Genomic DNA, 57671 nt, shown 5'->3' on the forward strand with positions numbered 1-57671 from the left:
ATTATACGAAGCCCCGACTTCAAGTCTTTAGGCTAAGTGGTGGGTATTTCACTAGTATTATTTCAGAAATTGAAGATGAAATAGGGATTGTAAGTGATTTAGATAAGAATTTTCCATCGGAAAAAGAATGAAAAAAGAATGTTTATTTTAGGCTTATATGGGATTAGTTACTTAGAGTATAAGGAAATATACATTAATAGAAAAAGTTGTTTGAAAAATAAATTTGTTATATAGAATTAAGTATGTTACACTTATCAGGCAGCCAAAAGTGCTAGCAAAAAGTTTCATTTGGATAACTAGTTTCTCAAGAAATTAGAGATTAATTATCAAGGTAGAATCTTTTAATTTTAGGAGGAATAAATTATGTCAGATAAAACAATAGTATGCAGAGATTGCAACGAAGATTTCGTATTCACAACAGGTGAGCAAGAGTTCTACAAAGAAAAAGGATTCGATAACGAGCCTACAAGATGTGCTTCATGTAGAAGAGCTAGAAAAGAGCAAAACAGAAGATAATTCTGATATTATAAGGTTGTAACTTAGGTTGCAATCTTTTTTTTATTTAAGCATAAATTATAATAAAAATATTTTTATGTTTTAAAATCATTGACAGTTCAAGTAAAAAAATAATATAATCAGATATAAGATATATGCTAAGAAGAGAAGAGTAATTAAGTTAAATGTGCAAGAGAGAGCTGGGGTGCTGAAAACCAGACACAGGAAACTATATGAAGATGGTCTTGGAGCATATTCTCTGAGGAAAACCTCTAAAGAGAGTACGGGAGCAACCGTTATATTGCTGAGTAATGATTTTTTTGCATAACAACAAAAAATCATATTGTTTATTGCGTAATTAATTTGTATTTTAGATATGCAAAGAAAGATTTACTTGCAGAGATAGTCTTAGTGATAAGATTATATGTTTAGAGTGGTAACGCGTAGCTAACGCCTCTATGGGATATTCCTGTAGGGGTTTTTTTATATAATTTATTAGGAGGATTTAAAGATGAGTAAGAAATTTTATATCACAACACCTATCTATTATCCATCAGCAAAACTACATATAGGAAATACCTATACAACAGTAGCAGCTGATGCACTAGCAAGATTTAAAAGATTAACAGGGCATGATGTTATGTTCCTAACAGGTTCAGATGAACATGGACAAAAAATTCAAAGAAAAGCAGAAGAAAAAGGCATAGCTCCAATAGAGTATGTTAATGAAATGGTTGCTGGAATTAAAGATTTATGGACAATGATGGATATTGATTATGATAAGTTTATAAGAACTACTGATGATTATCACATGAAAACTGTTCAAAAAATATTTACTAAGCTTTTTGAGCAAGGAGATATTTATAAATCATCATATGAGGGACTTTACTGTACTCCATGTGAATCATTCTGGACAGAAGGTCAACTTGTTAATGGAAATTGCCCAGACTGTGGCAGACCAGTTGAAACAGCTAAAGAAGAAGCTTACTTCTTTAAAATGAGCAAGTATGCGGATAGATTAATCAAACACATAGAAGATAATCCACACTTCATACAACCAGAATCAAGAAAAAATGAGATGCTTAATAACTTCTTAAGACCAGGTCTTCAAGACTTATGTGTTTCTAGAACAAGTTTTAACTGGGGAATTCCAGTAGAATTTGATCCAGGTCATGTAACATATGTATGGATTGATGCTTTATCAAACTATATAACTGCACTTGGATATGGTCAAGAAGATGATTCATTATTTAAGAAATTCTGGCCTGCAGATGTTCACTTAATAGGAAAAGATATTTTAAGATTCCACACAATATATTGGCCAATAATGTTAATGGCTCTTGGTGAAGAATTACCAGAGCAAGTATTTGGACATGGTTGGTTACTAGTTGATGGTGGGAAAATGTCTAAATCTAAAGGGAATGTTGTAGACCCAGTAGTTTTAATTAATGAATTTGGAGTAGACCCAGTTAGATATTACTTATTAAGAGAAATTCCATTTGGTTCAGATGGTTTATTTAATAATGAAACATTTATCAAGAAAACAAATTCAGACCTTGCAAATGATCTTGGAAACTTATTATCAAGAACAATAGCAATGGTATGCAAGTATTTTGATGGAGTTATTCCTGCGCCAACAGCTAAAGAAGCAATAGATGATGAATTATCAAATCTTGCACTTGCTACAGCTAAAAAAGTTGAAACTTGTATGGAAACTTATAAAATACCAGAAGCACTTGCATCAATATGGGAACTTGTAAGTAGATCAAACAAGTACATTGATGAAACAATGCCTTGGGTTCTTGCTAAAGATGAAGAAAAGAAAGAAAGACTTGGAACTGTTATGTATAACTTAATGGAATCATTAAGATTTACATCAGTTTTAGTATCATCATTCTTACCTTCAACAAGTAAAAAAATAAATGAACAGCTAAAAACAGATGTTACTACATGGGAAAGTCTTTCATCATTTGATGGAACAAAAGCTGGAACAATTGTAGAAAAAGGTGAAGTTATCTTCCCAAGAATAGATGTTGAAGCTAAACTTGCAGAACTTGAAGAGTTAAGATTAAAAACTCTTGCAGAGGCGAAAGCAGCTGTAAATGAGGAAGTTATAAAAAATCCAATCAAAGAAGAAATCACAATAGATGATTTTGAGAAGATTGATTTAAGAGTTGTTAAAGTTCTTGAATGTGAGCCAGTTAAAAAGGCTAAAAAACTTCTTAAACTTAAAGTTGATATAGCAGGCGAAGAAAGACAAGTAATTTCAGGTATAGCTATGCACTACAAGCCAGAAGATTTAATTGGTAAGTATGTTGTTTTAGTTGCTAACTTAAAACCTGTAACACTTAGAGGTGAGTTATCTCAAGGGATGATCCTTGCAGCAGCTCCATCTGATGATTCAGAGTTACTACTTGTTAATCCAGGTGAATTAAAAACAGGAAGCCAAGTAAGATAATTGACTTTTTTAAATATACATTAGAGCTTTCCAAAGCTATTTTCTTTGGTGAGCTCTTTTTTGAAATTTGGGGGTAAAAAGTATGAAAGTTGTAATAGGAAATGCATGGCCATATGCAAATGGACCGTTGCATATAGGAAGAATTTCTTCATGGTTACCAGGTGATGTTGTAGCTAGGTATCATAGGGCTAAAGGGGATGAGGTTGTATTTGTATCAGGTTCGGATTGTCATGGTGAACTTGTGCTGAAAAAGGCAAATTCAATAAAAAAATCACCGAAATTTGTTAGTGATTATTATCATGAAAAATTTAAGGAAAACTTTATAGATTTAGATTTTTCTTTTGATAATTTTGCAAAAACAAGTGGAGAGTATCATAAAAAACAGGTGAAAATTTTTATAGAGCAGTTATATATGAAGGGGCTTATATATTCTAAAAATGTAGAAATTGATTTTTGTGATAATTGTAATGAAGAAATTGGAGATAGATTTATAGTAAACAATCTCCATATTGTTTGTGGTAAAAAGGTTTCTAAAAGAACTGTGGATAAATTGTTCTTTAAGTTATCCACATTTGAAAATTATCTTAATGAAATTATTAGTAAAAATCTTGAGTGGAGAGAGAATGCAATTAAACTTACACAAAGATATCTCGATGAAGGGCTAAGAGATAGAGTTCTTAGTAGAGAGATTGAATGGGGAATTGAAATTCCTATAAAAGATTTTGAAGATAAAAAAGTATTTGTTTGGATTGAAGCTGTAATGGGATATATGACAGCTTCAAAAGAGATAATAGAGGAAAGAAAAGAAGATTTTGAAGAGTACTGGAATAATGAGAATTCAAGGGTTTATTTATTTCATGGAAAAGAAAATATACCATTTCATACAGTAGTAATGCCATCTATAATAGCAGGTCTTGGGTATCTGAATTGTAATCTTAGAATTTTATCATCAGAGCATATGGATTTAGAAGGAAAAAAGTTTTCTAGTAATAGAAACTGGGTTGTTTGGCTTGATCATTTACTTAAAAACTATGAAACAGATACTATAAGATATTATCTTTTAACTCATGGTGCAGAAAAAAGAAATTCTAATTTTACTTGGAGAGATTTTATAAATACTCATAATATTGAGCTTTTAGGTATTCATGGTAATTTTATAAATAGGACTCTAAGTTTTATTGATAAATACTATAATGGAAAACTTCCAAAGCAAAGGTTAAATAAAAGCATAGAAGTTTTAATAAAAGAAGTTTATGAATCAACATCAAAAGATATAGAAAAAGGTGATTTAGTAAAGGCATCAAGAGATATTTTAAACCTTTCGATTAAAGGAAATGAGTATTTTGATAATGAAAAACCTTGGATTGCATTTAGAAATGACCCGAGTAGATGCAAAGAAGTTATATATAATTGTGCATTGATAGTTTTGAATTTATCTAATTTATTGAATCCAATAATCCCTAAAACAGCATCTGAAATTAGAAAAATGCTTAATATGGATGAAATATCTTATGAATTTGAGTATGTACAGGATTTTAACATAAGCAAAGTTAAGTTCTTATTTACAAGAATAGAAAAAAGAAAAGTAAGTGAAGAGATTGCTAGGTTAAAAATGAATAGAAACAAATAGAAATATAAAATGACTAGAAGAAAAACTAGTCATTTTTTATAAATAAGTGTAGAAAAATTTGAATTTACTCGTTTTTTGTCAAAAATAAAAAATTGTCTAGTTAAATTAGTTTTTTTACTTAATTTAATGAAAATATGGTATTTATTAGAGTTTAAAACTAATTTTAGTTAATAAACTTTTAATAAATTTTGCTTTTTATGTAAATTTAAATATTTAATCTCGTTTGAATAAAGAAATTAATAGGCATATACTAAGCATATCTTCATGTAAGATAGAACGTATAATTAACTAAGGATGTGATTCAAATGGAAAAAATATTAGAGAGAATTGTAGAACAAAATAGAAAACATATAGAAGACGGTGCTGTTGCAACTTACATACCTAAGCTTGCTGAAGTAGATAAAAATCTTTTAGGTGTAGCAATTATTGATACTAGAGATGGAGAAAAAGAATACGGATTTGGAGATTTTAATCATAAATTTGCAATTGAAAGTACATCAAAAGTATTAACATTAGTATTAGCTATATTAGATAATGGGCTTGAAGCAGTATTTGATAAAATTGGAACAGAACCAACACACTTTGCATTTAACTCAATATTAAATATGGAAATTAGAGAAAGTGCAAAACCAACTAATCCATTTATAAATGCTGGAGCAATTGCTGTAACATCAATGATTAAAGGAAGTAGTGTAGAGGAAAGAGTTGATAGAATTCTTAAATTTATGAGAAAACTTGCTAACAATGATGATATATATGTAAATGATGAATTATTTTTATCAGAAAAAGAAACAGGAAATATAAATAGATCACTTGCTTATTACATGGAAGGTCATGATATGATGCAAGGAAGTGTTGATGATATCTTAGATGTTTATTTCCAGCAGTGTTCAATAGAAATTACAGCTATGGACCTTGCAAGAATGGGATCAGTACTTGCTAATAAAGGTACACTTCCATGGTCAGGAGAAAAAATATTAGAGCCAGAAGTAGCAGCGATGATTAAAGGACTTATGACAACATGTGGACTTTATGATGAGTCAGGAAGTTTTGCTGTAAATATCGGAATTCCATCAAAAAGTGGAGTCGGCGGAGGAATAATGGCCATCGTTCCAAATAAAATGGGAATAGGTATATTTGGACCAGCATTATCAGTAGCAGGAAATAGCGTGGCTGGTATGGGAATTCTTAAGGATATTTCAAGAGAATTAAAATTAGATATATTTGAATAAAGTATAATTTTTATAGAAAGGTATCTATATGACTGATAATAAATTCAGTCATATAGATACCTTTTTTATTTTTTCTAAAATGTAAATAATATATCGGTAGTGAATTATAAGGGAATCAATCTTTAATGTGAAAAACATTGTACAAAGTGGATTTAAGTTGATTTAAGAAGAATTTATTCAATTGATAGTATAAGACTGAAAATTAATAAAAATGCTTTAAATTAAACTGTGGTGCTTTGGGAATTCCTATTAAGGAATAAAAAAAATTTATTTGAAAAATGAAAGGATGATAATTGTTACTTAAGTTATAGTTTTTATGATTTTAAAATAAGAAATGCACAAAAAAAGACCTCATAGATTACTTGGATTTACAAGGTAATCTATGGGGTCTTTTTAGTTTATTATTTTGTATCTAATTTCATGTGTTTTTTTCCATAAGCTCCGTAGATTATGAAAGGTATAGCAATTACTATTACCCAAGCAACTATTAATATTGTTTCGTACTCTTTTGGTTGAGAACCTGTCAATGATGAAGGTGGTACGAATGATATTATTAATGCTCCTATTGAAACAATGAAACCAACAACAGCGATAATTGTTTTTCCAACTTTTCCACCTGGAACGTTGTAAGAACTTTTTAAATCTGAGTGATGATATACTTTGTTTAAGTAAGCAATGAAGAATAATAAATATCCAACAAGGTAGATAACAACTGTTAATGACATTGATGTTAAGAATGACATATTACCACTTCCACCACTACCAAATGTTAGTACTGCAAACCAGAAACTAACGATAACAGCTTGTAATAATACAAGGTTAACTGGAACGTCATTTTTATTTACTTTTGCAAGAGCTTTTGGAAGTAATCCATGTTTTGCAGCAACGTGCATACCATGAGATGGTCCAACAACCCAAGCACTAACTTCAGCAATAACACCAATAGCAATCATGAAACCAAGTATTCTTACTGGCCATGTAGCTGCAGTGAATAATGCAAATATTACTGAGTAAGTTTGAACAACACCGGCACTTAAGTTAAGCTTGTCTGCAGGAATAGCAGCAGCAATTGTAAGTCCACCAAGTGTGTTTAATACGATAGCCATGATAACTAATATTAACATTGCTAATGGGTAGTCTCTATTTGGATTTTTCATTTCGTATACGTGAACAGCTGAAGATTCAACTCCCATATATCCTAATATAAATGATACAAATACAACTAATGTACTAGCTTTACTGAAATCTGGTACGAATGTGGCAGCACTAACTACAACATGTATTGGATTTCCGCTTGTTACATAGTAAAGACCAAGTATTAATAAGATTATAGCTGGTATTAATATACCTACGAAGAATCCTATTTTAGATATAAGAGCTGTGTACTTAGTTCCACCAAATTGTGAGAATGTAAGTGCCCAGAATATGATTATCATTGTTGTGAATTTAATTGTAGGGTCAGTATTCATTGCTGGCCAGTTAAATACATATGATAATGCTCCAACGATAAAGTATAGCATTGGTGTAAATCCAACAGTTATTTGGAACCATTGGAAGAATATGTGAGCGAAACCCCACATTTTACCAAGAGAGTTAGCAGTCCAAGTGAATATTCCACCCTCTTCCCAGCCTTCTGTAGTAGCCATCTCAGCAGCACAAAGCGCAACTGGTATGAACCATAAGAATCCACCAAATATTAAGAAGAATGCTAAGTGGAATCCTGATGTAGCGAATGTAGGATACTCATAAACTGTCATAACCATTGTTGCAGTTATGGCAAAGAATCCTAATAGTGATAGTGATTTTTCATTGCTTTTATCAGCCATAATAAAAACTCCTTTCGAAATTGTTTGTACTTGGATGTTTTTATTTAGATGATTTAATTAATACGAAAAATTTAATCATACAATTTGCCTTATTAATTAAATTACTTAATATCAAATTAAAATTTGATATATTCTTGCAATCTTAAGTCAATAGTTATTTAGTTTTCAATAATCAATAAATAATTTCTATTCTAATTTTTTTTAAAACTTAAATTCCTAATGCTCAAGGTTTTGCTTTTAAATAAATTTCGTTTCCCAAGCACAATTGTGATTATAGACCTACTGAATTATTCTATAAATTTGCAAAAATGACCAAAATAGACCAAAAAAATTCAAAAAATAAGGAATACTGCATGATAACTCGCATATTCTAAGTTTTACATAATATCGATAATTACATTTATTGAATTTTATGGTTATTCTTATAGTTGATATAATTTTTTGTAAAGAAATACAGTTGATAGTACTTTTAAAAGTGAAAAAAAAAAGGAATATTACGAATTTAGCAAATTTTACTTTTTTATATTTAGCTTATCTCAATTTAAAGACTTAAAAATGAATAAATTACTATTGGATGTTACATAAAATTATGGAAAAACTATGTATTTTTTATTATGATTAATAAATTTAGTTATAAATAATTAGTTTTATAATTAAATTTATTAATGAATAGAATATCTTTTTATCTATTTTTACAGTTTAAGTGAGTTGTACTTTCTATTTTTTAGGAATATAATCAGAAACAAAAGAAAGGGATTTTGAAGAAAATTCTTATCTTCAATTAAATAAAAGAAAAGAGTGATATTTATGAGCAATGTAAAAACTATTGTAATCACAAATATGATTTTAATGGTAATCGGTATTATAGTATTCGTAATTGGATACAGAGATAGAAATAAATTTAGAGATATACTAGCAAAGAAACGTAATGCAGATGAGTTTGAAGAAATAATAAATCTTGGTTATGGAAATTTTGTGAAGCAGGTATTGTTTTTTAAGTTTATTCCATTGATGATATTTGCAGAAGTTATATTTAGTTATTTTTATGGATTAGATAAAACAACAATAACAGTACAAATTGTGAAACTTGCGATTGGAATAGGAGCTGGACTTATATATGCAGCATTCCAATGGAAATTTTACAATAACTTAGTTGCAAGAAATATGGAAGCATTTAAGAAGTTTTCATTTATGTATATTTACATAATAGTTAATGGTGTTATTGCTTGGGGAATTATGATTGGTGTAGCAGTTTCATATATTCAAAATACTGAGTTCTTATATGGACTTGCACAATTCTTATCATGGATAATAGCAGGATTATTCTTTGGCTTAGTTGATTGGAATAAATCAAGAGTTAGATTTGCACATTATCTTGGAAAAAGAGTAAAAAGATAATTTAGAGCTTGGATGAAAATCTAAGCTTTTTTTCTTTTAATATATGATTTGAAATCAAAAAAATAAACAGCATACTAAAAAGTATGATGTTTATTTTTTTGATTATTTATTATTTATTTTTATGTGATGTCTTCCATAAACTCCGTAGATTATGAAAGGTATAGATATTACAACAACCCAAGCTACTAGTAATATTGTTACATATTCTTGAGGTTGTGAACCTGTTAATGAAGCAGGTGGTACAAATGATATTATTAAAGCTCCAATTGAAACTATAAAACCTACAACTGCTACTATTGTTTTACAAACTTTTCCACCTGGGATGTTGTAAGAACTTTTAAGCTCTGCATGATGATAAATTTTATTTAAGTAAGCTATGAAGAATAATAAATATCCAACAAGATAAATAACTACAGTTAATGACATTGATGTTAAGAATGACATATTACCACTTCCACCACTACCAAATGTTAGTACTGCAAACCAGAAACTAACAACAAGAGCTTGTACTAATACTAAGTTAACAGGAATACCATTCTTATTTACTTTAGAAAATGCTTTTGGAAGTAAGCCTTGCTTTGCAGCAATATGAACTCCATGAGATGGACCAACTACCCAAGCACTAACTTCTGCGATAACTCCAACTGCGATCATAAATCCAAGTACTCTTACTGGCCATGTGGCAGTTGTGAAGAGTGCAAATATTACTGAGTAAGTTTGTACTACACCAGAACTTAGATTAAGTTGATCTACTGGAACAGCAGCAGCGATTGTAAGTCCACCAAGAGTATTAAGTACAATAGCAAGAACAACTAAAATTAACATTGCTAATGGATAATCTCTATTTGGATTTTTCATTTCATGAACGTGTACAGCTGATGATTCAACTCCCATAAATCCTAAAATGAAGGATACAAAGACGACTAAGGTATTAGCATTAGCGAAATCAGGTACAAATGATGCAGCATTAACTGTAACATGAACAGGATTTCCACTCATTACATAATAAAGACCAAGTAATAATAAGATTATAGCTGGTATTAATATACCTACAAAGAATCCTATTTTAGAAATAAGTGCTGTGTACTTAGTTCCACCAAATTGTGAGAATGTAAGTGCCCAGAATATTATTATCATTGTAGCAAATTTAATTGTTGGGTCAGTATTCATTGCTGGCCAATTAAATACATATGATAAAGCTCCTACAATGAAATAAAGCATAGGTGTAAATCCGACTGTGATTTCAAACCATTGGAAGAATATATGAGCAAACCCCCACATATTACCAAGTGAACTAGCTGTCCAAGTGAAAATTCCACCTTCTTCCCAGCCTTCTGTTGTAGCCATTTCAGCTGCACATAGAGCTACCGGTATGAACCATAAAAATCCACCGAAGATTAAGAAGAATGCTAAATGGAAACCAGATGTTGCAAATGTAGGATAACCATAAACGGTCATAACCATAGTTGCTGTTATCGCAAAGAATCCTAATAGTGTTAATGATTTTTGATTACTTTTATCAGGCATAATAAAAACTCCTTTCAATTCGTTTGTACTTGGATGTTTTTATTCAATTTAATTAATATGAAAAATTTAACCGAAAAATTTACCTTATTAATTAAATTTGTTTAGTCAATATTGAAAATAAATTTATAATTCCAAGAACTATCTAAGTATATATTGAAGGAAATATTCTATAAAATGACAAAAAAGGTTAAAATACAACAAAAAAAGGACAAAAATACAACTTAGAGGAGAATAACTCCTGAATTCTTAGGTTTTCATAATATGTAAAATAGAAATTATTGGATTTGATTACAATTATTATAGTTTTTGTAATATTTAATGGAAAATACAATTAATATTAATTTTAAAATGTGAAAATAAATAAAAAAGTTGCGAATCTAGTAAATTTTTTATTAAAGCTAATTTGTAATTTTAAAAATTTGATAATATAATCAGAAAAATAAGAGCTTAAACAAAAAGCTTAATTTTATAATTAAATAAAAGAAGAGAGTTGATATTTATGAGCAATATAAAAACTATTATAATCACAAACATGATTTTAATGGTAATCGGTATTATAGTATTTGTAATTGGATACAGAGATAGAAATAAATTTAGAGATATACTAGCAAAGAAACGTAATGCAGATGAGTTTGAAGAAATAATAAATCTTGGTTATGGAAATTTTGTGAAGCAGGTATTGTTTTTTAAGTTTATTCCATTGATGATATTTGCAGAAGTTATATTTAGTTATTTTTATGGATTAGATAAAACAACAATAACAGTACAAATTGTGAAACTTGCGATTGGAATAGGAGCTGGACTTATATATGCAGCATTCCAATGGAAATTTTACAATAACTTAGTTGCAAGAAATATGGAAGCATTTAAGAAGTTTTCATTTATGTATATTTACATAATAGTTAATGGTGTTATTGCTTGGGGAATTATGATTGGTGTAGCAGTTTCATATATTCAAAATACTGATTTCTTATATGGACTTGCACAATTCTTATCATGGATAATGGCAGGATTATTCTTTGGCTTAGTTGATTGGAATAAATCAAGAGTTAGATTTGCGCATTACCTTGGAAAAAGAGCAAAAAGATAATTTAAAGCTTGGATGAAAATCCAAGCTTTTTTTGCATCAAAATTAAATTTGGACGCAAAAAAAGACCTAGGCTTCCGTTACCTAGGTCTCTTGGTGAAAAGAAACATACAAGGTTCTGTTTAAGGGGGACAAATCCCTTGTATGTTCAATTTAAGGGGTAAAATTAAATTAGTGTTTTAGCTACGTTACATTTACTAATATAAACCACTTGTATGTCAGGTTTGTGACAGAAGGCTAAAGTAATTATAAAGTAATTATAAAGTAACCTATTTGTAAAAAATGAATAGTTAGATAGATTATGATAAAAGCAAGGATAAGGAGAGAGTATTAGAAAGCTATAGCTTGAAAGAATTTAAGTCAAAAAATAAATATGAATAAAATAAAGACAATATTAGTGGGAATGAGTGTATAAAAAAAAGACCTAGGTTTCCGTTACCTAGGTCTACTTGGTGAAAAGAAACAAACATTGGGATTTGTGTAAGGGGGACGAATCCCAATGTTTGTTCAATTTAAGGGGTAAAATTAAATTAGTGTTTTAGCTACGTTACTTATATAAATATACAGTAACAATATGTCAATAATATGACATATTTGAATAAATAATGAACAGAATGATTTTTAATTATCAAATAAATTCTTCTAGTCTTTCTATATCTTTTATGAAAATTTCTTTTCTATTATATTCTATAAGACCCTCTAATTTCATTTTTATAAGTTCTCTTGATAATGAAGGTCTTCTAACACCAAGTTTTTCGGACCATTCTTTTTTAGTCATGTGTGTAGTGATTGTTGTATCTTGAGTTTGATTATATTTTGTAACAAGGAAATGAGCTATCATTTCTCTTAAAGATTTCATACTAACTTGTTTTAATTTTGAGTTAAGTATTAATGCTTTATTTGAGAATAATCTTAAAAGTTCTTTAAGGAAAGTTTCATTGCTTGTACAAAGTTTAAATATGCAATCTTTTTTTATATGTATTACAGTACACTTCTCTTTTGCTACTATTGACATAGGGTATAGATGTCTATCGCCAAAAAGTAAAGCTTCACCAAAGCTATTGCCTGTTTCAAATGATGAAACTATAAGGATGTTACCATGTGAGTCAAGTTTTTGTAGTTCAACTTTTCCTTCTAATATTATGCTTAGGTGTTCACAATCTTCTTCTTCTATAAATAGAACATCTTCTGCTTTATATGATTTTATAAAATACTCATTTGAGCTTTTTAGTTTTTGTAATTCTTCATCTGAAAAACTAGCAAAAAGTTTTGACTCTTTTAAATTTTCAAAATAAGTCATCATGTTAAGTCACCGCTTTCTTAAAATTATATGAAATAAACCTTTATTTATGGTAATACATTGTTTAATTATATACAATAGAAATATCAAATAAAGCTAAAATATTCATAAACTTTAAGAAAAGAGAGGAAGTGTAGTAAATATATGCCATATATAGTGGGGGCTTTAATAGGAGCTATAATCGGATACTTTACAAACTGGTTAGCTATTAAAATGCTATTTAAGCCACATACAGAAAAAAGAATTGCAGGTATGAAAGTACCTTTTACACCAGGTCTTATTCCAAAAGAGAAGACTAGAATTGCAAAAAGTGTTGCACAGAGTGTAGGAGAACATCTTATAAATCAGGAAAGTATAGGTAAAACTCTTAATAAACCAGAGGTAAAGGATAAGGTAAAATCAGCACTTGATGATAAAGCGTTGCAGATTTTAGAGAAAGAAGGAACACTTGAGGAAAGACTTAGAGATATGTTTAAGGAATCTTATAGTGAAAAAGAGATAATAATAGAAGAAAAAATTTATAGTAAGACTATGTCTATTATAGAAGATAAAGAAAAACAGAATAAATTAGCTGGTATTGCTACTAATTTTATAAAAAATAAATTAGCACAAGAGCCAAGTTTGATAATAAAATGTTTAGAAAAAGCAGATCTTAAATTGATTGTGGATAAGATTTCAAAAAATATAGATTCGCAGTCTTCAACAGAGCTTATTGCTGAAAATATAGATAAAATTATTGATAATTTAGAGGCTAGTGATAAAACAGTTAAAGATTATATTCCAACTAGAGCTTTTGATGCTGTAGAAAAGATGGTTTATGATAATAAAGAAGTTATTATCAAAGAAATTTGTGATACTTTAAAAAATCCAGATGTTAGTGACAAGATTAAAAAGGCTATTTTAGGTAAAGTTCTTGGTGGACTTGGTGGTATGATAGCTATGTTTGTTAGTGTTGATGGAATTTATGATAAGTTTGTTGTTTCAGTAGAAGAGTATCTTGAAGAACCAGAAAATGCAGATGAGTTGTGTAAATATATTGTTTCTTATATTAATAAACTTGCAGGTAGTAATATATCTGATGTTATTAAAAAACTTCCAGCAGGAATTAGTGTAGACCTTGCAGTATCTTTATCTGATAAGATAGGCGGACTTTTAACTGATGGAAATAATATAGAGAAGTTAAGAGCAAAGCTTATTAGTTTTGTGTCAGAGTGTAAGTCATATGATGAGCTTATAGTTAAGTTTGATGCAGATTATGAGGTTAGAATAAATGGGCTTGTGGCAACTGCAATTGAGAAACTTGCGCAAAGTGAGGATATTAAGTCTGGTCTTAGAGTAGCTATTAAGGCTGCTAAGACAGAACTTTTATCATATGAAATAAATAAGGATGATAATAGTAAAAAAGAAATAATTACAGGTATTGATGGATTATTTGAAACTAACTATGAGAAGTTTATAGAGAATGATTTACAAGGTGTTATTGAACTTATTGATATTCAGAGCATTGTAGAGGAACAAATTAATGCTTTTGAGGTTGATGAGGCTGAAAAGATAATTCTTGGTATAGCTAGTAAAGAACTTAGTGCAATTACATGGCTTGGAGCTGTTCTTGGTGCAATACTTGGTATTTTATCACCACTTTTGTCAAGTCTTTATATGTAATAAAATTTTTAGAAATATGATATATTAATAATAGTAGAGTTCAAGGTATGTTAACCTTGAACTCTTTTTAATTTAATTTTAAGAAAAGATACAGGAGGAAAATTTATGTTTGATTATAAAATTTTTGATTCACATGCTCACTATAATTCAGAGCAGTATGATGAGGACAGAAATGAAGTTATAGAAAGAATTAAGGAAAATAGAGTTATAGGTGTTATGAATTGTGGGACAGATGTTGCAAGTTCAAAGGACACAGTAGCTTTGTGTGAGAAGTATGATATTTTTTATGGAGCTGTTGGAGTACATCCATCGGATGCATTTAATGTTGATGATAAGATGATGAGCGAGATAGAAGAACTTGCAAGTCATCCAAAGATTAAAGCTATTGGTGAGGTTGGACTAGATTATTACTGGGAAGAAAATCCATCAAGAGAAGAACAAAAAGCTACTTTTAGAAAACATTTAGAACTAGCAAAAAAACTTAACATGCCAATTATTATTCATGATAGAGATGCTCATCAAGATACTTTAGAAATAATGAAGGAATATCCAGATGTAATTGGGGTTGTTCATTGTTTTTCTGGTTCAGCAGAGATGGCAGCAGAATGTCTTAAATTAGGATATTATATCGGAATTACTGGTGTTGTAACTTTTAAAAATGCTAAAAAAATTATAGATGTTGTCGAAGTAGTGCCTATGGATAGACTTTTAGTAGAAACAGATGCGCCGTTTATGTCACCAGTACCTAAGAGAGGGAAGCGAAATGAATCTAGTTATGTAGAGTATGTAATAGAAAAAATTGCTGAGATAAAAGGTATAACTTCTGTGGAAGTTAGTGAGAAAACTATAGAAAATACTAAAAAATTATTTAACATTGTGTAAAATTTGTATAAATTAAGTATAGTTGTAATAAATAAGTAATAAATATAATCTTATATAGAATATAGGAATTACTTGTTTGTGCATATTAGCATATTTGACTGCTCTATACTAGCAATAGAGCTAGTTAGGGCAGTTTTTATATTCCTAAAATTTTTGCTAGAAAAGGAAACTATTGTTTGGAAAATTATAAAAGGTTTACATTGAAAATCTTTAATTACTTTTGTAATATTTTTGTAAGATATTTGACACAAATTGGAAAGTATTATATAATTCAGAAATAAGAATGCCAAAGGGAGGCTATTATGGGGGACAAGTTAAAACACTTAAGAGACCACTTCTTTGACAGTCCAAAAAAGAAAGTTATAGCAATAGTATCAGGGCTAGCGATTGTAGGAATAGGCTTTAGTGTAATTTATAAACCAATACAAATAAAAGTTGGGGATAAAATTATCAAAACTTCTACAATTATGGGGACTGTACAAGAGGTTTTAGAGAAAAATGAAATAGCTCTAGATCAAAAGGATAAAGTAGTACCAGCATTAAATAGTAAATTAGCAAAAGGTTCAGTTATAAAAGTTACAAAGGCACAAGAAGTAGTACTACTAGCTGATGGAAAAGAAAGAACACTTAAAACAGCAGAAGCTTTAGTAGAAGATCTTTTAATTGCAGAAGGGGTAAAACTTGATGAAGATGATAGAGTTATACCAGATATGGATGAAAAGGTAGTAAAGGGTCAAAAGATTGAAGTAATTAGAGTAGAAGAGAAATTAGTTAAAGAAAACGAAGATATAGAATTTGAAGTTACGGTGAAAAACAATAAGAATTTAGATAAATCTGTTAAGAAAACTGTTCAAGAAGGTGAACTTGGTAAAAGAGAAATCACAGCTAGAATAGTTTTTGAAAATGGTAAGCAAATTGGTAAAGAAATTGTATCTGAAAAGGTTGTTTCTGAGCCTAAGAACAAAGTTATTGAACAAGGTACTAAGGAAAAAGTAGTTACACCTTCTAGAGGACCAAGTTCAAGTAACAATAATAATAGTGGAAATAGTAATAGTGGAAATAGTAATAGTGGTGGTGGAAGTGCAGTAGCACCTTCTTCTGGAAAAACTATGATTATGGAATCAACTGCATATTACCAAGGAAGCGTTACTGCTACTGGGACAAAGCCAAAGAGAAATCCAGGTGGTCTTAGTACGGTTGCTGTAGACCCAAGAGTGATACCTCTAGGTTCAAAGCTTTACATTGAAGGTTATGGTTATGCTATAGCTGAGGATACAGGTGGTGCTATTAAAGGAAACATAGTTGATGTGTTTTTAAATACATCACAAGAGTGTATAAACTGGGGAAGAAGAAATATCAAGGTAACGATAGTTGCATACCCAGGTCAATGGTAAAGAATTCAAAGGTTGTTCTAATTAAGTTTAGGACAACCTTTTTTTATCTAATATATTAATGTAGGTAAAAACTTGCATACATTATACATAAGATTTAAAATAGAACTATTAATTGTTTAGGTAAAACTAACAAAAGAAAGGGAGATTAACCTTGATTAAAGAAGTTATAGTAGTAGAAGGTAGAGATGACATCACAGCAGTTAAAAGAGCAATTGATGCAGAACTTATAGCTGTTGGTGGATTTGGAATAAACAGAGCAGTTTTAGAGAGGATTAAAGAAGCTCAAAAAAGAAAGGGCGTTATTGTTTTAACTGACCCTGACTTTGCAGGCGAAAAGATTAGAAGTATTATTAGAAAAAGAGTTCCTGATGCAAAACATGCTTATATATCTAGAGAAGATGGTACTAGAGCAAAAGATGGTAATATAGGTGTTGAAAATGCCTGCCCAGAAGTTATCATAAGAGCTTTAGAAGAAGCTAAAATAACTCTTGAAGAAAAAAGAGAAGAGTTTGAACTTACAGATTTAGTTTTCTTTAAATTATCAGTAGATTCAAGAGCTAAAGAAAGAAGAGAATTATTAGGCAAAGAACTTTCTATTGGTTATGGTAATGCTAATCAACTTTTAAGTAGACTTAATAATTACGGTGTTACAAAAGAAGAGTTTGTTAGTGCTATGAAAAATGTAGAAGAAAAAATAAAATAAATTAACACATTTAGGAGAAAAAGATTATATGAATAAAGAATTTATAACGAAAGAAATTGTAACAAGAGATATTATGGCAAAGTACAACTTTAAATGTACAAAAGCACTTGGACAAAACTTTTTAACTGATGATACAGTATTAACTGATATCGTAGAGGGTGCTGAGGTTTGCAAGGACGACTTAGTAATAGAGATTGGACCTGGAGTTGGAACACTTACATCAAGACTTTTAAACAAGGCTAAGAGAGTTGTAGCAATAGAGCTTGATGATTCACTTATTCCAATACTTATGGAAGAGCTTGGAGATAATCCTAATTTTCAATTAATACATAATGATGCTTTAAAAGTAGATTTTGATGAGATTATAGGTGAGGAAAAGAGTGTTAAGCTAGTTGCTAACCTTCCTTACTATGTTACAACACCTATTATAGCAGGACTTTTAAAGGGTGGATGTAACTTTAAGTCACTTACTATAATGATTCAAAAAGAAGTTGCAGAGAGAATAAATGCAGAACCAGGCTGTAAAGATTACGGTGCTCTAACATTCCTTGTTCAGTATTATTGCAGTACTGAAATTGTTAGATATGTATCATCTACTTGTTTTGTACCTGCACCAAAGGTTGATTCAATAGTTATAAGACTTGATAAACTCCCTGAAACAAGAGTTAAACCAGATAGTGAGAAGTTATTCTTTGAGATGATAAGAAACTCATTTAACATGAGAAGAAAAACTTTATGGAATTCAACAAAAGCTTTAGGACTTCCAAAAGAAATTCACGAACTTGCTTATCAAGAAGCTGGAATTGATCCTAAAAGAAGAGGGGAAACTTTATCTTTAGAAGAATTCTGTGCATTATCAAATAGAATGAATTTCCACATGAAAAATCAATAGTTTATTAATTAGATAATTTCAAACGAAAAAGGTAGGATGTTTTGCATTCTACCTTTTTTATACTCTTTTATACTTAACAAATTATTATTATGGGTTTTTGATGAAAATTTTACTTAACAATTTATAATTATTTGTTCTAAATAGATTCTGTGATAAATATATTTATAAAAAAGATGATTATATATAATATTTTTTAAACATATTCTGAACGGTATGCATATAATCATATAATATAATGAATAATTCAAATCGGAGGATTAGTACATTGGCACATAGCAAGTTATATAGAAGTTTTATAATTTTACAAGAGGATGAGAGGGGTCATTCAATATCTAAAGACAAGCCTCTATCAGGTTATGCCAAAATTGAGGTTAAAGGAAGTAGCTGTAAGGTGGCTTTTTATGCGCAGAATCTTAAACAGGAATATAGTAATTGCCACATGATGCTTATATGCAATAAAAAGGATACTAAAACTTTAATTAGTTTAGGTGCTATGAACATAACAGAGCAGGGCAAAGTTGAGAGTAGCCTTGAGCATGATGCAGATAACATAGGTAGCACAGGCGTATGCTATGACAAAATTGTTGGTGCGGCTATCTGTAAAGAGGTTGCTGGGAAAATGGTATACCTTATGTGCGGATTCTTAAATGGTGAGCAACCAACAAATAACTGGAAAGATTATAGCAAAGTAAATTGTGAGAAAACAGCTAAAAAAGAAGAAAAAAAATCATATGTTAAAGAAGAGAAAAAATATGATGATAAAGACCATGATTATAGTGATAAGAAATATGATCATGATGAAAAAGAACATTACCATGAAAAAGATGAAAAGAAGTATAAGAATGATTATGAGTACCATCATGGAAAAGATGACAAGAAGTATGACCATGAAGAGGACTATGAATATCATCATGGAAACAAAAAAGATAAAGATAATTATGATGAAGAATATTATGATAAAGATGATAAGAAAGATAAAGATTATCATGATAAATACGATAAGCATGATGATGAAAAAGAAGACTGTGGTTGTGATGATAGACCAAATGAATTTGACGCATATGAAGAAAGTATCAAAATTGAAGGTTTAGAGAGAAACAAATGTGAAGGTGAGTTTGAGGTTAAAGGTGCAATGGGAGAATTCTTTATGAATGTTGTTGAGGGGCTTGAAGAAGTCACAGTAACAGACGAAATTAAGAATACTAAGTGGTATAAAGTGCCTGTTAAGTGTTTTGAAGATATGTGCAATATCTGTCATTATAACAAATATACAACTTTATATTATCCTATGATAAATTATTATCCTTATATCATTCAAAAAGGTCACTTTATGGTAGGTCTTAAATGCAATGAACAAGGAAAGATTAAATATCTAGTTTATGGAGTTCATGGATGTAAAGATAAAATGAGTCAACCTTATTCAGGAAAAACAGGATTTGTTACTTTTGTACCAGATTCAGAGGGCAGTAATACTGGTTGCTGGTTAATGTTCTATGACTTTAGAAATAGTATGGTAGTTGTACCAATGAAATAATTAAAGAAAATAAAAGAGCCTACTTTCAGTTGAGAGTAGGCTCTTTATAATAGGGTTGTTTAAGTAAATATGTTAATCGAAGGGCATTAATTTATGAATAATCAAAAGGCTTCGAAGTTAGTATGTGCACAAATTCAAATTATTAAGCATAATTATAAATTAAAATAAATATATTTTAGAGAATGAACAGATAAATAATTATGTGAAGAGTGGGTGAGAGATAAGTAATGAATAAAAAACAATTATTAGTTACAACGATATTAGTTTTTTTGATGGGTGTTATGGTGTTTATGCAACAGTTTTTTGAAACGAATATACAAAAGGTTGCACTTGTTAATAATAATATTGAGGATATGTTAGAGTATACTGCGTTAGATGGGAATTTAGTTTTTAGTCTTCCTGATAATTGGACAACTAAGGTTTCAGAACCAGAGGATTACATAGTTTATAACAATAATTTTGTTAGTGAAGCTATGGGAGTGGTAGGAAGCATTCAGGTATTAAGTACAAAAACTTCAATTGAGGAACTTATAAATATAGATAAGAAAAATTTTGAAGCTGAAAAAGTAAATAATATAAAGACAGTTGATGAGAAATTAAGGGATGTTGTGGTTAAAAAACTAAAATATGAAGAAAAGACAGAATCAGGTAGAAATTACATGACACAAGCATATTACTTCCCTTTAGATGATGAACTTAAACTTAAAATAACATTTTCAGCAGGGCTTGATAGGTATAAAGAAAATTATGAAACTGTGTACAGGCTTATTTTAGAGAGCTTTAAGAAAGCTAAATAGGCATTGATTTAGAAAGTTATACGTATTATAATTTAAATAAGTAATAAGGAGAAGCTAATACTAGCTTCTCTTTATTACTATAGGTGAAAAACGGGCAAAATAGGGGGATTTTATGAAGTCAGTTTTATTTAGTATTTTTGGGATAGATGTCTATGGTTATGGATTAATGATAGCTATAGGAATTTTATGTGCAGTTTTCTTACTCAATAAGAGAGCTAAAGCTAAGGGTTACAATGAAGATCACATCTTCAATATGATTATAATTACAGTTGTTATGGGAATACTAGGAGGAAAAGGATTATTTATCATCACTGAATTTAAGAGTATAATGCAAAATCCGAGTGTTATATTTACTCAATTTGGTTACGGTTTTGTAATTTATGGTGCTATAATATTTGGTATCTTAGGAGTATTCTTATATTGTAAGAAGAGAAAATGGAATTCACTAGAAGTTTTTGATATGATTGCCCCAGGACTTGCGCTTGCGCAGGGATTTGGAAGAATAGGATGTCTTTTTGCAGGATGTTGTTATGGAGCAATCACAGAAGGTCCATTATATATAGTTTTTCCGCAGGGTGGCTTAGCGCCAGCAGGTGTTCATCTTCATCCTACACAGATATACTGTGTGATTTTTGATTTTCTTTTAGCAGGATTCCTTCTTTGGTATTCTAAGAATAAAGAGAAAAAATCAGGTGATACAGTAGCTATGTACGTTATTATATATAGTATTGGTAGATTTTTAGTCGAGTTCTTAAGAAATGACCCAAGAGGTAACGTTGGGATGCTTAGTACATCTCAATTTATTTCAATATTCATGCTTGTTGCAGGGATACTGATTTATAATAGACACAGATTCAAAGGGAGAAAAGAAAAGTGAATATTAGAAAAATAACTTTTAGTGTTATTTTAATTGCTATAATTGGAGGCATAGTTGCATTTTTAATGAATGGACCATCTATGTTTGACACTTTAGCAGTTAAATTAGGGCTAAGAAACAACTATTTTAATTACTTTAAGAGTGGTGTTGTAACTGAGGTTGCAATGCAAAGTACAAGAGACCCAGGCTTTAGAATAATTGTTACTGAACCAAGTGCAATTAATGATGTTTATAAAGTTTTATCAGATGGTAAACCAGTTTCTAAAACTGATAAGAGTACTTTAACACCAGATTATACTGTTCAGATATTTGAAGGGTCTAAAGTATCTACATATGATTACGTAGCAGGTCAAACATCAGGAAGTACAGGAAACTTCTATTCAGGAGATAATGTATTCCACTTATCTAAGAGATTAGATAACCAAATAATTCAGAATTTATCATTCATACAAAAACCTAGAGATTTTAATACTATCTATTATGGTTCAATTTTAGATGTTTTAAAAGCTGATAAAACTCAGCTTACAACAAATAGTCCAAAGGTTGCAGTAAATATACTTGATGATTATTTATGTAATAAGTTCTTGCTATCTGTTGATATGCAAAACTTCTTAAGTGAAGCACAAGAGGTTATACCAAATATAAGCTTTATGAATCACGATAGTAGTAAGTTTGGTATCGTAGTAAATGTTGAATGTTATGGATACACATCAAAAAAATTCAAGACTATTATTACAGTAAATGATAAGTCAAATAACTCTGAGAAAAAGTATTATGTGCAAGGGGAATATGATGGTTCGTGGAATACAGAAATATTCAATACGATGCCTCAGTCATGGAATAGTTAAGGAGGAGTAAAGATGGGAAGTTGTTCAGATTGTTCTAGTAAAAGTTCATGTTCATCTGCTAAAGAGAACAAAGGCTGTCCTAGTAATATATCAATGAAATTAATGCCAAAGTATGGCAAGATTAAAAATATAATAGGTGTAGTAAGTGGTAAAGGTGGAGTTGGGAAATCTACAGTTACAGGTATACTTGCTACAACTTTAAGAGAACAAGGTTACAAGGTTGGAGTTTTAGATGCTGATATTACAGGTCCTTCAATGCCAAGAATTTTTGGTATTCAAGATAAAAGAGCTGTGATGACATCAGTTGATGATAATAAAAGCGTCAAGTTTGAACCTGTTCTTACTAAATCAGGAATTAAAGTTATATCAATTAACCTTATTAATGAGGTTGAGGATGCTCCGGTTATTTGGAGAGGTCCAGTTATCACAGGTGTTTTAAATCAAATGTATCAACAAACTAACTGGGAAGAGCTAGATTATCTTTTAATAGATATGCCACCAGGTACAGGGGACGTAACTTTAACAATAATGCAAAGTTACCCTGTTAGAGAGCTTGTTGTTGTTTCAACACCACAGCAAATGGTTTCTATGATTGTCAAAAAACTTGTTACTATGGCTTCAAAGATTGGAGTTAGAGTAAGAGGTGTTGTAGAAAACATGGCTTATATTGAATGTGATTGTGGGAGAAAGATGAAAGTGTTTAGCAATAAATCTTCTGAAGAATGTGCTGAATACTTAGGACTTCCACTTATTGCAGAGCTTCCTATAAATCTTGAGCTTACACAGGCTTTAGAAGAGGGAAGAGCAGAAGAATACATTGTTGATAATCCACTTTATTCAAGTGTTTTCTCAGCATTATACTAGAAAAAACACCAAGGGTTTTTAATCCTTGGTGTTTTTTGTTTTAGAAGAAGTAACCAAAAGTCTTGTTAAGCCGTAGTATATATGGTGAATAATGAGTTTTGAGGTTGGAGTATTGGGAATATTTAAATTTTTAAAGGACTTATTTAATTCAAGTGAAAAGGAAGCGGTTGTAGAACCAACCATCCAAACTGAGTTAAATGAAAAGATAGAAACTAAAACATTTAGTCCTAAACAAGAGATAAAAGTAGTTGGAAAATCGGTTGATGATAGTTTAAAAGAACTTAGAAGGCTTAAATATTCGCAGAGTAATTTTAATCTAAAAAATAATTTAGAGTGTGAGGTTTTAAATTATTTAGTGGCAAAAGAGAATTCTAATTATAATGTTTATTGGAATTTATATGTGCCGTATGGGATTGGAAAGTACATGCAAATAGACCATTTAGTTGTGACTGATAATACTATTTATATGATTGAATGTAAAGATTATAAAACTTGTACAAGTTTAGAAGTTTTTGCAGAGCATTGGGAGTGTTATTATAATAGCGGTAAGGTTTATAAGAGTGCTAATGGAGCAGACCAAAATAGAAAACATATTAATGTACTTAAAAAATATTTGAAAGATTTATCTTTTGAGTATAAGTCAATTGTAGCTTTAGTTGTAGATAATAATTTTGAAGGATATATTCCAGATGAAGATGTTATTTTAGTTAGAAAAAAAGAAGAAGAATTACTTTATAAGCTTTTAGATAGAAAAATAAAAAATGAGTATTCTTCAGATATTAATAATGAATTTGTTGAAGTGAATAAAAAAATTTATAGCTGTATGAATCCAAGTGAAGATGTTATAAAAGCGCATAGGGATAACATAAAAGAAAAGTATAAATAACATTAAAATTTTTTAAAAATGAAAAAATCTCTTTTATTAAAGAGATTTTTTTTTTGATTTACGATATAATTTTAGATAGTTTTACAAAGAAGAGGAGAGGTTTTTTATGAAGCAATATTTAGAGTTATGTAAAGATGTTCTAGAGAATGGAAATGTTAGAGATGATAGAACAGGTACAGGGACTATTGGGGTATTTGGTAGACAATTAAGGTTTGATTTAGAAAAGAGTTTTCCAGTCCTTACAACAAAAAGAGTATATTGGAAAGGTGTAGTTGCAGAGCTTCTATGGTTTTTAAATGGGGATACAAACATTAAATATCTTGTAGATAACAACGTACATATATGGGATGCTTGGGCAGATGAAAAAGGTGAACTTGGTAGAATCTATTCAGCACAATGGAGAGGTTTTAGAGGATATACAGATACTGATGGGGAAATTGAAGTATTTGAAGTTGATCAAATTACAAATCTTATAGAACAAATTAAAAAGAATCCGAATAGTAGAAGACATTTAGTAGTTGCTTATAATCCAGCAGATGCTGATAAGTGTGGACTTCCTGCATGTCATTCATTCTTCCAATTCTATGTGAATGGTGATGAATTATCATGCCAATTCTATATGAGAAGTAATGATGTATTTTTAGGGCTTCCATTTAATATAGCATCATATGCACTTTTAACTCATATGGTAGCAAGAGCTACAGGGCTTAAAGCAAAAGAGTTAATTTACTCAGTAGGAGATTGTCATTTATATAAAAATCACTTAGAGCAAGTTAAAACACAACTTGAAAGAATTCCAACTGAACTTCCAACATTAAAAATAAATACAGATAATACAGATATATTCTCATATAAAATAGAAGATTTTATTTTAGAGAATTATAATCCACAAGCTTCAATAAAAGCTGAAGTATCTGTTTAAGATAAAACAAAAACAAGCTATCTAATTAATTTTAGGTAGCTTGTCTAATATAAATCGTTATATATTATTGTGAAAACCCTTAAAGCTTCTTGGATTTTAGACTCAAGCAGTGACTTTTTTGTATCAAATTCTGCAAAACCTTCTTCTGTTAAAGTGTAGATTTTTTGGAATTTCTTTTCAGGGTCATCCCATGAGCCTATTATAAAGCCATTCTTTTCAAGCTTTTTCAATTGTGGATAAATTCCACCTGTACTAGGAATCCAAAGTCCTTTAGTCCTTTTCCCAATTTGTTTAGCAATATCATTACCATTAGTAGGACCAAGGCTTAAGATGTATAGTAAGTATATTGGTAAAAGTCCTTTTGTAAAAACTTGCCCTACAGCATCATTTTCTTTTTGAACTTTTTTGATTTTAGATAATTTTCTTTTATACTCGTCATATAATTTTTTCTCTTCAGCCCTTATATCCATATCTCACCTAACCTTTACAATAAGATTTTAATTTATATTAACAGTCTTTTTGTAAGGCAAATGCTATCATTCCAGGGCCAACATGTATTCCCATAGCAGGTCCTATATCACGAATATCTAAGTCTGTAATATTTGGGTGTCCAGCAAATGTTTCTTTTAAAGCTTCTGCCTCTGTAAGAGCATTTCCATGAAGTATGAATAACTTACATTTACCTTCTGCTACTAAATCATCAGCAATTGCTTTTAATTTCTTAAGAGATTGTTTTCTACCTCTAGCCTTTGCTATTGTAACATAAGCACCATTTTCATCGACTGTTATGATTGGTTTTAAGTTTAAAAGGTCTCCAATAGTTCCAGAAACTTTGCCTATTCTACCACCTTTTATTAAATACTCTAAAGTATTAAGAGTGTAAATTCCATAAGTTCCAGCTTTAATAGTTGGTAGGCAATTTACTATTTCATCGAATGATTTGCCAGCTTGAACCATCTCGTAAGCTTTTAAAACTATCATTCCAAGAGGATATCCAAGGATTTTACTATCAAACATACTATATTCGAAAGCATCTCTTTCTAGAAGTTGAAGTCTTATAGCATTAAAAGTTCCTGAAAGTGCACTTGATAAGAATACTCCAACAACATGAGTGTATCCTTCAGCTTCGATTTTATCAAAGACTTCATTCATGTAGTCTGCACTAGGTAAAGATGTTTTAGGAACTTCTGTTTCAATTCTATCGTATATCTCTTGAGGTGAAATAGTTAAGTGGTCTAAATACTCAGCGTCTTTATATATAATTTTTACTGGTAACATGAAGATACCTTTTTGCTCTCTCTCCTCTTTTGATAAGTCACATGAACTGTCTGTTAAAATCGCTATTTTTTGCAAATGCTTGTCCTCCTTAAAATTAAATCTATATCTTTATATTTATTTCAATTAATTATTCTCTTATTTATTAACTTAATTAGATTATAGCAAAAAAACAACTATATCAATAGTGATATAGTTGATAATTTTAAAAATGTTTAAATAAACCTTTATTAATATATTAAATTAATAAAAAATACATAAACTAACCTTTTCGTTAATTTAAATTCTATAATTTAATAGATTTTAATCTCATTCTTGCTATCTGCTATGTGCCAAATAGTGTTTCCACTACCAAGTGGTATGCTTTCACCATTAGCATCTTTGATAGTTGTTGCTAGTGAAGAATCTTTTTTACTCCAAGTTCCTTTAATATATTGACCATTACTAATAACAATAGCATCACCAGAGCCTACTAAATCTATATCCATATATTCTTCAGTTTCTCTATTCTTTATATTAGTAAGTTGAATTACTATATTATCAAAAGTTAAAGGTTCATTAGTTGAAGCATCTATTGATTCAACTCCATCCATACTTTTAACATAGCCACTTTCAGAATACTTATAAGAGGTCGAATAGTAGTTACTTAATTTAAGATCTACACTTAAGCAATTTTCTAAGTCTTTATTAGTCCAGAAGTCATCATTGAAAGTAAGTTTTCTCATATTAGTTTTAGAAAATGGTTTAACATCAAGATACTTTTCTATATTTTCAGTTGAAGTATAAAGATTATGAGGTGCAACTCTAGCAGAATCTCTAGAGAAGTAATTACCACTCGCCATTTCATTCACACTTTTAAGTGAAGAGTCTGATTCTATAGTTTTAAGTGCATCATGACTACCACCACAATGTGCAAATGGTAAATCAAATTCTTTTGAAAGGTCTAAAAAGTAATATCTAGCACTTCTTATAGGTCCAATTTTCTGTGCATAGTTAGTATTGAAAAGTGCCATAAACCTTGTAATACCACCCTCTGTCATAACTTCATAAACAAAGTCAGACTGTGATAAACCGGATTGAGGTCTTGCTTGTCTTGAGTTTTCAATTATAGCAAGGAAAGCATCCTGCATAGATTCATCCTCTGATAAAACCAGCCCTGTATAAGGGCTTAAAGAACCTTTTTCATCAGTTTGAATAGTTTCATTTGCTATAAAATCATCAATTTCTCCAGAAGTTTCAAAAACTACTTCTTTAGTTGGTGTTTTAGGTTTAGTTAAAAAGTAACCTCCAATTCCTAAGATAGAAAATCCTATCACTAGTGATAGGGTTATTAAATATTTTCGTTTCATCTGAAAATGCCCCCTTAAAAATTTGAATACTTGTATTATCGACAATATTGCATGAAATTATAATGAAAAAGACTAATTTGACTGCATAACTAAGTTTTGCTATCAGATTAGTCTTTAGTTAAGAGATATTATTTTACCTCTACATTCATTTCTCCATTCTCATAAACATCAGTGATAATAATTTTATTAAAACTAGAGTGTTCATCTTTTGAAGTTTTTATTCCAAAACTTTCTGAAGATTGCATATTATCATAGTAGTAGATTAGATTAATATCTTTAGCGCTTTGATATGCTTCAAGGTTAATTTTAATAGAGATGCTAGGTAAGAGATTATCTAGAGTCCTAAGTGTGTTACCAGTTTCACTTATGAGTTCCATATGTTCTATAATGTCATCTGAATTATTAGTGATAGTAATTATATTTTTAATATTATAATACCTGAAAAAAAATAACGTTAAGATTAAACAAAGGGTAGCTACAAAGGCAAGACCATTTCTTGATTTTGTCATAATAAATTTTCTCCTCTACATTTATGTATATATAACCATATTTTACCATAAAATGATTTTATATAAATGCATAAAACAAAAAAAGACCACTTAATTAGAAGAATTTAATAAAATTCACTAATAAATGGTCTTTTTTTATTTAAATATCACGAATAATTGCTTTATGATTATAAAGACAAGTATTAATTTAAATGTTATATCTATAAATTTATGACTTACTTTTTTATTGAAGAAAGTACCTATAACTGAACCAAGTATAGCACCTGGAACCATGTAGTATGCATAAGAAAAATCTGTATATCCTCTAAATGCATAGTTTGAAACTGTAACTATTGTACTTATAAATACAAGATACATAGTTGTTGCAGCTGCTTTTTTACAACATAGTCCATAAAGAACCATTAATATAGGAACAAGAAGTATTGCACCACCAATTCCAAATAATCCTGAAATCATACCAATACCAATACCAACAAAAGGTTTTGTGTAGCTTGGCAAAATAATTTTTGGAAGCTTGTCTTTTACAAACATAATAATTAGTAGTATTGCTACAAGACTTATAAATACAAGATTGAATGTTGGAATTGTAATCTTACTATTTATAAGTACCCCAAGGCTTGCCCCTGGTATTATACCGATTGCAAATAAAATAGAAGTTTTAAAATCTCCTTGTTTTCTTTTTGCATAAATAATTGTTGCTATAAGGCTCATTGCAAACATAGATATGTCTACATTAACTGATATAAGTGCTTTTGGTATTCCAAGACTTAATAAGAATGGAATTATTAATAAGTCTCCTCCAAGTCCTACAAGGCTACCTATACTTGTAGCGCCTAGGGCTATTAAAAAATAAATCATATGTAATCTCCTTGAATTTTCTCTTTTGTTCTAAAGTTATGATAACAAAATAATATTGTTAATGCAAATGATTTGCAAATAAAAAGAGGTTAAAATTAGGTAACAAAAATTTAAGGGGAAATAAAAAAGGCTTGTCTTACTAAATTTGGTAATTGATACTATACAGATGGAAAAGTCAACTCTCAAAAGATTAAACATAATAAAGGAATGTGAAGTAAAAGAGACATAAACAGATTTAAAAACAAAAACTTAAAAATTACAAATTAGTAAATAAAAATTTAGTGGTTTATAATCAGATAGGTACTATATATTGGTGCTTTGTTGTTAGGGCACACAATATATAGTGAGAGGCTAAAAGCCTCTTAAACAATGGAAGGGAGATATAAGAATGCCAAATGTTATAAAAAGAGATGGTAGACAGGTTAATTTTAACACTCAAAAGATAGTAGATGCTATAAATAATTCTGCTAGAGATGTTGGGGAAGACCTTGGACAAAATGCACTAAAGAATATAGAGGAAACAGTACATGAGTATATTGAAAGAAATGCAAATACAGATGTAACTGTTGAAGAAATTCAAAATTTTGTTATTAAAAGTTTAAAAGAAAATGGATATGGGCATATAGCTTCTTACTACTCAAGTTATAGAGAAGAAAGAACTAAAGTTAGAGAAATTAAATCTGATCTTATGAAAGCAATTGCTAAGATTGGAGTTGAAACAGATAGAGATAACGCAAATGTTGGGAATAACTTCTCATCAAAGTTATTAAGAATAGCAAGTGAAAGTAACAAATGGCACAACCTTGCGAGCATGCCTAAGAATTTGGCAAAAGCTCACGAAAATGGAGATATTTACCTTCATGATCTAGATTCCTATAATTTGACAGTTAACTGTTTGCACATTCCTACAGGAGAAATATTAGAGCGTGGCTTTAATACAGGCTATGGAACTATTAATCCTCCAAGAAGAATAGAAACAGCAGCAGAACTTAGCTGTATATTATTACAGTCAACACAAAATGATATGTTCGGTGGTTATTGATTGGCCACACACTTATGTGAGTAAGTGAAGGGACCTTGTTAACCTATAAAAATAGGGTGTACAATTAACGATTTTAGGAAACATAGGAAATGATGTTTAATAATTGTGCTAACAGGGAAGGCTAAGTCTTATTTTTAAAAATTAGATATGCTAATCCTGTGCTAAGTCCTCTGAAGAGGGAAAGTGCAGAGACTATCGAAACCACACTTTAAAAGTGGAAGGGAGTAGAGTAGATTTAAAGTGAAATTCTTTATTTCGAAATGCAAGGTATGCAAAATTTGCATAAAGATATAGTCCGTTCTTTATAGAAATATAAAGCTGAGAGCAATCTCATCCAGATTTTGATAATGATATGTCAGCTTTTGTAGAGCCTACAAGACAAGAGATAAGAGCAGAATATTTAGAACTTGGAATTGAAGGTGAAAGATTAGATACATTAGTAGATAAAAAATTAAAAGACAGAGTACACCAAGCAATGCAAGGTGTTGTATATAACTTAAATACTATGCACAGTAGGGCAGGTCAAATGTGGGCCGTTTAAAAGCGATACCGTTAGAGCTTTTAAATTATTAATGGGGAAAATCGGTGAAGTCTAAGTAGTAAAATATATGATAATACCGAGACTGCTATAAGCAAATAGTGGTTGTAACGCATAGGAAGTGAGCGATTAAGCTAGCAAAAATCTTCCCAAGAGTCTCCGTCACCTTACGGATTTTATAAGGTGAATATGTATGCTGAACTTTAGAGAAATCTAAAGAAGTAGAGGATAAAAAGCCACTACGATAACAAAATGTCACAAGTTCCATTTAGTTCATTGAACTTAGGAATTCCAAAAAATGAGGATGCTGCATTAGTATGTGAAATATTCTTAGAAGAATATGAAAAAGGTTTAGGAAAGGCTGAACAGCCAATATTCCCTTAAGATAATGTAGGGGCTTATATTAGTAATGATATAAGAAAATGTAGTGAACGTTCAGAGAACGGTGTGTAATTGACGGTTTAGTTATGTGAGTAAATGGACATTTAACAATTATGCTAACAGGGGAAGTCTAAGGGTAAAAAGTTTATCTATGATAATCCTGTGCCATTTCAAAATATTTTGATAAATTTTGAAGTGGTCTAACGACTATCCAATGAAGATGTTGCGAGGCATCAATAGGAGTACGGCCAATCGTATTGGTGGGTGAGAACCCCTTAAATGGAAGCGCTACACATCCTAGAAAGTAGGATGATGATATAGTCTACTCCCCTAATAAATATCGGGAAACCGAGGGTACGAAGGAATATTATCTTTAGAGTAAAAGAAGGGGTTAATAGGGAAAATAATGATCCATATCATTATTTATTCAAGTTAGCTTGTAGAGTTGCGGCTAAAAGAATGAATCCAACATTTATGAATATAGATGCTGATTTTAATAAAGAATATTATGATAAAGGATATATGCCAGCTACAATGGGATGTAGAACTTATCTTATGAGTAATAGAAATGGTGAGCCAGGATGTAAAGGTAGGGGGAACATAGCACCTACTACAATCAACTTACCTAGAATCGGAATATTTGCAAAGCATGATGTAAATAAATTCTTTGAGCTTCTTGATGCAAAACTTGAGATAGCTAAAGAGTCACTTTTACACAGATATTCAATTCTTAAGAAATTAAGAGTTAAAGACCTTCCATTTGTTGCAGGTCAAGGTTTAATGAAGGGTTCAGAAGGTTTAGGACCTGATGACTCAATTGAGGCAATACTTCAACAAGGAAGTTATGGAATTGGTTTTCTTGGCCTAGCAGAGGCATTAATTGCCTTAACAGGAAAACATCATGGAGAAGATGAAGCTTCAAGAGAACTTGGAGAAAGAATCATAACTCACATGAGAAAATATACTGATAAAATATCTGAAGAAACAAATCTTAACTGGTCTTGTTATGCAACTCCAGCAGAGGGTCTTTCAGGTAAGTTTATTAAGAATGACCAAAAAGTATTTGGTATTATAAAGGGTGTTACAGATAAGGAATATTACACAAATAGTTATCATGTTCCTGTTTATTGTCCAATATCAATTACTAAAAAGGTAGCTGTAGAAGCTCCTTATCACAAGCTTTGTAATGGTGGTCACATAAGTTATCTTGAAGTGGATGATTGTCCAACTCCAGAAACTATTATGGAGATTTTAAGATATGCTTATACAAAAACTAATATAAGTTATCTTGGTATCAACTTCCACATTAGATATTGTAAGAATTGTGGAGAGTATTTACACAACAATGAAAAATCTTGTCCTAAGTGTTCTTCAACAGACATTCAGGGGATTTCAAGAGTTACTGGTTATCTAAGTCTTGATGAAAGATTTGGACCCGGTAAATATGGTGAGAGAAAAGATAGAGTTTCACATACAGATTCTCATAAAAAAGTTTATAAGAATGTATAAAAAATTCTAAACTCCACATAATAAGAGTACAATGACAGATTCAAATTAATTTTTGATTTTGTCTTTATATGGGCTACATGGGGACCCAACCATGTAGCTTTTATTTTTTTGTTTAAAATTGAAAAAAGAGTGACAAAAGTACGAATATAAGTATATATTTTATGGTTGATTTATTTTTGAGTTATGATAGAATAGATAACAATAATAAAAAAACAGATTCGTATAATCCCTATAATATGGCTAGGGAGTTTCTACCAAGAACCTATAATTCTTGATTACGAAGAAAGAGTCTTTTCACTATTTGTGAGAGGAAGTTTTCTTCGTGAGCAAGGATTTTTTTTATAGAAATTTAAGAGATAATGAATCAAATGAAAAGGGGAGACTTAAAAATGATAAGATTTAATGAATTACCAAAAATAGAATTACACTGCCACTTAGATGGGTGTTTAAGAACAAGAACAGTTATAGAGCTTGCTAAAAAAGAGAATATTAAGCTTGATAGTTTTGATTATGAGAAAGTAGAAGATATGCTAGTTGTACCTGAATATTGTGCTTCATTAGATGTTTATCTAAGAAGATTTGATTTACCAGGACTTTTAATGCAGAATAAAGAAAATCTAAAAAGAGTAAGCTATGAGTTAATTGAAGATGTTAATAGAGAGAATGTTAAGTATATAGAGATTAGATTTGCACCTTTATTCCATGTAGCTGGTGGGCTTTCAGTTAAGGAAGTTATTGAAGCTATCCTAGAAGGGATGAAACAGGGCGAGAAAGACTTTGGAGTTAAGAGTAATCTTCTAATATGTATTATGAGACATCATGATTTAGAGAGTGGATTTAAGCTTATAGAAGAGTGCAAAGAATTTGTTGGGAAGGGTGTTGTAGGAATAGACCTTGCTGGTGGAGAACTTGAAGGATTTGCACCTAAATATAAAGAGATGTTTGATATAGCTAGAGGTTATGGATTTAAGGTTACAGTACATGCTGGGGAAACTGGGTATGCACAAAATGTTATAGATGCTATTGAAGTTCTTGGAGCTGAAAGAATAGGTCATGCAGTTGCACTTCAAGATAATGAGGAAGCTTATAATCTTGTTAAGGAGAAGGAGATTACTTTAGAGATGTGTCCAAAGAGCAATATGGATACAAAGGCAACTACTTCATACAAAATGCATCCAATTAGAAGATTCTTAAATGATGGATTACAAGTAAATTTAAGTTCAGACAATAGAACAGTTTCAAATATAGATTTAACAACAGAGTGTAAAAACTTAAATGAAGCTGATGAAATTGCTTTTGCAGATTACAAAAAAATGTACCTTAACAGTGTTAGAGGGTCATTCTGTGATGATGCTACAAAGGCTTATCTTGAAAGTTTAATATAGTAAGTAATTTTAGAACTGCATAGAGATATGTGGTTTTAAATATTATCTTTACATTATCACTAGTTAGTGATAAAATAAATTTATGGATAAGAATAAACTTGATATAAAAAAAGATATTATTTCACTGGGGGCTTTAGTAGCACTTAAAAGAGCTAATAATTTATTAGAAAAAAATGAAATACCTATTAAAAAGGAAACAGGGTTAACGATGGGGCAATTTGCTGTCTTAGAAATATTATATAGCAAAGGTGATTTAGTTATTGCTGAGATAATAGAAGGAGTTTTATCAACATCAGGAAATATAACAGTTGTTATTAAAAATCTTAAAAGAGATGGTTATATTATACAAATTGCTAATCCAAATGATAAGAGATCTTCATTAATTTCTTTAACTAATAAGGGAATAGAAATTATAGAAAGAATATTACCAAAACATTTTGAAAATATTACAAATAGTTTTTCGGAATTAACTCGTGATGAAAAAAATTTTTTAATAAAATTATTAAGAAAAATAAAATAAAATTTTATTTTTTAACAACTTATCACTAATTAGTGATAAGTGAAGGAGGAGAAATGATAAATAAAAAAGATAATAACAGTATGGGAAAAAGAGATATAGGGTGGTTAAAATCAACACATCATTTTTCATTTGCAGATTATTTTTCAGCAAAAAATATGAATTATGGGGTTTTAAGAGTATTAACAGATGGTATTATAAAGCCTAATAATGGTTTTCCATCACATCCACATCAAGATATGGAAGTAATAACTTATGTTATTGATGGGGGAGTAGTTCATAGAGATAGTAAAGGGAATGAACATATTCTAGAAAAAGGAGGAGTTCAGGCTATAACAGCTGGCACAGGAGTTTATCATAGCGAATATAATGAATTTAACAAGGATTTTCGAGCCTTACAAATCTGGATATATCCAGATAAGCACAATTATAAACCTAGCTATGAGGCTTATCAATATCCTTGGAGTGATAGAGAAAATAAATGGCTTCATGTACTTTCAGCTAAAGATGGGACTGCATTGACAAAAATAAATCAGGATGTAAATATGTATGCATTGAGCCTTGATGCAAAGAAAGAAATAAATTTTTCAATTGAAAAAAATAGACAAGTTTATTTAGTACAAATAGAAGGAAGTTCATTAATTAATGGAGTTGTTTTTAATAATGGTGATGCTTTAGAGGGAAGTGAGGATGTATTAGAAATAGTTGCTAGTGAAAAATCTCATATTCTTTTAATAGAAATGAAAAAGTCAATAAATTAAACAAATTTCTTAAGGTTTTGTAGATTTATTCTATAGAATCTTTTTTTGTAAATTTGTGGTAATATTGTTTTAAGAGGTGAATTTATGGGTATTATAGGGAATTTTGGGATTGTACAACTTATGATAATAGTGGTAGTAGTTTACATAATTATTAATAGTATTTTTATCAAGAAAAGCAGGGAATTTAATATATCAAGAGAGTTTGTAAAGTTTATGTTTCTTGTATATTTCTTTGGAGTTTTAGCATATACAGCAGGAGGGTTTTATATAGACTTACGACCAGATAGAATGACTTTAAGTTCTATTAATTTCATTCCAATAGTTGAAACTATAAAGATGTTTACTGGGGAAAATTTAAATAATGCACTTCATCAAGTGATTGGGAACTTTATAATGTTTATTCCTCTTGGAATGTTTTTACCTGTTTTATATAAAGGGTGTAATAAGATTTTAAAGATAGCTGGAATTTCATTTATGTGTACTTTTATTATTGAGTTTAATCAATGGATTGGTGGCAGAGGGGCAGATGTAGATGATTTGATTATTAATACTTTAGGTGGAATTACGGGATATTTAATTTATAAGCTTTTAGAGAATATAGTTAAGAAAGTAAAGTTATTTAAGGTGATATTAGAGAGTAGTTCTAGTGAGAAATCTGCTGTTAAAGGGGTTTTAATAGTTGCTATACCTGTGTATTTATTTATTCATGGGAGTTATCATATATCTAATTATTTGGATATAAAATATAATTCAGTTGATATGAGCAATATAAGTAGTGTTTTTGAGGAAAGAGGTAGAGAAGTTATTGCAACTAAAAATATAGAGCAAGATATAATATGTATGACTAAAGATGATGATAGTGGTTATTATTCAACTCATTATTATAAGAAGGGGGAGCATTATTTTGAGGCTATGGAGTCTAAGATAAATGATACTTCTGATATAACTAATTATTTATATAATGAGGAAGGTGACTTTATAACTTCTGATAGTTATTCATGGAATGAAAGTAATCAGATAGAGGTTATTAACGCTTATATTAAAATACCTGTGGGTAAAAGTGCAGTCTTTTATAATGGGGATAAAAAGGTAAGTGTAAAAGCTAGTAAAGAAATTTCTTATGAGGATGTTAATGTACTTGATTTAGGTTTGAATTCTGAGGAAATAGATAAAATAAAAGTTAGAATAGAATAATAGAAAAAAGCTTGTGTGGTGGAAGCCACACAAGCTTTTTTTCTATAAGTATTTAATCTTGATTAGCAAGATTATTATAAAGTAGATTAGTAAGAATACAGTATATGATAAATCCTAAGATACCTAAGTAACCATATAAAAATAGTGTAAGTCCTACAAATTCAGTTATATAAAAAATGATTTTTTTCTTGATTAGTTTATGTGCAAAAAAATTAAAAAATAGTAGTGTGATTATTCCTATAATAAGTGGAACTAAAACATGAATATGTGAAAATAGTCCTTTGCAAATTATAAGAAAAAGCATACCAGTAATAAGGAGTGAAAAATCTATAAATCGTATTTTTACTTTTGTATCCATAGTAGCCCTCTTTAAAACTTTCTATACTAATATTGTATTTTGAAGAGGTGTTAAATGTTCTATTATTAAGTTTTTACTATCATTTTTTGAAGGTTATTTTTTGTGTGAATATAAAGTTTTCGGCCTGTGTATCTAGTGAGATTTTTTTATCTTCTGAGATAATAGATTTAACAATATAAAGCCCAAGACCTCTGTTAGTTCCTTTGCTTGAATAGCCTTTTCTAAAGATTTTTTGTAGGTTAATGTTTTCAGTTTCTGTGCTGTTTCTTATTATTATAGTGCTTGAATTTTCTTCTGTTATGATTGCAAATTCAAATCTTTTTTCTTTTGATTTATCTGCTGCTTCTATAGCGTTATCTAATAGTATTCCTATGATTTTACAAAGCATAATTTTATCAAGATGTGCAAGGCCAGTTTTGTCTGCAATATCTATAAATACATCTATTCCTTTTTGTTGTGCTTGGATTAGTTTAACTGCTACAAGTCCTTTTAGTTCTTCTTCTTTTATGTTTTTTAGTAGTCCTATTTTGTGATTGTTATTTTTGATTTGAGATGATAAAGGGACTATATTTTCTGAAAAATATGATTTTAAATCAGTTACATTTTCTTCTTCTATATAGTACGAAAGTGTTGAGATTATATTCATATAGTCATGCTTAAAAACTCTCATATCATCATAGATTTTTTCAAGGTTATCAGTGTACATTTTTAGGTCATCTAAAGCTTTTTGATTACTTTGAGTTTGTCTTTCTGAAACTATATATTTTATAAGTATTATTACAAGGAATGTGAAAATTCCAAGGAAAATACAAAGTTCAATTAGTATATCACTAGAGTTTGTTTTAGTACTGTATTTTTCTAGTATGAAGAAGAATATAGTTGCAATTATAAAGAGAAGAAATAAACCAAGATAGTTAAATTCTTTTATGGATAAATCTTTATTTTTAAGTAGAGAAACAGCATACATAGCCGATAGTATAAATAAAGTAATTAGGAATAAAAGCATAGGAAATCTCCTTTTTTTATAGTATTATGTATATAAATATTATTCCATTTAATGGGATTTAAGTAAATGGGTTGGGGGTTATAATTTTGTTAAATATTTTTATTTGTGAAGATGATAAAGTTCAATTAAATAGAGTGAAAAAGATAGTTGAAGATTTTATTTTAATTGAGGAACTTGATTTTAAACTTGTACTTGCAACAGAGAATCCATATAAAGTTTTAGATGAAATTGATAACTCGAAGAATAGTGGAATCTACTTTTTAGATATAGATTTAAGTAGTGATATTAATGGGATGGAACTTGCAAAAAAAATAAGAGAAAAAGACCCAAGAGGATATATTATTTTTATTACAACACATGGTGAAATGAGTTATCTTACTTTTACGTATAAAGTTGAGGCTATGGATTTTATAGTAAAGGATATGTGTGATGATTTAGCTGATAGAGTTAAAAGTTGTATTATTGATGCACAAAGTAAACATACAAGTCTTGGTGTGGATAAAAAAATGTTTAGTATTGAGGTTGATAATAAAATAATAGCAATTGAGCAGGATAAAATATTATTCTTTGAAACATCTGAAAAAGTCCACAAGCTAAAACTTTATACAAGCAATAGAGTAATAGAGTTTTATGGACAAATGAGAGAGATTGAGGAGCAAGTTGATGATAATTTTATAAGAATTCATAGGTCATATTTGATTAATAAAAACTATATAGAGGTAGTTGATAAATCTAAGATGATTGTTGTTTTAGAGGGAGATTATGAAACTTTAATATCTAGTAGAAAAATTAAATTGTTAAAAGGACTATATTAATTTATAGTCCTTGTTTTTTTATAAAGCTATTATTTGTTCATGTGATAGCATATCTAAAATTTCATTAAAGAAAATTCTTTGTGTCTTTGTTTTCCTTTCAAGGGTATCATTTATTACACCATCTTTAAGTTTTAAAACTTTTGTTGAGTAAGATGCAACCAAGGCGTCGTGAGTTACCATAAGAACTGTTATATTATCTTTTTCATTTAGATTTTTGAAAATACTCATAATGCTAGCAGCGGTTTCACTATCAAGGTTTCCTGTTGGCTCATCAGCTATAATTATTTTTGGATTTGAAATTAAAGCTCTTGCGATAGCTACTCTTTGCTGTTGTCCACCTGAACATTGAACAGGATATTTATCAAGGAGGTCTGTTATTCCAAGTTTTATAGCAATTTCATCAATTCTTTTATGCATTTCTTCGATAGATTTTCCTGCAATAGCAAGTGGCATTCCTATATTTTCTCTACAAGTTAAAAGGTCTATAAGATTAAAGTTTTGAAATACAAACCCTATATTTTCAGCAATAATTTTAGCAACAGAAGTTTCTCCAAGAGCTCTAAGTTTTTGACCGTTGATAAAAACATTTCCTTTAGTAGGTGTATCAAGATTAGATATTAAATTTAGCAGAGTTGATTTACCAGAACCAGATGGTCCCATGACGGATATAAATTCGCCTTCATATATAGTTAAGTCTATTGATTTTATTACTTTATAGGTATTTGTAACTTCATTTCTTGCAAGAAGACCACCTTTAAATTTGTTATAGTCTTTACATAGATTTTCTGTTTTGATTATTTCTTTCATTTTGAACAACCCCTTTTATTTAAAATAAATTTTCTAATATATTGTTTTTAATAATTCTGTGAGCGATAACAACTGCAATGATTCCAAGTATTAAAGTTACGATAAGGAAAGGGATGATAAACATCATATTCATTGGACCTGCAAGACTATAAAGATGAAGTGAAACAAGTCCAAGTGCTAGTGGTAAAAATAAAATGTAAGCTGTAAAAAGTATCATTTTATTTTTTACTATTTTAAGAATTTCTTCTTTAGAAAATCCAAGGTTTTTAAGTCCTTTATATGAATCTAATCTATTTAAACCTTCTAGTGTAAGTTTGAAAATTATAGTTATAGTTATAAGCAGTGAGATGAATATTAAAGATACTCTTGTAAGTATTTCTGTTGGTAATCCTAGAGCTACACCGTTAAAAGTAAGTAAAGCAAGTTGTGGGATTAGTAGAACAAGAATTAATAATGATAGACTTTGTTTTATACTAAAAGATAATTCTTTTATAGTTAGCAGGTGTAGTTTTTTATTAAGAAGTTTTTTTCTGCAAAGAAAGTCTATGAAATAAGGGAATCCATATACTTTTAGACCTATTAGCCCAAAGAATGAAGTTGTAGAAAGGACATCAACCATTTTATATAAATCTATTCCAGGTCCTAGATCTTTTGCATAAAAATATCCTGCAAATATGCTAAGTGCAGCAATTAATGAGAGTATTCCAAGTAGAGGTTTATTTTTAGTTTCAGAAGTTATTTCTTTTTTGTGTAAGTTGATAATATCAATAGCTTCAGCTCTATAAAAAAGTCCACCATTATTTAGTATCATGACAAAGGTTTGTATTGCTACGATTAGAAGTGTGAGTCCAAATCCTATGAGTGAAAATCCAAATGTTATAAAGTTTAGTCCAGTTAAAGCATTAAGTAACATTCCTAAAAGTGGTGTTAGGATAAGTGAAATAATTATTCCTAGAAATAAAGAAACACTAACTATAAAGAGGCTTTGAATAGCAGCAAGTCCAAATGCTTTGGGTTTTGAAAGTCCTGCGGTTAACTGTATAGCAAATTCACGATTTCTTGCTACCATAGCAATTGAGTTCATATACCAACCAAGATAGATAGCTACAAGACTAAGGAAATATCCTAGAATTATAATGAAGTCGATATTCTCTTGACTACCTATAAGCGTAGTATTTAAAGATGAGATATTAAAAAAAGTTAATGTAAGAGCATATACAATTGATGTAGAAAGTAGGATAGAAGCTGTGATACTTCTATCTCTTTTTATAAAACCAAGTTTGAGATTAAGATTTTCCATAATAAATTCCCCCTGTTATTTTAGTTATTTAGGTTCAATAAATTTTTTGTATACATAGTCAGATAAGAAAGCACAAACAGAATATAATATAATAGAAGCTAGATCAAAATTTTTTGAATATAAAAGGATTAAGAATGGGATAAAATTAAGTCCATATAGAAAAATTCTTTTCCCAAGTAAGTCATGTGCAAAGTGGTTTAAGACTGCAAGTCCTAAAAATCCAACACCTAATGATATATAAATTGGTATGGCATTTACATCATAGAGAGCACCAAGTATAAGACCTAATATACTTAAAAAACCAAGTGTAGCATCAATAAGATTAATTTTTATTTGTTTATCATTGAAATATTCAAACATAGAATATCACTCCTTAAATTTAAAATTTATTTTGTCTACAATATTATCTTAGCATCAGGGGGTAGAAAGTTTATTATTATATCGTGAATGTATATTATCGTGTCGTAAATGCATTTATTTTATAAATAAAGGTTTAAAAAATAGAGAAGTGGGAAGTATTTAAATACCACACTTTTTTATTATATAAGCGTAGCCACATCAATTAATTTTGATGTGGCTATTTGCATTGGTATTATAGAAGTTAAAAATTTTGTCGTTGTTTAAATATACAAATAATATCCAAAATATGGTAAAATTAAAATTAAAACAAACTTTAAAAAAGGGGGCATTTTAGAAATGGTTAATAATGATTGGGGAAAAAACATTTCAATAGTTGACACAACCTTGCGTGATGGGGAACAAACAGCAGGTGTTGTTTTTGCTAATCATGAGAAGATTGCAATTGCAAAAGCTTTAAGTGAGATGGGAGTTCATCAGCTTGAGGTTGGTATTCCAGCAATGGGTGGAGATGAAAAACAGGCTATTAAGGATATTTGTAAGAAGGATTTATCTTCTAGTATTATGGCTTGGAATAGAGCTGTAATTTCTGATATTAAGGAGTCTATTGATTGTGGAGTGGATGCTGTTGCTATTTCAATTTCAGTTTCAGATATTCACATAAAGCATAAGCTTAAAACTTCAAGAGAATGGGTTATAGAAAATATGTTAAAGTCAGTTGAATTTGCTAAGAAAAATGGTCTTTATGTATCTGTAAATGGGGAAGATGCATCAAGAGCTGATAAAGATTTTTTAGTTGAGTTTATTAATGCAACAAAGAGTGTTGGAGCTGATAGATTTAGATATTGTGATACTGTTGGGGTTATGGACCCTTTTAGTATTAAAGAGAGTGTAGAGTATCTTCATAAAAATACAGGTTCTGATATAGAAATGCATACTCATAATGATTTTGGAATGGCGACTGCTAATGCTTTAGCTGGGGTTATGGGTGGTGCAAGTCATATTGGAGTTACTGTTAATGGGCTTGGTGAGAGAGCTGGAAATGCTGCTTTAGAGGAAGTTGTTATGGCTCTTAAATATGTTCATGATATTGATTTAGGTTTTAATACAGGAATGTTTAAGGATGTTTCTCACTATGTTTCAGATGCTGCTGGAAGAACTCTTCCTGAGTGGAAGGCAATAGTTGGGGCAAATATGTTCCGTCATGAGTCTGGAATTCATGCTGATGGAGCTATTAAAAATCCTAAAAATTATGAAGCTTTTGATCCAGAGGAAATTGGACTTCAAAGACAAATAGTTATAGGAAAACATTCAGGAAGAGCTTCTATTGTGAATAAGTTCCATGAATATAATATAAATATTGATTCTGATATGGCACAAAGAATTTTAGATCAGGTTAGATCTATTTCTGTGTGTGTAAAAAGACCTTTATTTGATAAAGAAATAGTGCATATTTATCAGGATATTATAGATACAAAAAATAAGTAATTAAAAATATAAATAAGAAGATGCTCTTTTAGGGCATTTTCTAATGTAATTTGGGGGTAAAATTATGGGGTTAAATTTAGTTTATAAAATTTTAGAAAAACATACTGTTGATGGGGTGCTTGAGGCTGGAAATCCAATAGGGGTTAAAATTGACCAAACATTAACACAAGATTCAACTGGGACTATGGCTTACTTACAGCTTGAAGCTATGGGGATTGATAGGGTTAAAACAAAAAGAAGTGTAGCTTTTATTGACCACAATATGCTTCAACAAGGATTTGAAAATGCAGATGACCACAGATATATTCAAACTGTTGCTTCAAAATATGGAGTTCATTTTTCTAGACCAGGGAATGGAATTTGTCATCAAGTTTTCTTGGAAAGATTTGCAGTTCCAGGAGATACTTTAACAGGTTCAGATAGCCATACACCTACTGCTGGTGGGGTTGGAATGCTTGCTATGGGAGCTGGTGGACTTGATGTTGCCCTTGCTATGGCAGGTGGAGCTTATTATATTAAAGCACCTGAAGTTGTAAAAGTTAATCTTACTGGAAGTTTAAATAAAATGGTTGCATCAAAAGATATTATCTTAGATGTTTTAAAACAAATGTCTGTTAAAGGTGGAGTTGGTAGAGTTTTTGAATATGGTGGTGAGGGTGTTAAAACTCTTTCAGTTCCACAAAGAGCTACTATAACAAATATGGGAGCAGAGCTTGGTGCAACTACTTCAATATTCCCAAGTGATGAGAAAACTTTAGAATTCTTTAAGGCACAAGGTAGAGAAGAAGATTGGTTTGAATTTAAGGCAGACGCTGATGCTACTTATGATTTAGAAATTACAGTTAATTTAGATAAACTTGTGCCTATGGCAGCAAAACCTCATAGCCCAGATAATATTGCTACTATTGAGGAAATAGGAAAAATTAAAGTAGACCAAGTTGGAATAGGAAGTTGTACAAACTCTTCTTACGAAGATTTAATGAAAGTTGCTAGAATTTTAAAAGGTAAGAAAGTTCATAATGATGTCAGCCTTGTAATTGCACCAGGTTCAAGACAAGTTATGGAGATGATTGCTAGAAATGGAGCACTTGCAGATATTATAAGTTCTGGTGCTAGAGTTTTAGAAAATGGTTGTGGACCTTGTATAGGTATGGGACAATCACCTAAAACAGATGCTATTTCTCTTAGAACTTTTAATAGAAATTTCTATGGAAGAAGTGGGACATTATCTGCAAAAGTATATCTTGTAAGCCCAGAGGTTGCAGCAGTTTCTGCACTAACAGGGGTGCTTACAGACCCAAGAGAATTTGATGTAGATTTCTCTGATATAACAGTAAACAAATTTTTAATAGATGATAGTATGATAATTGCACCAGCAGAGGCAGGAACTGAAATTATAGTTGAGAGAGGACCAAATATTAAGCCTTTTCCTATAAATGTGGAACTTCCAGAGGCTATAAAAGCAAAGACTGTTTTAATAGTTGAAGATAATATTACAACAGACCATATCATGCCATCTAATGCTAAATTACTTCCATTTAGAAGTAATATACCTTATCTTTCAGAATTCTGTTTTAATACAGTTGATGAAGATTTTCCAACTAGAGCAAAAGAGAATAATGGTGGATTTATAATTGCGGGAGATAACTATGGTCAAGGTTCAAGTAGAGAACATGCAGCCCTTGCTCCATTATATCTTGGAATTAAAGGTGTTGTTTGTAAGTCATTTGCAAGAATACACAAAGCAAACCTTATAAATAGTGGGATAGTACCTATGGTGTTTGAAAACTTAAATGATTATGATGGTATAGATTTATTAGATGAACTTGAGATAGAGAATATAAAAGATAGATTAAATGAGGGAGTTCTTGAGGTTAAAAATCTTACAAAAGGAACAAGTTTTACAGTTAAAACTGAACTTTCAGAAAAAGAAATAGCAGTAGTAAAAGCAGGTGGAAAGCTTAATTATACAAAGATTACTGCAAACTAAAGGTAATTTCTAACTTGTGATATATGAACAGCTATGGTAATATAAAAAAGCTAGTTACTAATATAATTATTTATAGTAGTAACTGGCTTTTAAAATATCAAGCTTTTTAAAGCGTTGATGTATTTATAAAAATTTTAAAATGAGTTTTATAGTTTTTATAAATTTATAAAATTTTACTCTCACTTGCAGCACTTTGCAGGTAAAATTGTACTAGAAAAAGTTATCCACAGAAGTTTTCTGAAACTTTACCTGTGGATAACTTTTTTATTTTTTGTCCACAGCCTTTTAAAATGAAAAAATGTTTGCAGTCAATGTAAAAAATGGGAACATTATTAATAAAACTATAGTTTTTGTAAAGAATTCTGATAAAAGGATTATTATGATTTAATCTTTCAATTTAATGTGCTATGATAAGAATGCCTAGTTTAATAGATAAATGAAATAACCACAAAATCCCTCAAAGGATATTGTGGTTATTTTTTTATATTAATTGTTTTTTCTTTATAGCTTTGATAGATATAAATATGGATATTGGTACTACTATAAATGCAGTTACAAGCATGACTGTTGTAAAAGGAACTGCATCTAGTGGTAAGTCTGAATCAAGATATAGTATAAATCTACTATCAATCATAAGTAAAAGGTTTGGTATCATTATGCCTATAAAAACAGGAACCCAAAGTTCGAAAACAAATATCAATGTTGTTAGTATGCTACAAACTATCATAGAGCTAGTCAAGGTTACAAGAAAAACATAAATAGCAGTTTCTAATGATACCGTAGCGATATAAATATACGCAGGTAATGTTATAAGCATACATAAAAATTGTAGTAAAAACTTTTCTATAACTATCTCAGATTTTTTCACTGGTAAGCTATAAGCTAAGTTACAGTCTATTCCAAGTTGTTGAGCTTTTAAATCCTTCATTGATAGTACAAATATTAAAAGTGGTAGTGCAATTGCTGATACTAAAGGGATAGGAAATCCACATAATATTATCAAAGAGCACATAACTATAACTATTTTTTCGCTGAAGCATTTTGATATATCTATTTTTAAAAGTTTTATAATTCTGTCAGTATTCAAAAATTTATCACCTACTTATTTGTATTCTCTTTTTTTAAAGACTGTTATTGAAATTTTTATTGATATTAAATATAAAATAACTGATATTATAGTTATTATTGTAAAGAACAGGTTTATATTCATATCAAAAAGTAATCCAAAGTTAAAGTTAAATTCTCCGTTTAATATTGCAGTTAAGATAGATGAACTTCCAGAAGCAAGTACAAAAACAGTTCCAAGTATTATTAATTTCAAGTAATTCATTCCAAATTTTAATCCTAGTGGAATAAAAATAGTTAACATTAAAATTGGCCCACAAACATTCACAGAAAGAACTAACATTCCAAGTGAGTTATCAAATCCATATGAAAGATAAGTTGAAATTATAGATGTAATACTAAGGAAAATTAGTATGCCGGTATTACACAAATATTTTGATAGTACGATTTGTGATCTTTTTACTGGCATACAAACAAGCTGTTCACTAGATTTTGTACTTTCTTCTTCAAAAAAAGGTGTTAAGCAAAAGTAAAAGGTACAATAAAATATTCCAAAAGAACTCATTGTAGGAATCCAAATCCAGTAGATAGAGCAAAATATAAGCATAAAAAGATTAAGCTTTGTGAATAGTGAAGTAGTAGCATATTTTTTTATTAAGTTCATTGTAGTATTCATTAAAAAAACTCCTTGTATAAAAATTATTTTATTCAAGTAACACAATCTAGCTAAATTCTTTTTTCTTAAAAAGGTGGATTGAAAGTTTCATTGAGAATAGATAAAGGACTAAACAAATAATAATTGACGGTGCAATAAGATGTGTTAAGTCATAGTTAAAGTTTAGTAGTATTTCTCCATTCATAATATCTGCAATTGAAAGCATTGTAAAAACACCTAAAGCTGTGCAAAGACCAACACTAACTACTTGAAGCCACATCATTCCAATTTTAAATCCTAAAGGAATAAGAAATGATAATAATAAAATAGGTATACAAATAGTTATAAGAGTAACTGCTTGCCCAAGAGAAGTATCAAATCCAAATGTTAAGAATACTGAAAAAAGTCCTAGTAGGATAATGACGGATAGGATAAGAAAATTGCTAATATATATAGAAGCAATAATCTGTGACCTCTTCACTGGTAAGTGTGTATTAGTTTGATTTACATCAGTATTTTGATATGCACTTATTGGAATAATACAAAAGTATAAAAATATAAATAGTGTTGCATGTACATTAAAATGAGGGAAAATAAATCCCCAAAGTAAACCACCAAGTAAGAACAATAGAGAACTTACATTTATAAAATTAATTGTTATATGTTTTTTTATTAAATTAGTTATAACATTCATAGTAGAAACTCCTTATATTTATTTTTTAAGGTAATAAATCATAAGGTCTTCAAGGCATACTCTTTCATAAATTGCCTCATCTCCAAAGGTTGCAAAGACTTCTCTATAATTGTTTGTTAGTGCATTAAAGCCAAACTTAGCTTCTTTAAGTCCTATTAAATTTTGTTTAGTTGTTTCATTTATAAGTGAGTTAGGTCCTTTTACAATTCTATGTTTTTCAAGTAGTGTATCTTTTTCACCACTTAAAAGTATCTTTCCTTTATCTATAAAGTAGATATAATCTGCTGATTTTTCTAGGTCGCTTGTTATGTGTGAAGAGTAGAACACGCTCATATCACCTGATTCAAGATGTTCAGATAGCATGTCTATAAATTCATTTCTTACAACAGGGTCAAGATTTACTGTTGGCTCATCCATTATAAGAAGTTTTGGTCTGTGTGATAATGCCATACAAAGTTCAAATTGTTTTTTCTTTCCTGATGAAAGGTCTTTGTATAGAGTTTTTTGATTTAGGTCAAATTTAGAAATGTATTTTTCATATAAGTCATTATCCCAAGACGGATAAAATCTTGAAATCATAGCTTTAATTTTTTTTAGTTGTAATTTTGGTGGATAGCCTGACTCAATTCCAACATAAGCTATTTGTGATTTAAGTTCTATTTCATTTTCTCTAAGTGCTTTATTAAATATTTTAATTTCTCCACTTTCAGGAAAAATTAAATCCATTATAAGTTTGATAGTTGTTGTCTTACCTGAACCATTTTTCCCTATAAATCCTGTGATATACCCCTTTGGAATATCAAGTTTGTCCACATCAAGTGTAAATTCACCAAGTGTTTTCTTTAAGTTTCTAATTTCTACTGCGTTCATATATTAAACCTCCTGATAAAGAATTTTTATAACTTCTATAAGATTATCTTCTGCTAAGTCTATTGATTTTGCAGTTTTTATGATTTCACTAAGGCTATCTTCAATCTTGCTCATTGTGATTTCCTTTAATCTTTCGTTATTTTTAGAGCTTATAAAGCTTCCTTTTCCAGCAACAGTTTGTATAAACCCATCCTTCTCTAGCTCTTCATAAGCTTTTTTAGTAGTGATTATGCTAACTCTAAGTTCTTTTGCAAGAACTCTGATAGAAGGAAGTGGGTCAGTAGGGTTTAGATTTCCTTTAAAAATTTCACTCTCTATTTGTGCTTTAATTTGCAGATAGAGAGGAATTGATGATGAATTTGAGACAATAATATTCAAAAATAAACTCCCCCTTATTGACTAGCTAATCAATACCTTTTATTTTTCTGTAATAGATAGGTGCTACAACAAATCCTGTTACTATAATTGTTAGTAGTGAAATTGAGTTTGCAGGTATTATACCAATAGTTGCAAGTATACCTATTAGCACAAGAACAGCAACTCCTATAAAACTAAGAATTTTAAGTATCTTGTAGACTGTATTAATTGACATGAAATACACCTCCGTATTTTTTAGCTTTTGTTTAGTAAATATATTATGTCTGTGTTTAACTGTATATATACAATATACACAGTTGATAGTTTAATAGTAACTTACTGAATATGGGAATACAATTATAATCGTTAGACAAATTTAGACAAGGTTCATACAAAATTTAGGAGGAATTTTAAAACATTCTGTTAATTTAACTTGTTATTTATTGACTTTATAGAGAAATAATATAAAATAATAGATGGTGAATTAAATAAAAGCGTTACACATATAGAGCAGATGGGCGGCATATACTACCCATTTGCTTTTTTGTCGTCTAAAAATTGAATAGAGGGGGACTTTTAATTGAAGGGGATATTAAAAGATAAGAAGTTTTTAAAGAGTTTATGGGTACTTGCAGTACCAATAGTTATTCAAAATTTTATCATGTCATCATTAAATTTAGTAGATAATCTTATGATAGGAAACCTTGGTGAGGAAGCAATAGCCGCAGTAGGGCTTGCTAACCAATATTTCTTTGTATTTATGCTATGTATTGCAGGTATCACAGCTGGGGCAAGTATTTTTATGGCTCAGTATTGGGGAAGAAAAGATACTGAGAAAATTAAGACAGTTTTAGGTCTTAGTCTTGTTATAGGTCTTGTTGCATCAATAATTTTTGCTATAGGAGCATTTTTTATACCAGAAACTATAATGGGGATTTTATCACAAGACCCAGTAGTTATAGAACTTGGAGTAGATTATCTTCAAATGGCAGCGGTTAGTTATTTAATTACTAATATTACAATGACTTATTCAGCAGCTTTAAGAAGTACAGAACAGCCAAGCATTCCTATGTTTGCAAGTATTCTTGGAGTTTTAGTAAATGCATTTTTAAACTGGGTATTTATATTTGGAAATCTTGGAGCACCAGAAATGGGTGTTATGGGAGCGGCACTTGCTACTACAATAGCAAGAGTTGTAGAGATGGCATATATTTTATTTATGGTTTATGCAAAGAAAAACAAAGTTGCAGCAAATATAAAAGAGCTTTTAAGTTTTGATAAAGCTTTTATAAAGATATATTTTAAAACTTCATGGTCAGTTATTGCAAATGAACTTGTTTGGTCAGTTGGAATGATGGCTTATTCAATTGCTTATGCAAGAATTGGGACACAAGCAGTTGCATCAATGCAGATTGCTACAACAATAATCAATTTATTTATGGTTATAGGTATAGGTATAGCAGTTGCAGCCTGTATTATGATAGGAAATAAAATTGGAGCAGGGGATGAGGAAGAAGCAAAAGATTATGCTATAAAGATAGGAATATTATCACCTATAGTGGGTGCTGTAATAGGTCTTGGTCTTTGGATATTTGCACCTCTAGCTGTAACTCCATTTAATATAAGTCCAGAAACTGCTGCCTCAACAATCTTAGTTTTAAGACTTGTTGCAGTGTTTACACCAATTAGAACTTTTAATGTTGTTATGATAATTGGAGTTTTAAGAGGTGGTGGAGATACAACATTCTCTATGATGGTTCAAGCAGGGACAGTTTGGTTATATTCAGTTCCAGGGGCATTTATAGGAGCGACTGTTTTAGGGTTACCACTTATAGCAGTTTACTTTATAATTTGTACAGAAGAATTTATAAAATTATTCTTTGAAATTTACAGACTTAAATCAGGTAAATGGATTAGAAATGTAATTCAAGAAAGTGAAAAAGTTGCGATTGGAATTTAAAAATTAATACTTAGAAGCTAGAAAAGAGTAGAAATAAAACACTCTTTTCTAGCTTTTTTTATTTGAAATTAAAGTAAATATCATAATGAAAATAAAATTATACAAATTAATTTTAAAATAGACAATATGACCAGTTAGGCATATAAAACGACTAGTTAGGCCAAATAGATTGTTTTTTTTTAGCATGTATGTTAGTCTTTGATTGTAAATATTTACTAAAAAGTGAATTTAAAGGAAGGGATATTAATGAATAAATTTGTGAAAAAAATTATAGTAGGATCTATGTTAGGAATAAGTTTGTTTTCAGTTTCAGCAATGGCAATTAATCAAGATTTTGGAGGTATAGGTCCAGTTGAGGAATATCATGGTGGATCTTGTGGTGGAACAGGAGCTAATCATTTTGCTGGCGTTAAAAGGGCTTATAAGGGGAGTGTTGGAACAGATGCATTTAGTTGGACAAAAGCTGGTTCAACATCAACAAGTGTTAGAACAAGAGTTGTCATAGGTGGACAAGAGATGGGAAATTTAGTTCAAGGAAAAGGTAGAGTTCAATCAATGCAGTTTAGACGAGATGGAAATTATAAAGTAAATGAGAAACATAGATAAAAAATAATTTGATTTCTCTAATTTATAAATTAGGGAAATCAATTTTTAGGAGGAGATATGGTTATTAAGAAACTTAGAAAATCAAAGTTTGTTTGGATTAGTATGACCATGATAATTTTATTTGTTTTTGTAATTGGTGGAAGTATTAACTCGTTAAAAGATTTACTTCACACAGAAAATGGAATAATGCCATCTAATAACATATCAGTAACTTTTAATTCAGAGTTGAAAAATGATGAATTTTTAAAAATCTTAGAGAAATTAAAAAGTGATAAAAACTTAGTTTTAAATTATGGAGCAGCAAATGAATTTTCAAGCTATGAATCAAATGTACATGGAATTTATTATGATGAAAATTATGAATTAGGTTTTAATTTGCTTGAAGGACGATATTTTTCAAAAGAAGAAATACAATCTGAAAATAAGCTAGCTATAATTGGTAGAGGTATGATTAAATCATGTATAGAAGAAAATGGGACGAGATATATCTTTAGAGGTAAACATAAGTATAGGGTTATTGGTATTATTGGGAATGAAAAAGATGTTAATAAGGAAGCTACATATGACTATACTATAATTTATAATTTAAATTCTATTTTAAATATTGAAGATTTTAGTAAGGAATACTGGGATATAGGAAGTAATTTATATTCGCAGGATGAAATAATTTCTAGGGTTACAACAATGTTGGGTGCTGATGAAATAACTGGAATTGCATATTATGAAGGGTTATATCCAGAACCTTTAAAGGGAGCTATTGGTATGTCAATGCCATTAATTATTAATTGTATATTTATAATAATATGTATGATACTTACACTGTTAAGAGCAATAGTGTATTGGATTGAATATTTAAAATTAGAGTTTGGAGTGCGATTAGCATTTGGAGCAACAAAAAAGGAAATTATGAAAATTATACTTGAAAGATACTTATTAATTTATAGTATATCAACAGCTAGTGCTATAGTTATTAATTATATTTTGAGGGAAACTAAAATAAATGGAATATTCAATTATGAAATAGGGGTAAATTTTATTATTTATAGTTTTATATTTTTATGTATTTTAAGCTTAATAACGATACCTTTCATAAAGAGAATTATAGATAAAACAAAAATAAGTCAACTTTTGAAGGAGAATAGATAGTTATATGGGAATTAAATATGTAAAGATTAGTTTGAAAAAAAATATATTTTTGAATATTATTTTAATATTTCAATTAGCATTGGGCATATATGCTATATATAATTCTATCATTTTAGGTACAGATATAAAAAATGAATCTCAAGATATAAGTAAATATTTTAATAATGGAGATGTTTATAATTTAAGAATTAATAATAGTGATATGATATATGAATTAGAAAAAAATGAATTGAAAAAAATTGATGATTTTTATAATGAGTTAGACAATATAAATGGAATAAGTATTTTATATAATCAAAGGCTTCCGATAAATATTTCAGTATTTGAAGGGTATCAAAATTTAAGTGAGTTTGATGGAACATTCAATGAGGGTGGGGAAAAAAAATTTCAAGCACAGACAATTTTTTTAAGTCCTAATTTTTTTGAAATTTTTGATTTGAAAGTTTCAGACGGAGAATCTTTAATTGAAAATAAAATAGTAAATTCTAACGAAGATAGTAATTTGTTTTTAGTTGGTAAAAATTTTGCAAAAGAATTTCCAATTGGAAGTACTATAGAACATGAATGGAATGAAGATAATAAACCTACTAGAGGAAAAGTAGTAGGGATTTTGGAAGAAAATCAGAAAATACCATATTCTATATTTTTTAATGGAAAAGAATATGTAAATCTTGATAATACGATTGTTGCATTGGATTCACAATTAGATATAAAAGGAAGAGTTGAGGGGCGAGCTGGAAATAATCTTATATTTTTTGATGAAAATTTAAAGGATGAAAAAATTTTAGAAATAAAGAAACAAATTGTTGATGAATTTAAAAAATTCAATTTAAATGTAGGGGTAATAGATGGTTCTAAAGTTTTAAATTCGGAGTTAAATATTAGCAAGCAAAAATTAGAAATATATAATATGATGTCTATAGTTATTTTAATTACAGTGTCAATAACATTTATAATTTCATTATTAAATTCTATTGAAAAAAGAAAAAAAGAATTTGGGATTTATGTTTTAAATGGTGCAAGACTAAAGGATATTGCAATGATTATATTTGCTGAAATTATATTTATGGTAGGAAGTGCATATTTAGTATTTAATTTATATTTACAAACACTAGATATTCATATAAATGGTATTCTTGTAATCTTTATTGGATTATTATTGTTAATATATTCTTTAGTTACAATGTTAATTCCTCTAAGAAAAATATTTAAATATTCAATTCAAGAATTAGTGAAAGGGGATGAGTAAAGTATGGAAATAATAAGATTAAAAGAAATAAGCAAAATTTATAAAAATAAAAAAGTAGAAAATAAAGTTTTGTATGATGTTAATTTAAGTATCAAGCAAGGTGATTTTGTGGCTATAGTAGGTACTTCTGGATCAGGAAAAAGTACTTTACTAAATATACTTGGCTTATTAGATGTTCAGACAAATGGAGAGTATCACCTAGATGGAAAAAATACAGACCAATTGAATGAAAAGGAATTTGCTAAACTTAGAAATACTACATTTGGTTTTGTAGTTCAACATTTTGCACTTATAAAAGATTTAACTGTTTATGATAATATTGAGATACCACTAGAGTATGGGAATGTCAAAAAAGGAATACGAAAAGCAAAAATTATTGAAATTTTAAAGAAATTAAAAATTGAAGAAAAGATGAACTCTAAAGTAAATGAGTTATCAGGTGGGCAGTGTCAAAGGGTTGCAATTGCTAGAGCACTTGTGAATAATCCTAAAATTATTTTAGCAGATGAACCAACAGGCGCATTGGATAAACAGACTGGATTAGAGGTTATGGATATATTAAAAAAACTTAACAAGGAAGGCAAAACAATATTGTTAGTTACTCATGATGAAGCCATAGCTAATAGGTGTGATAAAATTATAAGGATTGAAGATGGAAAAATTTTAACAGAAATATTTAGATAATTAAATTGTTATAGAAAGCTACCAACGAGTTCTGTTGGTAGCTTTTATTTTATTAGATAGTTCTTCTAATCTTTTTGTTTTTTTATGGAGAAGATATAAAGAAATATACGTCCTATAGAACTTCGGATAAGTATTTATCCAATTTTATCAGTATCACTAAGCAATTTATGCCAGATATTCTCTTCTATTATTAGATCTTTTGATAGACCATTACTCATAAGTGCATCATATAATTTTGTATCATTCTCTGATTGTTTTACAAATAAGAATGTATTATCTCTTGTAGTATTACTAGATGAGTATTTTAAAATTAAGTGTTTAGTTGTATTTGCTATTCCAGATATATCAGCAATTTTAAATACATGAGAGTTTATAACTCTTACAAATTGGTCAAGTTCATATACATATAGAGTATCATTTCCAAAGTAAACTCTAAAGTAGAATGACCCAAACATAGTAGTATAGTCTACTGGTTTGTTGTGACTATGTGCAAAGAAAATACCTTTGAATTTAACTTCATCTTTGTATAAAGGGCAGTAGTTATCAAGTTTATTGCTAATTGCACAAATCATAGTTCTCATATCTTTATAACCATAAGTATATTGGTTATTTAGTGGACTATTTAAAACCTCTTCTGGCAATGTTTTTAAATCTTCAACTTCTAGGTTTACTAGAGAAGGAGTTTTTTTATAGTAAGCTATTAGATTTTCAAATTTATCTTTTTTCTTTCCGAACATAATTATCACCTCTAATTTCAGTTTAAAACCTTTATAAATAGAGTGTATTACAAATTTTATACAAAAAATGAGTTTTATAATATAGGTAGTAAAAGAAATTTTGCTATAATACAAGTCTTTTAATTAAGTGGCTAAAAAGGTAGAATTAACATAACATAATTTTAGATAAGCAGGTGAGAGTATGAATAAAGTAAGATTATCAGGAATTGCATATGAAAGTTTAGTTAATGGTCCAGGGATGAGAAGAGTATTTTTTGCACAGGGATGTAGACATAATTGCAAAGGATGCTTTAATCCAGAAACACATGATTTTAATGGTGGAGAGCTTATGGATATAAAATCTCTTGTTGAAGATGTAGAAGAAAATCCACTTTTAAAAGGAATTACTTTTAGTGGTGGTGACCCTATGGAACAGGCAGATAAGTTTGGTTATATGGCTAAAAAGTTCAAAGAAATGGGACTTAACACTTGGTGTTATACAGGTTATAGATTTGAATTTATTAAAGAAGATAAGGTCAAATATGGGTTTTTAAAATATATAGATGTATTAGTAGATGGTAAGTTTGAAGAGGAATTAGCAGATGAAAGTTTAAAGTATAGAGGTTCTTCAAATCAAAGAATTATAGATGTGAAAAGTAGTTTAGAGAACAATAAAGTAGAACTTTTAGCTATATAAAAAAGAATAACAAAAGAAGAGAGGACTTAACATGGAGTATATAAATCATTTTGTAAGTTCCGTAGTGAATTTAGTGTATAGTTATGGTTACTTTGGGGTTATTATAGCAACAAGTATTGAGTATGTTGCACTTCCAGCACCCCCGAGTGAGGTCATTATTCCTTTGATAGGGGCAATGGCAGCACAGGGAAAGTTTAATATATTTATAGTGTTTTTAGTTACTGTTTTTGCAGGAGTGTTGGGTTCAACAATTACATATTACATGGGATATTTTTGGGGACGACATATAGTGGATTTTATAGAAAAAAAATTACCAAGTTCTAAAAAACCTTTGCATAAGGTAAATCTTTTATTTAGAAAGTATAGCTATTTATCAGTTTATTTAGGTAGAGTTTTGCCATTTACAAGGTCATACATATCTATAATTGCAGGAATAGAGAGAATGAACATATTTAAGTTTTGGTTATATTCAGGGCTTGGAATAGGTACTTGGAATCTGATATTAATACTTATAGGTTATTTTGTGGGAAGTAATATTTCAGTTATAGAAGTTTATATTAAGGGACATATAATAATTGTAATTATTGCTATTGTTATATTAGTAGTTATATACCTTTTATATAGATGGTTAAAAAGAAGAGGACATAAAATTTGAAAATGAAAGTACCCTAAAATGATAGATTATCATTTTAGGGTGCTATTTTTTTAGAGTTAGCTTATTGCAAAAATTCATCTTATATAACTTATAAACAAATCTTTAAGTTATTATATAAATTAAGTATTTTTTTGAAAAGTATGTTAACTTAATAATTAGGGAAATTTGTAGTCTTTTAAAGAAATTTGTAATAAAAATATTTTTGGAAGGTGATATTTATGAGGGGAAAATTAATTTTAGAAGCACTTAAAGATGGTGGTCATGTTACAATGGCAGAGCTTGTTAGATGTTTAAATGTTACGGATAGAACTATTAGAAATGAGATTAAGATTATAAATAGTATTGGAGTTAAAAAAGGATTTTCAATTTTAAATGCAAGGGGAAAAGGGTACTATCTTGAAATTTATAATGAAGAGAACTTTAATGCTTATTTAGGAAGTCTTGATGGATTTGATGATGGTGTTGATAAGGACCTTAGGGTTGATAGAATAGTTATGATTCTTTTGACTGCAAAGGAATACAGAACTATTGATTCTATAGCAGATGATTTAGGTTATAGTAGAAGTACAATTATAAAAGATCTAGATGATGTAAAGGCAAAGGTTAAGACATTTGATTTAGAACTTGAGAAAAGAAGTGGTTTTGGTTTGAAGATAAAAGGTGCAGAGTTCCTTATAAGAAAGGCTATGGCGAAGTACATTTTTAATATAGATACATTCTTTGGTGATGAGGCTAATGTAGAAGATAATGAGCTATACCAAAGAGTAGAAGAGATTTTTATAAAGGGAATTATAGAGCATGATATAAAGATAAGCAATCTTGCTGTTGAGAATATTTTATATCATTTAAAAACTTTAATTCTTAGACTTAAAAGAGAAAACTTCCTAACGGAGTGTAATTCAGAAATTTTAGATAGTGTTAATTATGAGGCTTATGAGAAGATTTCCATAAAAGTTTGTAATGAGATTGCTAGAAGTCTTAATATGATGATTCCATCAAGAGAGATTGATTATTTAACTACTCATATTGTGTTAAAGTCTGAGTATTCTTCACTTGATGAAAAGTTTAAAGCAAAGCTTGAAACAGAGGTGAAAGAAATTTTAGTAGACCTTGATAAGTATTATGGTACTGAGTTTATAGAAAATCATGAACTTGAGAGTAATTTAGTAATGCATGTCTATTCACTAATTAATAGAGCTAGAAATAATGTTCAGCTAAGTAATCCTCTTTTAGAAGAGGTTAATACAAGATACCCAATAGTAGTTTCTATTGCTATTGCTTTTGTTGATAAGCTTTGTGAAAAGTATAAAATGGTGGTTTTAAAGGATGAGATTGGTTTTATAGCACTTCATTTTGCTACTCATTTTGAGAAGGTGAAGGAAAATAAACTTTCTAATATTAAAAAGATTGCAGTTATATGCTCATCAGGTGGTGGGGTAGCTTATCTTATAAAACTTAAACTTGAAAGAATATTTAGTAATGCTGTGATTAAGAGTTTTTCTAATATTCATACGGGGGAAATTACAAAGGATAAGTTTGATTTAGTTTTAAAAGCTGTTGATTTTGATAGAGATTTTGAGATTCCGACTGTTCTAGTAAAGAATTTTCTTGATGATAATGAGCTTGATAGTATTAAAAGACATCTAGAGAGTAGTTTTGAACAT

General features: G+C 29.4%; 53 protein-coding genes, 3 pseudogenes and 1 riboswitch (1 of these 57 running past the window's edge). Of the genes and pseudogenes, 37 read left to right on the top strand and 19 right to left on the bottom strand.

Going from position 1 to position 57671, the window contains the following annotated elements:
* Positions 1 to 363 precede the first annotated feature (363 nt).
* The 4 genes from Q0V24_RS03395 to glsA all read left to right on the top strand — a co-directional run bounded on the left by Q0V24_RS03395 (position 364) and on the right by glsA (position 5815).
* Positions 364 to 516, top strand: a complete 153-nt coding sequence (locus Q0V24_RS03395; RefSeq protein WP_297518717.1) for a zinc-ribbon domain-containing protein — start codon at positions 364 to 366, stop codon at positions 514 to 516.
* Positions 517 to 1006: 490 nt separating this feature from the next.
* Complete coding sequence (gene metG / locus Q0V24_RS03400) at positions 1007 to 2953, top strand: methionine--tRNA ligase (RefSeq protein WP_297518718.1); 1947 nt, start codon at positions 1007 to 1009, stop codon at positions 2951 to 2953.
* An 82-nt stretch (positions 2954 to 3035) separates the two neighbouring features.
* Positions 3036 to 4583 (top strand): methionine--tRNA ligase, encoded by a 1548-nt coding sequence (locus tag Q0V24_RS03405; RefSeq protein ID WP_297518719.1) that lies wholly within the window; start codon positions 3036 to 3038, stop codon positions 4581 to 4583.
* 305 nt (positions 4584 to 4888) lie between these two features.
* The gene (gene glsA / locus Q0V24_RS03410; protein WP_297518720.1) at positions 4889 to 5815 is read left to right on the top strand and encodes a glutaminase A; all 927 of its coding nucleotides are present in this window, start codon (positions 4889 to 4891) and stop codon (positions 5813 to 5815) included.
* Positions 5816 to 6216: 401 nt separating this feature from the next.
* Here the strand turns inward: glsA and gadC are convergent, their stop codons facing one another.
* On the bottom strand, positions 6217 to 7641 hold the full coding sequence (gadC, locus tag Q0V24_RS03415) for a glutamate:gamma-aminobutyrate antiporter (protein WP_297518721.1): 1425 nt from the start codon (positions 7639 to 7641) through the stop codon (positions 6217 to 6219).
* A gap of 807 nt (positions 7642 to 8448) precedes the next feature.
* Between gadC and Q0V24_RS03420 the strand changes: the two genes are divergently transcribed.
* Positions 8449 to 9039 (top strand): hypothetical protein, encoded by a 591-nt coding sequence (locus tag Q0V24_RS03420; RefSeq protein WP_297518722.1) that lies wholly within the window; start codon positions 8449 to 8451, stop codon positions 9037 to 9039.
* Between the two features lie 102 nt (positions 9040 to 9141).
* Here the strand turns inward: Q0V24_RS03420 and Q0V24_RS03425 are convergent, their stop codons facing one another.
* Positions 9142 to 10566, bottom strand: a complete 1425-nt coding sequence (locus tag Q0V24_RS03425; RefSeq protein WP_297518723.1) for an amino acid permease — start codon at positions 10564 to 10566, stop codon at positions 9142 to 9144.
* A 499-nt stretch (positions 10567 to 11065) separates the two neighbouring features.
* Between Q0V24_RS03425 and Q0V24_RS03430 the strand changes: the two genes are divergently transcribed.
* Complete coding sequence (locus tag Q0V24_RS03430) at positions 11066 to 11656, top strand: hypothetical protein (protein ID WP_297518724.1); 591 nt, start codon at positions 11066 to 11068, stop codon at positions 11654 to 11656.
* 625 nt (positions 11657 to 12281) lie between these two features.
* Here the strand turns inward: Q0V24_RS03430 and Q0V24_RS03435 are convergent.
* Positions 12282 to 12956, bottom strand: a complete 675-nt coding sequence (locus tag Q0V24_RS03435) for a Crp/Fnr family transcriptional regulator (protein WP_297518725.1) — start codon at positions 12954 to 12956, stop codon at positions 12282 to 12284.
* Positions 12957 to 13097: 141 nt separating this feature from the next.
* Here Q0V24_RS03435 and Q0V24_RS03440 point away from each other — a divergent pair, with 141 nt between their 5' ends.
* From Q0V24_RS03440 to Q0V24_RS03495, 12 genes are all read left to right on the top strand, one after another.
* Entirely contained in the window at positions 13098 to 14615 is a 1518-nt protein-coding gene (locus Q0V24_RS03440; protein WP_297518726.1) for a DUF445 family protein, read from the top strand.
* A 105-nt stretch (positions 14616 to 14720) separates the two neighbouring features.
* Positions 14721 to 15497 (top strand): TatD family hydrolase, encoded by a 777-nt coding sequence (locus Q0V24_RS03445; RefSeq protein ID WP_297518727.1) that lies wholly within the window; start codon positions 14721 to 14723, stop codon positions 15495 to 15497.
* Between the two features lie 302 nt (positions 15498 to 15799).
* On the top strand, positions 15800 to 16891 hold the full coding sequence (locus Q0V24_RS03450) for a G5 and 3D domain-containing protein (protein ID WP_297518728.1): 1092 nt from the start codon (positions 15800 to 15802) through the stop codon (positions 16889 to 16891).
* A gap of 151 nt (positions 16892 to 17042) precedes the next feature.
* Positions 17043 to 17594: a ribonuclease M5 gene (gene rnmV / locus Q0V24_RS03455; protein ID WP_297518729.1), complete on the top strand. Its 552-nt coding sequence runs from the start codon at positions 17043 to 17045 to the stop codon at positions 17592 to 17594.
* A gap of 28 nt (positions 17595 to 17622) precedes the next feature.
* The gene (gene rsmA / locus Q0V24_RS03460; RefSeq protein ID WP_297518730.1) at positions 17623 to 18486 is read left to right on the top strand and encodes a 16S rRNA (adenine(1518)-N(6)/adenine(1519)-N(6))-dimethyltransferase RsmA; all 864 of its coding nucleotides are present in this window, start codon (positions 17623 to 17625) and stop codon (positions 18484 to 18486) included.
* A gap of 265 nt (positions 18487 to 18751) precedes the next feature.
* Positions 18752 to 20020, top strand: coding sequence for a hypothetical protein (locus tag Q0V24_RS03465; RefSeq protein ID WP_297518731.1), 1269 nt, complete (start codon positions 18752 to 18754; stop codon positions 20018 to 20020).
* A gap of 227 nt (positions 20021 to 20247) precedes the next feature.
* On the top strand, positions 20248 to 20817 hold the full coding sequence (locus Q0V24_RS03470) for a PsbP-related protein (protein ID WP_297518732.1): 570 nt from the start codon (positions 20248 to 20250) through the stop codon (positions 20815 to 20817).
* A 112-nt stretch (positions 20818 to 20929) separates the two neighbouring features.
* Positions 20930 to 21694: a prolipoprotein diacylglyceryl transferase gene (locus Q0V24_RS03475; RefSeq protein WP_297518733.1), complete on the top strand. Its 765-nt coding sequence runs from the start codon at positions 20930 to 20932 to the stop codon at positions 21692 to 21694.
* Complete coding sequence (locus Q0V24_RS03480) at positions 21691 to 22542, top strand: hypothetical protein (protein ID WP_297518734.1); 852 nt, start codon at positions 21691 to 21693, stop codon at positions 22540 to 22542. The genes Q0V24_RS03475 and Q0V24_RS03480 overlap by 4 nt, the downstream gene beginning before the upstream one ends.
* Positions 22543 to 22554: 12 nt before the next feature.
* Complete coding sequence (locus tag Q0V24_RS03485; protein ID WP_297518735.1) at positions 22555 to 23406, top strand: P-loop NTPase; 852 nt, start codon at positions 22555 to 22557, stop codon at positions 23404 to 23406.
* A 112-nt stretch (positions 23407 to 23518) separates the two neighbouring features.
* Positions 23519 to 24292 (top strand): nuclease-related domain-containing protein, encoded by a 774-nt coding sequence (locus Q0V24_RS03490; RefSeq protein ID WP_297518736.1) that lies wholly within the window; start codon positions 23519 to 23521, stop codon positions 24290 to 24292.
* Positions 24293 to 24398: 106 nt separating this feature from the next.
* Positions 24399 to 25214, top strand: coding sequence for a thymidylate synthase (locus Q0V24_RS03495; protein WP_297518737.1), 816 nt, complete (start codon positions 24399 to 24401; stop codon positions 25212 to 25214).
* A 44-nt stretch (positions 25215 to 25258) separates the two neighbouring features.
* On the opposite strand, the gene Q0V24_RS03500 is transcribed toward Q0V24_RS03495, so the two are convergent.
* The 5 genes from Q0V24_RS03500 to Q0V24_RS03520 form a co-directional block, all read right to left on the bottom strand.
* Positions 25259 to 25684, bottom strand: a complete 426-nt coding sequence (locus Q0V24_RS03500) for a PadR family transcriptional regulator (RefSeq protein WP_297518738.1) — start codon at positions 25682 to 25684, stop codon at positions 25259 to 25261.
* Positions 25685 to 25721: 37 nt separating this feature from the next.
* Positions 25722 to 26567, bottom strand: coding sequence for a DegV family protein (locus Q0V24_RS03505; RefSeq protein WP_297518739.1), 846 nt, complete (start codon positions 26565 to 26567; stop codon positions 25722 to 25724).
* 215 nt (positions 26568 to 26782) lie between these two features.
* Entirely contained in the window at positions 26783 to 27838 is a 1056-nt protein-coding gene (locus tag Q0V24_RS03510; protein WP_297518740.1) for a DUF3048 domain-containing protein, read from the bottom strand.
* 128 nt (positions 27839 to 27966) lie between these two features.
* Positions 27967 to 28347 carry a hypothetical protein gene (locus Q0V24_RS03515; RefSeq protein ID WP_297518741.1) on the bottom strand — a complete coding sequence of 127 codons (381 nt, stop codon included), beginning with the start codon at positions 28345 to 28347 and terminating at the stop codon, positions 27967 to 27969.
* A gap of 135 nt (positions 28348 to 28482) precedes the next feature.
* Positions 28483 to 29205, bottom strand: coding sequence for a sulfite exporter TauE/SafE family protein (locus Q0V24_RS03520; RefSeq protein ID WP_297518742.1), 723 nt, complete (start codon positions 29203 to 29205; stop codon positions 28483 to 28485).
* 388 nt (positions 29206 to 29593) lie between these two features.
* On the opposite strand from Q0V24_RS03520, the pseudogene nrdD (Q0V24_RS03525) reads away from it, so the two are divergent.
* From nrdD (Q0V24_RS03525) to Q0V24_RS03560, 8 genes and pseudogenes are all read left to right on the top strand, one after another.
* Positions 29594 to 30241 (top strand): annotated as a pseudogene (gene nrdD / locus Q0V24_RS03525) (anaerobic ribonucleoside-triphosphate reductase); the annotation flags it as partial.
* Between the two features lie 331 nt (positions 30242 to 30572).
* A pseudogene (gene nrdD, locus Q0V24_RS03530) lies at positions 30573 to 30770 on the top strand (anaerobic ribonucleoside-triphosphate reductase); the annotation flags it as partial.
* A 267-nt stretch (positions 30771 to 31037) separates the two neighbouring features.
* Positions 31038 to 31169 (top strand): hypothetical protein, encoded by a 132-nt coding sequence (locus tag Q0V24_RS03535; RefSeq protein WP_297518743.1) that lies wholly within the window; start codon positions 31038 to 31040, stop codon positions 31167 to 31169.
* A gap of 360 nt (positions 31170 to 31529) precedes the next feature.
* Positions 31530 to 32675: pseudogene (nrdD, locus tag Q0V24_RS03540) on the top strand (anaerobic ribonucleoside-triphosphate reductase); the annotation flags it as partial.
* Positions 32676 to 32873: 198 nt separating this feature from the next.
* Positions 32874 to 32973: riboswitch (purine riboswitch) on the top strand.
* Between the two features lie 91 nt (positions 32974 to 33064).
* Positions 33065 to 34060: an adenosine deaminase gene (gene add, locus Q0V24_RS03545; protein ID WP_297518744.1), complete on the top strand. Its 996-nt coding sequence runs from the start codon at positions 33065 to 33067 to the stop codon at positions 34058 to 34060.
* An 82-nt stretch (positions 34061 to 34142) separates the two neighbouring features.
* A complete protein-coding gene (locus Q0V24_RS03550; RefSeq protein ID WP_297518745.1) occupies positions 34143 to 34580 on the top strand; it encodes a MarR family transcriptional regulator in 438 nt (145 codons plus the stop codon).
* Positions 34581 to 34633: 53 nt separating this feature from the next.
* Positions 34634 to 35338, top strand: coding sequence for a pirin family protein (locus Q0V24_RS03555; protein WP_297518746.1), 705 nt, complete (start codon positions 34634 to 34636; stop codon positions 35336 to 35338).
* A gap of 84 nt (positions 35339 to 35422) precedes the next feature.
* Complete coding sequence (locus Q0V24_RS03560) at positions 35423 to 36532, top strand: VanZ family protein (RefSeq protein WP_297518747.1); 1110 nt, start codon at positions 35423 to 35425, stop codon at positions 36530 to 36532.
* 437 nt (positions 36533 to 36969) lie between these two features.
* Here the strand turns inward: Q0V24_RS03560 and Q0V24_RS03565 are convergent, their stop codons facing one another.
* The gene (locus tag Q0V24_RS03565; protein WP_297518748.1) at positions 36970 to 37896 is read right to left on the bottom strand and encodes a GHKL domain-containing protein; all 927 of its coding nucleotides are present in this window, start codon (positions 37894 to 37896) and stop codon (positions 36970 to 36972) included.
* 86 nt (positions 37897 to 37982) lie between these two features.
* On the opposite strand from Q0V24_RS03565, the gene Q0V24_RS03570 reads away from it, so the two are divergent.
* Entirely contained in the window at positions 37983 to 38711 is a 729-nt protein-coding gene (locus Q0V24_RS03570) for a LytTR family DNA-binding domain-containing protein (protein WP_297518749.1), read from the top strand.
* A gap of 18 nt (positions 38712 to 38729) precedes the next feature.
* On the opposite strand, the gene Q0V24_RS03575 is transcribed toward Q0V24_RS03570, so the two are convergent.
* Genes Q0V24_RS03575 through Q0V24_RS03585 form a run of 3 tightly spaced genes read right to left on the bottom strand, consistent with a single transcriptional unit; the run spans position 38730 to position 41178 of the window.
* Positions 38730 to 39518 carry an ABC transporter ATP-binding protein gene (locus Q0V24_RS03575; protein WP_297518750.1) on the bottom strand — a complete coding sequence of 263 codons (789 nt, stop codon included), beginning with the start codon at positions 39516 to 39518 and terminating at the stop codon, positions 38730 to 38732.
* A 19-nt stretch (positions 39519 to 39537) separates the two neighbouring features.
* Positions 39538 to 40818 (bottom strand): FtsX-like permease family protein, encoded by a 1281-nt coding sequence (locus Q0V24_RS03580; protein WP_297518751.1) that lies wholly within the window; start codon positions 40816 to 40818, stop codon positions 39538 to 39540.
* Positions 40819 to 40842: 24 nt separating this feature from the next.
* Positions 40843 to 41178 (bottom strand): hypothetical protein, encoded by a 336-nt coding sequence (locus tag Q0V24_RS03585; protein ID WP_297518752.1) that lies wholly within the window; start codon positions 41176 to 41178, stop codon positions 40843 to 40845.
* A gap of 336 nt (positions 41179 to 41514) precedes the next feature.
* Between Q0V24_RS03585 and nifV the strand changes: the two genes are divergently transcribed.
* Both nifV and Q0V24_RS03595 read left to right on the top strand, forming a co-directional pair.
* Positions 41515 to 42663, top strand: a complete 1149-nt coding sequence (nifV, locus tag Q0V24_RS03590) for a homocitrate synthase (protein WP_297518753.1) — start codon at positions 41515 to 41517, stop codon at positions 42661 to 42663.
* Between the two features lie 64 nt (positions 42664 to 42727).
* The gene (locus Q0V24_RS03595; RefSeq protein WP_297518754.1) at positions 42728 to 44653 is read left to right on the top strand and encodes an aconitate hydratase; all 1926 of its coding nucleotides are present in this window, start codon (positions 42728 to 42730) and stop codon (positions 44651 to 44653) included.
* Positions 44654 to 45134: 481 nt separating this feature from the next.
* Here the strand turns inward: Q0V24_RS03595 and Q0V24_RS03600 are convergent, their stop codons facing one another.
* From Q0V24_RS03600 to Q0V24_RS03625, 6 genes are read right to left on the bottom strand one after another with little or no spacing between them, the layout of a single operon-like run.
* On the bottom strand, positions 45135 to 45740 hold the full coding sequence (locus tag Q0V24_RS03600) for a hypothetical protein (protein ID WP_297518755.1): 606 nt from the start codon (positions 45738 to 45740) through the stop codon (positions 45135 to 45137).
* A gap of 15 nt (positions 45741 to 45755) precedes the next feature.
* Entirely contained in the window at positions 45756 to 46394 is a 639-nt protein-coding gene (locus tag Q0V24_RS03605) for an ABC-2 transporter permease (protein ID WP_297518756.1), read from the bottom strand.
* Positions 46395 to 46440: 46 nt separating this feature from the next.
* A complete protein-coding gene (locus Q0V24_RS03610) occupies positions 46441 to 47067 on the bottom strand; it encodes an ABC-2 transporter permease (protein ID WP_297518757.1) in 627 nt (208 codons plus the stop codon).
* Positions 47068 to 47085: 18 nt separating this feature from the next.
* Positions 47086 to 47937, bottom strand: a complete 852-nt coding sequence (locus Q0V24_RS03615; RefSeq protein WP_297518758.1) for an ABC transporter ATP-binding protein — start codon at positions 47935 to 47937, stop codon at positions 47086 to 47088.
* A 3-nt stretch (positions 47938 to 47940) separates the two neighbouring features.
* The gene (locus Q0V24_RS03620; protein ID WP_297518759.1) at positions 47941 to 48315 is read right to left on the bottom strand and encodes a GntR family transcriptional regulator; all 375 of its coding nucleotides are present in this window, start codon (positions 48313 to 48315) and stop codon (positions 47941 to 47943) included.
* A gap of 25 nt (positions 48316 to 48340) precedes the next feature.
* The gene (locus Q0V24_RS03625) at positions 48341 to 48529 is read right to left on the bottom strand and encodes a hypothetical protein (protein ID WP_297518760.1); all 189 of its coding nucleotides are present in this window, start codon (positions 48527 to 48529) and stop codon (positions 48341 to 48343) included.
* Positions 48530 to 48874: 345 nt separating this feature from the next.
* Here Q0V24_RS03625 and Q0V24_RS03630 point away from each other — a divergent pair, with 345 nt between their 5' ends.
* The 5 genes from Q0V24_RS03630 (at position 48875) to Q0V24_RS03650 (ending at position 53939) form a co-directional block, all read left to right on the top strand.
* Positions 48875 to 50254, top strand: a complete 1380-nt coding sequence (locus Q0V24_RS03630; RefSeq protein ID WP_297518761.1) for an MATE family efflux transporter — start codon at positions 48875 to 48877, stop codon at positions 50252 to 50254.
* 246 nt (positions 50255 to 50500) lie between these two features.
* Entirely contained in the window at positions 50501 to 50860 is a 360-nt protein-coding gene (locus Q0V24_RS03635; protein WP_297518762.1) for a hypothetical protein, read from the top strand.
* 57 nt (positions 50861 to 50917) lie between these two features.
* Entirely contained in the window at positions 50918 to 52006 is a 1089-nt protein-coding gene (locus Q0V24_RS03640; RefSeq protein WP_297518763.1) for an ABC transporter permease, read from the top strand.
* A 4-nt stretch (positions 52007 to 52010) separates the two neighbouring features.
* Complete coding sequence (locus Q0V24_RS03645) at positions 52011 to 53255, top strand: ABC transporter permease (protein ID WP_297518764.1); 1245 nt, start codon at positions 52011 to 52013, stop codon at positions 53253 to 53255.
* A gap of 3 nt (positions 53256 to 53258) precedes the next feature.
* Complete coding sequence (locus Q0V24_RS03650) at positions 53259 to 53939, top strand: ABC transporter ATP-binding protein (protein WP_297518765.1); 681 nt, start codon at positions 53259 to 53261, stop codon at positions 53937 to 53939.
* Positions 53940 to 54073: 134 nt separating this feature from the next.
* Here Q0V24_RS03650 and Q0V24_RS03655 read toward each other — a convergent pair whose 3' ends face one another.
* A complete protein-coding gene (locus tag Q0V24_RS03655) occupies positions 54074 to 54676 on the bottom strand; it encodes a hypothetical protein (protein ID WP_297518766.1) in 603 nt (200 codons plus the stop codon).
* 181 nt (positions 54677 to 54857) lie between these two features.
* Between Q0V24_RS03655 and nrdG the strand changes: the two genes are divergently transcribed.
* The 3 genes from nrdG to Q0V24_RS03670 form a co-directional block, all read left to right on the top strand.
* A complete protein-coding gene (nrdG, locus tag Q0V24_RS03660) occupies positions 54858 to 55352 on the top strand; it encodes an anaerobic ribonucleoside-triphosphate reductase activating protein (protein ID WP_297518767.1) in 495 nt (164 codons plus the stop codon).
* A 31-nt stretch (positions 55353 to 55383) separates the two neighbouring features.
* Positions 55384 to 56007 (top strand): DedA family protein, encoded by a 624-nt coding sequence (locus tag Q0V24_RS03665; protein ID WP_297518768.1) that lies wholly within the window; start codon positions 55384 to 55386, stop codon positions 56005 to 56007.
* Between the two features lie 218 nt (positions 56008 to 56225).
* Positions 56226 to 57671, top strand: the 5' portion of a protein-coding gene (locus Q0V24_RS03670; RefSeq protein WP_297518769.1) for a PRD domain-containing protein. 459 nt of this gene lie beyond the right edge of the window; the window shows 1446 of its 1905 coding nt (coding positions 1-1446); it begins with the start codon at positions 56226 to 56228; its stop codon lies beyond the right edge, outside the window.

The sequence above is a fragment of the uncultured Clostridium sp. genome, from assembly GCF_947039605.1.
Taxonomy (GTDB): domain Bacteria; phylum Bacillota; class Clostridia; order Clostridiales; family Clostridiaceae; genus Sarcina.

Coding starts and splice junctions, on each gene's coding strand:
- Q0V24_RS03395 (WP_297518717.1), top strand. CDS start 364: ATGTCAGATAAAACAATAGTATGCAGAGATTGCAACGAAGATTTCGTA.
- metG (WP_297518718.1), top strand. CDS start 1,007: ATGAGTAAGAAATTTTATATCACAACACCTATCTATTATCCATCAGCA.
- Q0V24_RS03405 (WP_297518719.1), top strand. CDS start 3,036: ATGAAAGTTGTAATAGGAAATGCATGGCCATATGCAAATGGACCGTTG.
- glsA (WP_297518720.1), top strand. CDS start 4,889: ATGGAAAAAATATTAGAGAGAATTGTAGAACAAAATAGAAAACATATA.
- gadC (WP_297518721.1), bottom strand. CDS start 7,641: ATGGCTGATAAAAGCAATGAAAAATCACTATCACTATTAGGATTCTTT.
- Q0V24_RS03420 (WP_297518722.1), top strand. CDS start 8,449: ATGAGCAATGTAAAAACTATTGTAATCACAAATATGATTTTAATGGTA.
- Q0V24_RS03425 (WP_297518723.1), bottom strand. CDS start 10,566: ATGCCTGATAAAAGTAATCAAAAATCATTAACACTATTAGGATTCTTT.
- Q0V24_RS03430 (WP_297518724.1), top strand. CDS start 11,066: ATGAGCAATATAAAAACTATTATAATCACAAACATGATTTTAATGGTA.
- Q0V24_RS03435 (WP_297518725.1), bottom strand. CDS start 12,956: ATGATGACTTATTTTGAAAATTTAAAAGAGTCAAAACTTTTTGCTAGT.
- Q0V24_RS03440 (WP_297518726.1), top strand. CDS start 13,098: ATGCCATATATAGTGGGGGCTTTAATAGGAGCTATAATCGGATACTTT.
- Q0V24_RS03445 (WP_297518727.1), top strand. CDS start 14,721: ATGTTTGATTATAAAATTTTTGATTCACATGCTCACTATAATTCAGAG.
- Q0V24_RS03450 (WP_297518728.1), top strand. CDS start 15,800: ATGGGGGACAAGTTAAAACACTTAAGAGACCACTTCTTTGACAGTCCA.
- rsmA (WP_297518730.1), top strand. CDS start 17,623: ATGAATAAAGAATTTATAACGAAAGAAATTGTAACAAGAGATATTATG.
- Q0V24_RS03470 (WP_297518732.1), top strand. CDS start 20,248: ATGAATAAAAAACAATTATTAGTTACAACGATATTAGTTTTTTTGATG.
- Q0V24_RS03475 (WP_297518733.1), top strand. CDS start 20,930: ATGAAGTCAGTTTTATTTAGTATTTTTGGGATAGATGTCTATGGTTAT.
- Q0V24_RS03485 (WP_297518735.1), top strand. CDS start 22,555: ATGGGAAGTTGTTCAGATTGTTCTAGTAAAAGTTCATGTTCATCTGCT.
- Q0V24_RS03495 (WP_297518737.1), top strand. CDS start 24,399: ATGAAGCAATATTTAGAGTTATGTAAAGATGTTCTAGAGAATGGAAAT.
- Q0V24_RS03500 (WP_297518738.1), bottom strand. CDS start 25,684: ATGGATATAAGGGCTGAAGAGAAAAAATTATATGACGAGTATAAAAGA.
- Q0V24_RS03510 (WP_297518740.1), bottom strand. CDS start 27,838: ATGAAACGAAAATATTTAATAACCCTATCACTAGTGATAGGATTTTCT.
- Q0V24_RS03515 (WP_297518741.1), bottom strand. CDS start 28,347: ATGACAAAATCAAGAAATGGTCTTGCCTTTGTAGCTACCCTTTGTTTA.
- Q0V24_RS03520 (WP_297518742.1), bottom strand. CDS start 29,205: ATGATTTATTTTTTAATAGCCCTAGGCGCTACAAGTATAGGTAGCCTT.
- Q0V24_RS03535 (WP_297518743.1), top strand. CDS start 31,038: ATGTCACAAGTTCCATTTAGTTCATTGAACTTAGGAATTCCAAAAAAT.
- add (WP_297518744.1), top strand. CDS start 33,065: ATGATAAGATTTAATGAATTACCAAAAATAGAATTACACTGCCACTTA.
- Q0V24_RS03550 (WP_297518745.1), top strand. CDS start 34,143: ATGGATAAGAATAAACTTGATATAAAAAAAGATATTATTTCACTGGGG.
- Q0V24_RS03555 (WP_297518746.1), top strand. CDS start 34,634: ATGATAAATAAAAAAGATAATAACAGTATGGGAAAAAGAGATATAGGG.
- Q0V24_RS03560 (WP_297518747.1), top strand. CDS start 35,423: ATGGGTATTATAGGGAATTTTGGGATTGTACAACTTATGATAATAGTG.
- Q0V24_RS03565 (WP_297518748.1), bottom strand. CDS start 37,896: ATGCTTTTATTCCTAATTACTTTATTTATACTATCGGCTATGTATGCT.
- Q0V24_RS03575 (WP_297518750.1), bottom strand. CDS start 39,518: ATGAAAGAAATAATCAAAACAGAAAATCTATGTAAAGACTATAACAAA.
- Q0V24_RS03580 (WP_297518751.1), bottom strand. CDS start 40,818: ATGGAAAATCTTAATCTCAAACTTGGTTTTATAAAAAGAGATAGAAGT.
- Q0V24_RS03585 (WP_297518752.1), bottom strand. CDS start 41,178: ATGTTTGAATATTTCAATGATAAACAAATAAAAATTAATCTTATTGAT.
- nifV (WP_297518753.1), top strand. CDS start 41,515: ATGGTTAATAATGATTGGGGAAAAAACATTTCAATAGTTGACACAACC.
- Q0V24_RS03595 (WP_297518754.1), top strand. CDS start 42,728: ATGGGGTTAAATTTAGTTTATAAAATTTTAGAAAAACATACTGTTGAT.
- Q0V24_RS03605 (WP_297518756.1), bottom strand. CDS start 46,394: ATGAATACTACAATGAACTTAATAAAAAAATATGCTACTACTTCACTA.
- Q0V24_RS03610 (WP_297518757.1), bottom strand. CDS start 47,067: ATGAATGTTATAACTAATTTAATAAAAAAACATATAACAATTAATTTT.
- Q0V24_RS03615 (WP_297518758.1), bottom strand. CDS start 47,937: ATGAACGCAGTAGAAATTAGAAACTTAAAGAAAACACTTGGTGAATTT.
- Q0V24_RS03625 (WP_297518760.1), bottom strand. CDS start 48,529: ATGTCAATTAATACAGTCTACAAGATACTTAAAATTCTTAGTTTTATA.
- Q0V24_RS03635 (WP_297518762.1), top strand. CDS start 50,501: ATGAATAAATTTGTGAAAAAAATTATAGTAGGATCTATGTTAGGAATA.
- Q0V24_RS03640 (WP_297518763.1), top strand. CDS start 50,918: ATGGTTATTAAGAAACTTAGAAAATCAAAGTTTGTTTGGATTAGTATG.
- Q0V24_RS03645 (WP_297518764.1), top strand. CDS start 52,011: ATGGGAATTAAATATGTAAAGATTAGTTTGAAAAAAAATATATTTTTG.
- Q0V24_RS03650 (WP_297518765.1), top strand. CDS start 53,259: ATGGAAATAATAAGATTAAAAGAAATAAGCAAAATTTATAAAAATAAA.
- Q0V24_RS03655 (WP_297518766.1), bottom strand. CDS start 54,676: ATGTTCGGAAAGAAAAAAGATAAATTTGAAAATCTAATAGCTTACTAT.
- nrdG (WP_297518767.1), top strand. CDS start 54,858: ATGAATAAAGTAAGATTATCAGGAATTGCATATGAAAGTTTAGTTAAT.
- Q0V24_RS03665 (WP_297518768.1), top strand. CDS start 55,384: ATGGAGTATATAAATCATTTTGTAAGTTCCGTAGTGAATTTAGTGTAT.